49 protein-coding genes and 1 pseudogene are annotated in these 54,783 nt (G+C 64.9%); 29 read left to right on the top strand and 21 right to left on the bottom strand.

The window, feature by feature from the left end:
- Positions 1 to 156 precede the first annotated feature (156 nt).
- A complete protein-coding gene (locus CC207_RS04595) occupies positions 157 to 1,443 on the bottom strand; it encodes an FAD-binding oxidoreductase (RefSeq protein WP_088851659.1) in 1,287 nt (428 codons plus the stop codon).
- A gap of 147 nt (positions 1,444 to 1,590) precedes the next feature.
- Complete coding sequence (locus tag CC207_RS04600) at positions 1,591 to 3,081, bottom strand: aldehyde dehydrogenase family protein (protein ID WP_088851660.1); 1,491 nt, start codon at positions 3,079 to 3,081, stop codon at positions 1,591 to 1,593.
- 136 nt (positions 3,082 to 3,217) lie between these two features.
- Here CC207_RS04600 and CC207_RS04605 point away from each other — a divergent pair, with 136 nt between their 5' ends.
- Positions 3,218 to 4,117 carry a LysR family transcriptional regulator gene (locus CC207_RS04605; protein ID WP_088851661.1) on the top strand — a complete coding sequence of 300 codons (900 nt, stop codon included), beginning with the start codon at positions 3,218 to 3,220 and terminating at the stop codon, positions 4,115 to 4,117.
- 173 nt (positions 4,118 to 4,290) lie between these two features.
- Complete coding sequence (locus CC207_RS04610) at positions 4,291 to 5,676, top strand: VOC family protein (protein WP_088851662.1); 1,386 nt, start codon at positions 4,291 to 4,293, stop codon at positions 5,674 to 5,676.
- A gap of 121 nt (positions 5,677 to 5,797) precedes the next feature.
- On the opposite strand, the gene CC207_RS28235 is transcribed toward CC207_RS04610, so the two are convergent.
- From CC207_RS28235 to CC207_RS04620, 3 genes and pseudogenes are all read right to left on the bottom strand, one after another.
- Positions 5,798 to 6,667, bottom strand: a complete 870-nt coding sequence (locus CC207_RS28235) for a methyl-accepting chemotaxis protein (protein WP_371349967.1) — start codon at positions 6,665 to 6,667, stop codon at positions 5,798 to 5,800.
- Positions 6,665 to 7,777: pseudogene (locus tag CC207_RS28240) on the bottom strand (Cache 3/Cache 2 fusion domain-containing protein); the annotation flags it as partial. The pseudogene CC207_RS28240 and the gene CC207_RS28235, both read right to left, overlap by 3 nt.
- A 181-nt stretch (positions 7,778 to 7,958) precedes the next feature.
- Complete coding sequence (locus tag CC207_RS04620) at positions 7,959 to 8,888, bottom strand: LysR substrate-binding domain-containing protein (protein ID WP_088851663.1); 930 nt, start codon at positions 8,886 to 8,888, stop codon at positions 7,959 to 7,961.
- Between the two features lie 157 nt (positions 8,889 to 9,045).
- On the opposite strand from CC207_RS04620, the gene CC207_RS04625 reads away from it, so the two are divergent.
- From CC207_RS04625 to CC207_RS04650, 6 genes are all read left to right on the top strand, one after another.
- On the top strand, positions 9,046 to 10,434 hold the full coding sequence (locus CC207_RS04625; RefSeq protein ID WP_088851664.1) for a NorM family multidrug efflux MATE transporter: 1,389 nt from the start codon (positions 9,046 to 9,048) through the stop codon (positions 10,432 to 10,434).
- Between the two features lie 342 nt (positions 10,435 to 10,776).
- A complete protein-coding gene (locus CC207_RS04630; RefSeq protein WP_028688647.1) occupies positions 10,777 to 10,989 on the top strand; it encodes a DUF1127 domain-containing protein in 213 nt (70 codons plus the stop codon).
- Positions 10,990 to 11,286: 297 nt separating this feature from the next.
- Entirely contained in the window at positions 11,287 to 11,604 is a 318-nt protein-coding gene (locus CC207_RS04635; protein WP_028688648.1) for a DUF2388 domain-containing protein, read from the top strand.
- An 81-nt stretch (positions 11,605 to 11,685) separates the two neighbouring features.
- Complete coding sequence (locus CC207_RS04640; RefSeq protein WP_062359958.1) at positions 11,686 to 11,979, top strand: DUF2388 domain-containing protein; 294 nt, start codon at positions 11,686 to 11,688, stop codon at positions 11,977 to 11,979.
- 36 nt (positions 11,980 to 12,015) lie between these two features.
- The gene (locus CC207_RS04645; RefSeq protein ID WP_011531558.1) at positions 12,016 to 12,336 is read left to right on the top strand and encodes a DUF2388 domain-containing protein; all 321 of its coding nucleotides are present in this window, start codon (positions 12,016 to 12,018) and stop codon (positions 12,334 to 12,336) included.
- The gene (locus CC207_RS04650; RefSeq protein WP_028688650.1) at positions 12,333 to 14,291 is read left to right on the top strand and encodes a DUF4105 domain-containing protein; all 1,959 of its coding nucleotides are present in this window, start codon (positions 12,333 to 12,335) and stop codon (positions 14,289 to 14,291) included. Before CC207_RS04645 ends, CC207_RS04650 begins: the two co-directional genes overlap by 4 nt.
- A 38-nt stretch (positions 14,292 to 14,329) precedes the next feature.
- Here the strand turns inward: CC207_RS04650 and CC207_RS04655 are convergent, their stop codons facing one another.
- Positions 14,330 to 14,731, bottom strand: a complete 402-nt coding sequence (locus tag CC207_RS04655) for a GFA family protein (RefSeq protein WP_028688651.1) — start codon at positions 14,729 to 14,731, stop codon at positions 14,330 to 14,332.
- 269 nt (positions 14,732 to 15,000) lie between these two features.
- On the opposite strand from CC207_RS04655, the gene CC207_RS04660 reads away from it, so the two are divergent.
- From CC207_RS04660 to CC207_RS04700, 9 genes are all read left to right on the top strand, one after another.
- Positions 15,001 to 16,308, top strand: coding sequence for a CitMHS family transporter (locus CC207_RS04660; RefSeq protein ID WP_028688652.1), 1,308 nt, complete (start codon positions 15,001 to 15,003; stop codon positions 16,306 to 16,308).
- 73 nt (positions 16,309 to 16,381) lie between these two features.
- A complete protein-coding gene (locus CC207_RS04665) occupies positions 16,382 to 17,152 on the top strand; it encodes a TerC family protein (protein WP_028688653.1) in 771 nt (256 codons plus the stop codon).
- Positions 17,153 to 17,415: 263 nt separating this feature from the next.
- Positions 17,416 to 19,074: a Na/Pi cotransporter family protein gene (locus tag CC207_RS04670; RefSeq protein ID WP_028688654.1), complete on the top strand. Its 1,659-nt coding sequence runs from the start codon at positions 17,416 to 17,418 to the stop codon at positions 19,072 to 19,074.
- 31 nt (positions 19,075 to 19,105) lie between these two features.
- Positions 19,106 to 20,512 (top strand): pitrilysin family protein, encoded by a 1,407-nt coding sequence (locus CC207_RS04675; protein ID WP_088851665.1) that lies wholly within the window; start codon positions 19,106 to 19,108, stop codon positions 20,510 to 20,512.
- Between the two features lie 74 nt (positions 20,513 to 20,586).
- The gene (locus CC207_RS04680; protein ID WP_028688656.1) at positions 20,587 to 21,609 is read left to right on the top strand and encodes a DUF5924 family protein; all 1,023 of its coding nucleotides are present in this window, start codon (positions 20,587 to 20,589) and stop codon (positions 21,607 to 21,609) included.
- A gap of 83 nt (positions 21,610 to 21,692) precedes the next feature.
- Positions 21,693 to 22,826, top strand: a complete 1,134-nt coding sequence (locus CC207_RS04685; protein WP_028688657.1) for an ABC transporter permease — start codon at positions 21,693 to 21,695, stop codon at positions 22,824 to 22,826.
- Entirely contained in the window at positions 22,823 to 23,608 is a 786-nt protein-coding gene (locus tag CC207_RS04690) for an ABC transporter ATP-binding protein (protein ID WP_028688658.1), read from the top strand. The genes CC207_RS04685 and CC207_RS04690 overlap by 4 nt, the downstream gene beginning before the upstream one ends.
- A gap of 3 nt (positions 23,609 to 23,611) precedes the next feature.
- Positions 23,612 to 24,550 (top strand): MlaD family protein, encoded by a 939-nt coding sequence (locus CC207_RS04695; protein ID WP_028688659.1) that lies wholly within the window; start codon positions 23,612 to 23,614, stop codon positions 24,548 to 24,550.
- Positions 24,547 to 25,161 (top strand): ABC-type transport auxiliary lipoprotein family protein, encoded by a 615-nt coding sequence (locus CC207_RS04700; RefSeq protein ID WP_062359971.1) that lies wholly within the window; start codon positions 24,547 to 24,549, stop codon positions 25,159 to 25,161. Before CC207_RS04695 ends, CC207_RS04700 begins: the two co-directional genes overlap by 4 nt.
- Here the strand turns inward: CC207_RS04700 and CC207_RS04705 are convergent.
- The 5 genes from CC207_RS04705 to CC207_RS04725 form a co-directional block, all read right to left on the bottom strand.
- Positions 25,143 to 26,372, bottom strand: coding sequence for a nucleoside recognition domain-containing protein (locus CC207_RS04705; protein ID WP_028688661.1), 1,230 nt, complete (start codon positions 26,370 to 26,372; stop codon positions 25,143 to 25,145). The genes CC207_RS04700 and CC207_RS04705 overlap by 19 nt on opposite strands.
- A gap of 126 nt (positions 26,373 to 26,498) precedes the next feature.
- Entirely contained in the window at positions 26,499 to 27,833 is a 1,335-nt protein-coding gene (gene gltP / locus CC207_RS04710; protein WP_028688662.1) for a glutamate/aspartate:proton symporter GltP, read from the bottom strand.
- Between the two features lie 729 nt (positions 27,834 to 28,562).
- Positions 28,563 to 29,033 carry an inhibitor of vertebrate lysozyme family protein gene (locus tag CC207_RS04715; protein WP_028688663.1) on the bottom strand — a complete coding sequence of 157 codons (471 nt, stop codon included), beginning with the start codon at positions 29,031 to 29,033 and terminating at the stop codon, positions 28,563 to 28,565.
- Positions 29,034 to 29,038: 5 nt separating this feature from the next.
- Positions 29,039 to 29,200 (bottom strand): DUF1328 domain-containing protein, encoded by a 162-nt coding sequence (locus tag CC207_RS04720; RefSeq protein WP_028688664.1) that lies wholly within the window; start codon positions 29,198 to 29,200, stop codon positions 29,039 to 29,041.
- Positions 29,201 to 29,239: 39 nt separating this feature from the next.
- Complete coding sequence (locus CC207_RS04725; RefSeq protein WP_028688726.1) at positions 29,240 to 29,524, bottom strand: hypothetical protein; 285 nt, start codon at positions 29,522 to 29,524, stop codon at positions 29,240 to 29,242.
- Positions 29,525 to 29,914: 390 nt separating this feature from the next.
- Between CC207_RS04725 and algB the strand changes: the two genes are divergently transcribed.
- Positions 29,915 to 31,261, top strand: a complete 1,347-nt coding sequence (gene algB / locus CC207_RS04730) for a sigma-54-dependent response regulator transcription factor AlgB (RefSeq protein WP_062359975.1) — start codon at positions 29,915 to 29,917, stop codon at positions 31,259 to 31,261.
- Positions 31,258 to 33,036, top strand: a complete 1,779-nt coding sequence (locus tag CC207_RS04735) for a KinB sensor domain-containing domain (protein WP_088851666.1) — start codon at positions 31,258 to 31,260, stop codon at positions 33,034 to 33,036. Before algB ends, CC207_RS04735 begins: the two co-directional genes overlap by 4 nt.
- Positions 33,037 to 33,062: 26 nt before the next feature.
- Here CC207_RS04735 and CC207_RS04740 read toward each other — a convergent pair whose 3' ends face one another.
- The 7 genes from CC207_RS04740 to CC207_RS04770 all read right to left on the bottom strand — a co-directional run bounded on the left by CC207_RS04740 (position 33,063) and on the right by CC207_RS04770 (position 40,454).
- Positions 33,063 to 34,691: an EAL domain-containing protein gene (locus tag CC207_RS04740; protein WP_371349966.1), complete on the bottom strand. Its 1,629-nt coding sequence runs from the start codon at positions 34,689 to 34,691 to the stop codon at positions 33,063 to 33,065.
- A 235-nt stretch (positions 34,692 to 34,926) separates the two neighbouring features.
- Positions 34,927 to 35,703: an N-acetylmuramoyl-L-alanine amidase gene (locus CC207_RS04745; protein WP_028688668.1), complete on the bottom strand. Its 777-nt coding sequence runs from the start codon at positions 35,701 to 35,703 to the stop codon at positions 34,927 to 34,929.
- Between the two features lie 79 nt (positions 35,704 to 35,782).
- Positions 35,783 to 37,741, bottom strand: coding sequence for a GGDEF domain-containing protein (locus CC207_RS04750; RefSeq protein WP_062359981.1), 1,959 nt, complete (start codon positions 37,739 to 37,741; stop codon positions 35,783 to 35,785).
- 96 nt (positions 37,742 to 37,837) lie between these two features.
- On the bottom strand, positions 37,838 to 38,689 hold the full coding sequence (locus CC207_RS04755; protein ID WP_028688670.1) for an endonuclease/exonuclease/phosphatase family protein: 852 nt from the start codon (positions 38,687 to 38,689) through the stop codon (positions 37,838 to 37,840).
- Between the two features lie 12 nt (positions 38,690 to 38,701).
- The gene (dsbA, locus tag CC207_RS04760; RefSeq protein ID WP_062359983.1) at positions 38,702 to 39,337 is read right to left on the bottom strand and encodes a thiol:disulfide interchange protein DsbA; all 636 of its coding nucleotides are present in this window, start codon (positions 39,335 to 39,337) and stop codon (positions 38,702 to 38,704) included.
- Between the two features lie 165 nt (positions 39,338 to 39,502).
- Positions 39,503 to 40,120, bottom strand: a complete 618-nt coding sequence (locus tag CC207_RS04765; protein WP_028688672.1) for a cytochrome c — start codon at positions 40,118 to 40,120, stop codon at positions 39,503 to 39,505.
- Between the two features lie 31 nt (positions 40,121 to 40,151).
- On the bottom strand, positions 40,152 to 40,454 hold the full coding sequence (locus CC207_RS04770) for a cytochrome c5 family protein (protein WP_028688673.1): 303 nt from the start codon (positions 40,452 to 40,454) through the stop codon (positions 40,152 to 40,154).
- Positions 40,455 to 40,662: 208 nt separating this feature from the next.
- Here CC207_RS04770 and yihA point away from each other — a divergent pair, with 208 nt between their 5' ends.
- Entirely contained in the window at positions 40,663 to 41,295 is a 633-nt protein-coding gene (yihA, locus tag CC207_RS04775) for a ribosome biogenesis GTP-binding protein YihA/YsxC (RefSeq protein ID WP_028688674.1), read from the top strand.
- Positions 41,296 to 41,677: 382 nt separating this feature from the next.
- Here yihA and polA read toward each other — a convergent pair whose 3' ends face one another.
- Entirely contained in the window at positions 41,678 to 44,428 is a 2,751-nt protein-coding gene (gene polA / locus CC207_RS04780) for a DNA polymerase I (protein ID WP_088851667.1), read from the bottom strand.
- 74 nt (positions 44,429 to 44,502) lie between these two features.
- On the opposite strand from polA, the gene CC207_RS04785 reads away from it, so the two are divergent.
- Positions 44,503 to 44,790, top strand: a complete 288-nt coding sequence (locus tag CC207_RS04785; protein WP_028688676.1) for a DUF2782 domain-containing protein — start codon at positions 44,503 to 44,505, stop codon at positions 44,788 to 44,790.
- Positions 44,791 to 44,861: 71 nt separating this feature from the next.
- Positions 44,862 to 45,812: a homoserine kinase gene (locus tag CC207_RS04790; RefSeq protein WP_028688677.1), complete on the top strand. Its 951-nt coding sequence runs from the start codon at positions 44,862 to 44,864 to the stop codon at positions 45,810 to 45,812.
- A 78-nt stretch (positions 45,813 to 45,890) separates the two neighbouring features.
- On the opposite strand, the gene CC207_RS04795 is transcribed toward CC207_RS04790, so the two are convergent.
- Positions 45,891 to 46,847, bottom strand: coding sequence for a zinc ABC transporter substrate-binding protein (locus CC207_RS04795; RefSeq protein ID WP_051555603.1), 957 nt, complete (start codon positions 46,845 to 46,847; stop codon positions 45,891 to 45,893).
- 18 nt (positions 46,848 to 46,865) lie between these two features.
- On the opposite strand from CC207_RS04795, the gene zur reads away from it, so the two are divergent.
- The 4 genes from zur (at position 46,866) to CC207_RS04815 (ending at position 49,733) form a co-directional block, all read left to right on the top strand.
- Positions 46,866 to 47,351, top strand: a complete 486-nt coding sequence (zur, locus tag CC207_RS04800; protein ID WP_028688679.1) for a zinc uptake transcriptional repressor Zur — start codon at positions 46,866 to 46,868, stop codon at positions 47,349 to 47,351.
- Positions 47,348 to 48,121, top strand: a complete 774-nt coding sequence (znuC, locus tag CC207_RS04805; protein WP_088851668.1) for a zinc ABC transporter ATP-binding protein ZnuC — start codon at positions 47,348 to 47,350, stop codon at positions 48,119 to 48,121. Before zur ends, znuC begins: the two co-directional genes overlap by 4 nt.
- Positions 48,114 to 48,896 (top strand): zinc ABC transporter permease subunit ZnuB, encoded by a 783-nt coding sequence (gene znuB / locus CC207_RS04810; RefSeq protein WP_088851669.1) that lies wholly within the window; start codon positions 48,114 to 48,116, stop codon positions 48,894 to 48,896. Before znuC ends, znuB begins: the two co-directional genes overlap by 8 nt.
- 129 nt (positions 48,897 to 49,025) lie before the next feature.
- Positions 49,026 to 49,733, top strand: coding sequence for a PA5502 family lipoprotein (locus CC207_RS04815; protein WP_088851670.1), 708 nt, complete (start codon positions 49,026 to 49,028; stop codon positions 49,731 to 49,733).
- 93 nt (positions 49,734 to 49,826) lie between these two features.
- On the opposite strand, the gene katE is transcribed toward CC207_RS04815, so the two are convergent.
- Positions 49,827 to 51,971 carry a catalase HPII gene (katE, locus tag CC207_RS04820; protein WP_088851671.1) on the bottom strand — a complete coding sequence of 715 codons (2,145 nt, stop codon included), beginning with the start codon at positions 51,969 to 51,971 and terminating at the stop codon, positions 49,827 to 49,829.
- Between the two features lie 223 nt (positions 51,972 to 52,194).
- Here katE and CC207_RS04825 point away from each other — a divergent pair, with 223 nt between their 5' ends.
- From CC207_RS04825 to CC207_RS04835, 3 genes are all read left to right on the top strand, one after another.
- Positions 52,195 to 53,202 carry a methionine ABC transporter ATP-binding protein gene (locus tag CC207_RS04825; RefSeq protein ID WP_088851672.1) on the top strand — a complete coding sequence of 336 codons (1,008 nt, stop codon included), beginning with the start codon at positions 52,195 to 52,197 and terminating at the stop codon, positions 53,200 to 53,202.
- Entirely contained in the window at positions 53,202 to 53,873 is a 672-nt protein-coding gene (locus CC207_RS04830) for a methionine ABC transporter permease (protein ID WP_028688685.1), read from the top strand. Before CC207_RS04825 ends, CC207_RS04830 begins: the two co-directional genes overlap by 1 nt.
- A 64-nt stretch (positions 53,874 to 53,937) precedes the next feature.
- Entirely contained in the window at positions 53,938 to 54,708 is a 771-nt protein-coding gene (locus CC207_RS04835) for a MetQ/NlpA family ABC transporter substrate-binding protein (protein WP_088851673.1), read from the top strand.
- Positions 54,709 to 54,783: the final 75 nt, after the last annotated feature.

Consider the following 54,783-nt stretch of genomic DNA (forward strand, 5'->3'; position numbering starts at 1 on the left):
GCTGCTGCAGAAACCGGCGGTGGTGAAGAAAGGTGGGTTCCTGAGCTGGTTGCATAAGTGAGCCAATCGCGGGGCCAGCCCGCTCCCACGTTCCTGGTTGCCCCAAGGATTATCCAGCCTGCACAGCGTGGGAGCGGGCTTGCCCCGCGATAGCGATTACAACACCACCCGCAGACACTGCCCTGCGTGATACAGCGAGAACCCCGACTCGTAGAACGCCGTGCGCAGCGACGGCGCGCTCACCGGCCTCATCGGCGAGAATGGAATCGGCAGGCTGTCCGGATCATCCTTGAGCAGGAACTCGGCAAACGCCCGGCCGATCACCGTGCCGGTGGTGTTGCCGCGCCCGTTGTAGCCGGTCACCGCCACCAGCCCCGGCGCCGGTTCGAACAGGCGCATCAGGTGATCCGGGGTGAAGTCGATGCAGCCTGTCCAGTGCATCTCCCACTCGACCTTGCCCAGCGCCGGGTAGTAGTGGCTCTGGATACGGTCGGCCCAGCTGCGCACGAACCACGCCGGCTTGTTGTCGACCCGGCCGAGGCTGCCGAGCAGCAGGCGGCCCTGGTCGTCACGGCGGATGCTGCTGAGCACGGTGCGGGTGTCCCACGAGCCCTGGCCATGGGGCAGGACCTTGTCGGCGGCGGCGCCATGCAGAGGCTTGGAGGCGACCTGGTAGTAATAGCCGCGGAAGAAGTGCTTCTGCAGGTTGCTCCAGTCGCCTTCGGTGTAGGCGCCGGTGGAGATCACCACCTTGTCGGCACGCACCGCGCCGCGTGCGTTCTTCACTCGCCAGGCGTCGCCATCACGCTCCAGGCCCTCTACCGAGGACTGCTGGAACAGCTTGCCGCCCAGCCGGTTCACGGCGGCGGCCAGGCCTTGTGTATAGCCCATGGGGTTGATAGTGCCGGCGCGGCGGTCGAGCAGCGCGGCGGAAATCTTGTCGGTACCGCAGTATTCCTGGCAGTGCGCGCCGGTCAGCAGCTCGACGTCGGCGCCGCGCCGGGTCCACTGCTGGTGGCGGGCCTCGAGGTCGGCGATGCCGGTGGCGTTGTGCGCCATGTGCAAGGTGCCCTGATGCCGGGCCTGACAGTCGATACCCAGGCGCTCGATCATGGCGAATACTTCATCCGGGGCCTCGCCGAGCACCTTGTTCAGGCGGGCGCCCTGCTTGTGGCCGAGGGTGGCCTCGACGTCGTCGGGGCGGATCCAGGTGCCGGCATTGACCAGGCCAACGTTGCGCCCGGAGCCGCCGTGGCCGATCTTCCAGGCTTCCAGCAGGATCACCGACTTGCCCTGCTCCAGCAGGTGGATCGCCGCCGACAAGCCGGTGATGCCGCCGCCGATCACGCAGACATCGGCCTTGTGCTCGCCGGCCAGGGCCTGGGCGGCGACGGTCGGCTGGGTGACGTGTTCCCACAGACATTCTTGACGCAGTTCGGACATGGCCGGCTCCAGCAATTGTTCTTATTGCCTCTGGGGCCGCTTCGCAGCCCTTTCGCGACACAAGGCCGCTCCCACAGGAATCGCGCCGAACCCTGTGGGAGCGGCCTTGTGTCGCGATTCGGGGGCGTCAGCCCCCGCCCACGATCATCAATCGAACACGATGCCCTGCGCCAGCGGCAACTCACGCGAATAGTTCACGGTATTGGTCTGCCGGCGCATGTAGCCCTTCCAGGCGTCCGACCCGGACTCACGCCCGCCACCGGTCTCCTTCTCACCCCCGAACGCCCCGCCGATCTCAGCACCGCTGGTGCCGATGTTGACGTTGGCGATGCCGCAATCGCTGCCCGAGGCGCTCTGGAAACGCTCGGCCTCGCGAATGTCGGTGGTAAAGATGCACGACGACAGGCCTTGCGGCACCTCGTTGTTCAGGCGCAGGGCCTCTTCGAAGTCGTCGTAGGCCAACACGTAGAGGATCGGCGCGAAGGTCTCGTGGCGGACCACGTCGCTCTGGGCCGGCATCTCGGCAATGGCCGGCGACACGTAGTAGGCGTTCGGGTACTGCTCGGCCAGCTGACGCTCGCCACCGAACACCTGGCCACCCTCGTCGCGGGCCTTGGCCAGCGCGCCCTGCATGGCATCGAACGACTGCTTGTCGATCAGCGGGCCGACCAGGTTGTCCTTGCGCGGGTCACCGATGCGCACCTTGCCGTAGGCGGCTTTGACGCGGGCGACCACTTCGTCCTTGATCGAACGGTGAACGATAAGACGGCGCAGGGTGGTGCAGCGCTGGCCGACGGTGCCGACGGCGGAGAACAGGATGCCGCGCACGGCCAGGTCCAGATCGGCGCTCGGGGCCAGGATCATGGCGTTGTTGCCGCCCAGCTCGAGAATGCTGCGGCCGAATCGCGCCGCGACACGCGGGCCGACTTCACGACCCATGCGCGTACTGCCGGTGGCGCTGACCAGCGGCACGCGTGGGTCGTCGACCAGGGCTTCGCCGGCTTCGCGACCACCGATCACCAATTGCGCCAGGCCAGCCGGCGCATCACCGAAGGCCTTCACGGCCTTGTCGAACAGTGCCTGGCAGGCCAGGGCGGTCAGCGGGGTCTTCTCGGATGGCTTCCACACCACGGCGTTGCCGGCCACCAGCGCCAGCGCGGTGTTCCACGCCCATACCGCCACCGGGAAATTGAAGGCGCTGATCACCCCGACCACGCCCAGCGGGTGCCAGGTTTCACGCATGTGGTGGCCCGGACGCTCGGAGGCGATGGTCAGGCCGTACAGCTGGCGCGACAGGCCGACGGCGAAGTCGCAGATGTCGATCATTTCCTGCACTTCGCCCAGGCCTTCCTGGGTGATCTTGCCGGCTTCGATGGAGACCAGTTCGCCGAGGTCGGCCTTGTGTTCGCGCAGCACCTCGCCGAACAGGCGCACCAGCTCGCCGCGACGTGGGGCCGGCACGCTGCGCCAGGTTTCGAAGGCCTGTTGCGCCTGGTCGATGCGGGCAATGGTGTCGGCCTTGCCGAGCAGTTTCACCGAGGCGATGCGGCTGCCGTCAATCGGGGTGTGAACAGGGTAGTCGCCCTGGGTGTGAGCCGCGGCGGCAACGCCAAGACGCTCGAGCAATGCAGCAACCATTGTGCTTCTCCTTTCATCGGGTGAAGGGGTGGAAAAGGATGTGGGTCAGTATTAATCCGATTACACAGGTGCAACAAACGACCTTTATTCCGCATATCATTCCGCCAGGTAATGATTTCAGCCGCCGAGACCGCTTATGTCCAAACGCCTGGTTCCGTCCATGACCGCCCTGCAGTGCTTCGAGGCCGCAGCCCGCCACCTGAGCTTCACCCGCGCCGCCGAGGAGCTGCACCTGACCCAGAGCGCGGTGAGCAAGCAGGTGGCGCAGCTCGAGGAGATGCTGCGTCACCACCTGTTCCTGCGCATCCGTCGACGCTTGCAGCTGACCCCCGCCGGCAGCCTGTACCTGGCCGAGGTGAACAAGATCCTTACCCAGGTGGACATGTCCAGCCGCTATGTCCTGAGCTATGGCTCGCAGACCGAAGTATTGAAGGTAGCCACTCAACCGAGTTTCGGCGTGCGCTGGTTGATTCCGCACCTAAAAGGCTTCGGCAAGCGCCACCCGAACATCCACCTGGATATCCGCAACGAGATGGAGCCGTTCTCCCTGCTGCAGGGGTCGGCCGACGTGGTGTTCTTCTATGGCCAGGGCACCTGGCCGGGGGCGACCTGCGTCGAGCTGTTCGGCGAAGAGGTGGTGCCGGTGTGCGCGCCGGAGCTGTTGCAAGGCCGCACGCTGCCTGACGCGGGCGCGGTGGCGGAGCTGGTATTGCTGCAGAGCACCTCGCGCCCGGAGGCTTGGCACGCGTGGTTCCTGGAGCAAGGGCTGCACACCGACAACAGCTACCACGGGCCACGCTTCGACACCTTCTACATGGCCTTGAGCGCGGCGCAGGCGGGGTGCGGGGTGGCGCTGGTGCCGCGGTACCTGGTGGCCCGGGAGCTGGCCGAGGGCAGCCTGGTGCTGGCCTGGGACCATGCGATGAAGAGCAGTGGCGCGCATTATCTGGCGTATGCCGAGCATGCGGCGGAAGTGCCGAAGGTGCGGGCGTTGGTCGAGTGGGTTGCCGAGCAGATCCAGCGGCGCGACCACTGACGCCATCGCGGGGCAAGCCCGCTCCCACACAGTTCGTGGGAGCGGGCTTGCCCCGCGATAGGGTCGCCAAGGTCCATCAAAAAAGGAATGAAACCCGCACTTTTTTTCGCTTGTACGCCAGCTCCATTCCCAGTTTTCATGTAAGTGTCCTCCACTCACCCAGGAAGCTTGCGATGCCCGCCCATGATTTCGTCAGCCCCGACAGCATCCGCGCGCAGTTCTCTGCCGCCATGTCGCTCATGTACAAGCAGGAAGTCCCCCTGTACGGCACGCTGCTTGAGCTGGTGAGCGAGACCAACCAGCAGGTCATGGCCGCACAGCCCAAGGTGGCCGAGGCCCTGCGCTGGACCGGCGAGATCGAACGCCTCGACCAGGAACGCCACGGCGCCATCCGCGTGGGCACCGCCGAGGAACTGGCCACCATCGCCCGCCTGTTCGCGGTGATGGGCATGCAGCCGGTCGGCTACTACGACCTGAGCTCGGCTGGCGTGCCGGTGCACTCCACCGCGTTTCGCGCCGTGCATGAACAGTCGCTGCACATCAGCCCGTTCCGCGTGTTCACCTCGCTGCTGCGCCTGGAGCTGATCGACAACCCGCAACTGCGCGCACTGGCCCGGGGCATCCTGGAGAAACGGCAGATCTTCACCCCCCGCGTGCTCGAGCTGATCGCCCAATGCGAACGCGACGGCGGCCTGGACGCAAGCGATGCCGAGACCTTCGTCCAGGAGGCGCTGCACACCTTCCGCTGGCACCAGGACGCCACGGTCAGCGCCGAGCAGTACCAGCAGTTGCACGACCAGCACCGGCTGATCGCCGACGTGGTGGCGTTCAAAGGCCCGCATATCAACCACCTGACCCCGCGCACCCTGGACATCGACGCGATCCAGCTCGGCATGCCGGCCAAGGGTATTCCGCCCAAGGCCGTGGTCGAGGGGCCGCCCACCCGGCGCCAGCCGATCCTGCTGCGCCAGACCAGCTTCAAGGCCCTGCAGGAGAAGGTCGCCTTCAGTGATGCCCAGGGCAGCCACACGGCGCGTTTCGGCGAGATCGAACAGCGCGGCGCGGCGCTGACGCCCAAGGGGCGCCAGCTGTACGACCGGCTGCTGGATGCGACCCGTGAAGCTTTGGGCGGCGCGCCGGCGGAGGCCAATGCCGAGCGATACAGGGCGCTGCTCGCGGAGCACTTCGCCGAGTTTCCGGATGACCTGGGGCAGATGCGCGAGCAGGGGCTGGCGTACTTCCGCTACTTCGCCACCGAGAAAGGCCTGGCCGAGCGCGGGCAACAGGATCGCCCGACCACCCTGCAGGGGCTGATCGACGCCGGGCACGTGCATTTCGAGGCGCTGGTGTACGAGGATTTCCTGCCGGTGAGCGCGGCAGGGATCTTCCAGTCCAACCTGGGGGACGATGGCCAGGCCGACTATGGCAGCAACGCCAACCGCGAGGCCTTCGAGCAGGCGCTGGGGTTGCAGGTGCAGGATGAGCTGGCGCTGTATGCGCAGAGCGAGCGCCGGTCGTTGCAGGCGTGTGCGCAGGCGTTGGGGCTGGGGACGCTGTAGTATTTGAAACCGCTGGGGCCGCGTTGCGGCCCGTTCGCGACACAAGCCCGCTCCTACATGGGAACGCGCTCGCCTGGAGCGGCCTTGTGTCGCGCAAGGGCTGCAAGGCAGCCCCAGTGCACTAGCGGTGAGTGCGGAACCGATCCACTTCCTGGCGCAACTGCCCCGCCAGCCCCTCCAGCTCGCGGGCCGTCATGGCCAGTTCATTGGCCACATCACGCTGCTCGCTGTTGGCCTGGGCGATGCTCTGCAGGTTGCGGCTGAGCACCGTCGCGGTGCTGCTCTGCTCCTGGGTCGCGGTGCTGATCACGGCGAATTGCTCGCCCGCCACCCGGCTCTGCTCGTCGATGCGCGCCAGGGCTTCGGCCACCTTGTCGTTGCGTGCCAGGCCTTCCTGCATCAGCTGATTGCCCTGCTCCAACGTGCTGATGGCATGGCCGGTCTGCTGCTGGATGCTGGCGATCATGCCCGAGATCTCGTCGGTGGCCTGGCGGGTGCGCGCGGCCAAGCCACGAACTTCGTCAGCGACCACGGCAAATCCACGACCCTGCTCGCCGGCCCGCGCCGCCTCAATGGCGGCGTTCAGCGCTAGCAGGTTGGTCTGCTCGGCGATCGAGGTGATCACGCCGACAATCCCACCGATCTCCTGCGAACGGGCGCCCAGGGTGTCCATCACTCTGGCGGTGCCACCCAAGGCCTCGGCGATCTGCCGCAGGGAAACCGAGGCTTCATCCATGGCGCTGCGTCCGATGCGGGTCTGCTGGGCATTGTCGCGGGCCATGCGCTCGGTGCCGGCCATGTTGTCGGCGATGTTCATCGACGTGGCGCTGAACTCCTCCACCGCGCCGGCCATGCTGGTGATCTCGCCGGACTGCTGGTCCATGCCCTCGCAGGCACCGGACGACAGGCCCGACAACGAGCGGGCACGGCCACTGACCTGGTCGGAGGCAGCACGGATATGCTCGACCATGGTCGCCAGGGCCTCACCCATCTGGTTGAAGCTGCGGGCCAGCTGGCCGATCTCGTCATGGCTGGTGACGCTCAGGCGAGCATTCAGGTCGCCGGCGCCGAGGGCTTCGGCCTGGCGCACCAGGTCGCCCAGCGGGCGCAGTTTACGGCGCAGCAACCAAAGGGTGGCGGCCACGGCCAGCAGCATCGCCAGCACGCTGCCGATGGCCAGGCGCAGGCCAACGCTCCAGGTCACGTCGCGGATCTCGCCCTCGGGCATGCTTGCCACCACGGTCCACGGGCCCTCGGCGAACGGCTCGGTGACGCTGAACACCGGCTCGCCGGCACCGGCCCAGAACTGCCCTGCCCCCGGTTTCAGCGCCTTGACTACCTGAGCCGCCGCCTCGCCGTCACGTACCTCGGCCGGCGGCACCAGCCACTTGCCCTGCTCGTCCAGCAACGCCAGCGAGCCGGTCTGGCCGATGCGGAAGCGCTTGAGGTTGGCGAACTGGGCGTTCTGCGCATCGGTGTAGTCGAAGCCGACGAACAGCACCGCGATCACCCGGCCACCGCCGTCACGCACCGGCACGTAACGGGTCATGTAGTTGCGCTCGAACAGCACGGCGCGGCCGACATAGGTCTGCCCGGCCATCAGCTTGGCGTAGGCCGGATGCTGGCGATCGAGCTGGGTGCCGATGGCGCGGCTGCCGTCCTGCTTGGTCAGGCTGGTGCTGATACGCACGAAGTCGTCGCCGCTGCGCACGAACAGGGTCGCGACCCCGGCGGTCATCTGCTGGAACTCGTCGACCTGGCGGAAATCGTTGTTCAGCAGGTGGTCGCCCAGGTACAGCGCCGGTGTCGCGGCACCGGCGACATTGACCGTCTCACCGGCGTGCAGCGCCAGCCCCGAGGCGAATCGGCGCTCGAACAGGCCGCTCAGGCGCTGGGTGTTGTCCTTGAGCGAGCCGTGGAAGGTGTCGAGCTGGTCGGCCAGCAGCCGCGCCTCGCTGGCCAGATGCGCCTGGCGGGTGGTGAGGTTGGCGTCGTCCAGCGAACGCAGGGCGAACAGGGTGCTACCGGTGATCACCAGCGCCAGCACGATGGCGAGGGCGATCCCGAGCTGCGAGGCGATTCGGGCACGCGGTTGAGACATGGCAAGGCTCCTGGCAAGAGGCCGGGATCGTCCTGATCACGCTGACCGCCCGCTGCATATCGACGGGGAATCGCGTCCTCTTCCGGGACGCTGGTGCAAGTTGATCGGCGTCTGTAGGAAATACTTGAGTGCTGGACCGGGATATTCGCAAACGTTTTCTTGCTGTGGCCCGCGATGGTTATCAACCTTGCGCCGACAGTACCTGCACAACCGGCAGGTCCATTGCCGCCGCCTCCTCCTGCAGGAACACACTCAACCTGCACAGCCGCTCCCCGCCCGGCCGGGTCCGCGGCCACACCAGGTAGTAGTCCATGCCACTGGCCACCGCAGTCGGCCAGGGCAGGCTCAGCCGGCGCTGGGCCACGTCCTCGGCCACCATCAGCAGGTCGCCCATGGAGATCCCATAGCCCCGTGCCGCGGCGATCATGCCCAGTTCCAAGGTATCGAACACCTGCCCGCCCTTGAGCGAGACCTTGTCGGTCAGCCCCATGCGCGCCAGCCAGGCACGCCAGTCACGCTTGTCCGGCGTGGGGTGCAGCAGTTCGATGCCCGCCAGGCGCCGTTCGTCCCAGGGCGCGTCATCGAGCAGTTCCGGCGCGCCCACCGGGATCAGCAACTCGGAGAACAGCCGGCGCACCTCCCAGTCTGCCGGAAAGCTGCCATCGCTGAGCAGCACCGCGCAGTCGAACGGCTCCTGGTTGAAGTCGACATGATCAACATCCATCCAGGCGCTGGTCAGCTGCACCTCGTTGCCCGGCTGCAGGTGGCGAAAACGGCTCAGGCGCGCCAGCAGCCAGCGCATGGTCAGGGTCGAGGGCGCCTTCATGCGCAGGATGTCGTCCTCGCCGCGCAAGGTATCGCAGGCCCGCTCCAGCGACGCGAAGCCGTCGCGCACACCGGGCAGCAGCATGCGCGCGGCTTCGGTCAGTTGCAGGCTTCGCCCGCTGCGTATGAACAGGCGGCAGGCGAAATGCTCCTCAAGGGTGCGGATATGCCGGCTGACCGCGCTCTGGGTGATCGACAGTTCTTCACCGGCACGGGTGAACGAACTGAGCCGGGCGGCAGCTTCGAATGCGCGCAGCGCATAGAGCGGAGGCAGTTGGCGGGTCATGGCGCACCTGTTAGGCGGGGCGTAGGTCGGATGCACAGGATCATACATCCATGAGTCAGGCTCATGCCTGTGATCGCATTTATCCTTTTGTGCAAAGCTGACCGAGGCCTCAGAATCGACGGCTCGCTTCCCCGACTCATCCAGAAGGACCGCCCCCATGCATGTCGCGCCCACCACTGAACTCAAGGCTTTGCTGCGCCTGGCCGGGCCGCTGATCGCCTCGCAGTTGGCGCACATGCTGATGGTACTCACCGATACCCTGATGATGGCCCGCATCAGCCCGCAGGCCTTGGCCGGTGGCGGCCTGGGCGCGGCGAGCTATTCGTTCGTGTCGATCTTCTGCCTGGGTGTGATCGCCGCGGTCGGCACGCTGGTGGCGATCCGCAAGGGCGCCAACGACACCGAGGGCGTCACCCGCCTGGCCCAGAGCGGCCTGTGGCTGGCCTGGGGCCTGGCGTTGGTCTCGGCGCTGGTGATGTGGAACCTCAAGCCGGTGCTGCTGCTGTTCGGCCAGAAGCCGGAGAACGTCGACTCGGCGATGCAGCTGCTCACCCTGCTGCCGCTCGCCCTCCCCGGCTACATGACCTTCATGGCCCTGCGCGGCTTCACCAGCGCCCTGGGTCACTCAACCCCGGTGATGGTCATCAGCCTGGTGGGCACAGTGTTCAACTACCTGTTCAACCATGCGCTGATCGAGGGCATGTTCGGCCTGCCCAAGCTCGGGCTGATGGGCATCGGCCTGGTCACCGCCGTGGTGACCCTGGGCATGGCCATCGCCCTCGCGCTTTATATTCGCTGGCACAAGGCCTATGCCGCCTACCCGCTGCGCAAGGGGCTGTCGCGCCCTTCCCTGCCGGCACTGCGCGAGCTGTGGCGGCTGGGCCTGCCGATTGGCGGTACCTATATGGTCGAAGTGGGCCTGTTTGCCTTCGCCGCCCTGTGCATGGGCGTGCTGGGCAGCACGGAACTGGCGGCGCACCAGATCGCCCTGCAGATCGTCTCGACCGCATTCATGGTCCCGACCGGCCTTTCGTATGCGGTGACCATGCGCGTCGGCCTCTACTATGGTGCCGGCAACCTGTTGGCGGCTCGCAGCGCCGGGCGCGTGGGTATCGGCTTCGGTGCCTCGCTGATGTTCGCCTTCGCCGCACTGTTCTGGTTGTTGCCGGACGCCCTGGTTGGTTTGTTTATCGACCGTAACGACCCGGCCTTCGCGGCGATCTTCATGCTGGCGGTACAGTTGGTGATGGTGGCGGCATGGTTCGAGCTGTTCGATGGCGTGCAGACCATCGCCATGGGCTCGATCCGTGGCCTGAAGGACGCCAAGACCACTTTCCTGATCGGCCTGGTGTGCTACTGGCTGGTGGGTGCGCCGAGCGCGTGGCTGTTCGCCTTCAACCTCGGCGGCGGCGCGCAGGGGATCTGGTGGGGGCTGGCGCTGGGCCTGGCCTGCGCGGCGGTGGCGTTGACGTTCGGCTTTGAGTGGCGGATGAAGCGGTTGCTGGGCAAGGCAGAGCGGGCGCGGGGGGCGGCGGTGGCGGTTTGAGGGGTTTGGGGGCGCTGGGGATCACGTGATGGCGGACAAGTACCTGGCGCTGCAACTGTACCGTCGAACACCTTGAAGTAAAAACCGTCTAAAACTGTACTACTGTACCGCCATAAACATCACTTTCTGTTCACCACTTCCCTACTACCTCCACAAAATCGCACCAAAAAAGCGCACACCAGTACAGTTTTGCCAATAACAAGTGCAACAGTCCCTTCCAACAGTTAACTGCCCCCTTACAATACACCTGAACTGTACCTACTGTTCTGGACGAGAGAAGAGGAAGATGGGCACCAGTTAAATCACTCCCTAATGCCGCCACAAGCGGAAGGATGACACATCATGGAACGTACCCTCAGTTCCGACCTGGTTTTCGAAAAAGCCCAAGCTTCCAACGCCGCCCTGCCGCTGCGCGTCCTGTCCACCCTGGTACTGTGGCAGCGCCGCATGGCCAGCCGCCGCCAGCTGGCGCGCCTGGACTCCCGCCTGCTGGCTGACGCCGGCATCAGCGAGTCGCAGCGCTACGAAGAGCTGAGCAAGCCGTTCTGGCGCTAAGCGCCGGACGCCGGCCCAGGCCGGCACCGCAAAATCACAAGAACCCGTTGCAGGAAACTGCGGCGGGTTTTTTGTTTCAAGGCCCGGACTAGAGCATTCGCACGACCAAACATAACAGTTTTTATAACTTACAAATCGACAGGCACAGTTACTATTTGTGATCTTTTCTCGAGCCAAATGGCCGAACCAGCACGTGTTACGCTTGTCTTACGCGCCTGGCAGAGAAAAGTACCGTGACGAGCCAAGCGAGCGTCCGATAAGCAGAACCATCCAGACCCTGTGCAGGAGTCCCCGACCATGTCCCGTTATCACCTGTTTGGCGCCGCCTTGCTGCTGTCGCTCGCCGGCGCGGCCAATGCCACCAGCTTCGTCGTCACCACCGACGCTGTGGTAGGCGCAGTAGCCGCCTCCACCGACGCCACCTCCGACATCTCCTCCTCGTTCCGCGACGACAAGATCGTCAAGGCCGCCCGTGACGATGCCGCCAGCTTCGTTGGCAGCGACGGCGCCATTCGCGGCGCCAAGCTGGAGAGCGCGTTCGCGCATATTCGCCAGCAACTGCCGGAGCTGCAGGCCAGCGACGCGCAGCTGGCCCGCGCCATCCTCGCCATCTGAGCCCCGCACCGCCCGGATTCACTGGCCCCGCCCGTGGATCCGGGGTAGCCTTCGCAGCCCGAGATCATCGCCAGACCGCCCATGCGTTACCTGTTGCCTTCACTGTTCGCCCTGGCCTGCATGAGCAGCGCCCAGGCCATGGATACCACCACCCAGAGCCTGGTCATCAGCGGCTACGTCACCAGCCAGGTTACCGCCGCGCCGTTCGACCGCAAGCTGGTCGCCGCCGCCCGTGACGACGCCGCCGCGTTCGTCGCCAGCGACGGCCGGATCCGTGGCGCGCGCCTGCAGGCGGCGCTGGACATGCTGCACCAGGACCTGGCCCGGCCTTGCGTCGGCGACCGTGAACTGGCCGAAGCGATTCTCGTCCAATAACTACATTCGACTCCCCTGTACTTCCGGAGATGCTCCATGCGTAAACCGCTGATCGCCGCCACCCTCGGCATGCTGCTGCTCGCCGACCTGGCCCAGGCCCACACCCTGGTGGCCACCAGCAACATCATCGTCCGCGCCTTCGGCCGCTCGATCGATTTCACCTCCGACACCACTACCTCGATCCGCGACTCGAAAGTGGTGCGTGAAGCCCACGACGACGCCGCCAGCTTCGTCGCCAGCAACGGTGATATCCGCGGCGCCCAGCTCGAGGCCGCCTTCGACACCCTGCGCGCCCGCGTCCCCGAGGCCCGTGACGCCAGCGACCAGGTGCTGGCCGAAGCCATCCTCGCCCTGTGAAGCGCGTGCGTGCCTGGCTGCTGGGCTGCGCCCTGACGCTGCTCGGCACGCCCGCCCTGGCCGACCTGCAGCTGGTGCTGCAGCGCGACGGCCTCGACCCTGCACAACAGCAGGCGACCCAGACGTTGCTCGACGAAGCCATGGCCAAGCTGCCACCGCGCTTCAAGCAGCAATTGGACCGGCAAATCCTGGTCGGCTGGACCGAGCGCATGCCCGAGGACGCCTACGGCCAGGCCTCTCCGGTGGCCAGCCTGGAACTCAACCGGCGCCTGCTGCCGGGCCTGGTCGACGGCAGCGCCGCCCGCGAGAAGACCAACCGTCCCCACGGCACGGTCCGCGAGGAATTGCTGGCCACCGTGCTCCACGAACTCACCCATATCTATGACCGCGCGCGCCTGTGGCCGGACGCCGAGCGCCAGCTGATCAGCCGCTGCAAGCGCCAGCAAGGCGCCCTGGGCAAGGTCGGGCTGCCGCAGGACTGCCGTGGCCAGGCCGAACGCCGCTTTACCCTGAGCGACGACCCGCGCCTGCTGGACTTGGCCGGCTGGCCACAGTACGTCGGCCGGCGCGGCGAGCGCGAGCAGCACAACGGCCAGCTGGTGCGCAGCCCGGACGCCTACGAGCTGAGCAGCCCGAAAGAGTTCATCGCGGTCAACATGGAATACTTCCTCCTCGACCCGAGCTACGGCTGCCGTCGCCCTGCGCTAAACCAGTACCTGCGCGACCATTTCGGCTGGGCGCCGCAACAGGACACCTGCGCCAGGGGCCTGCCGTTCCTCAATGCCGGCAACGATTTCGCCCGCCAGCCATTGGGTGAGATCGACCCGGAGCGGGTCTACGAGGTGGACTACCTGCTGGCCGAAGCCAACCAGAACTGGGTCAGCCGTTGGGGCCACAGCATGCTGCGCCTGGTGATCTGCGCCCCGGGCCGCCCGCGCGGTCCAGCCTGCCGCCTGGACCTGGACCAGAGCCTGGTGCTGTCGTACCGCGCCTTCGTCAACGACGTGCAGCTGTCCAGCTGGGACGGCCTGACCGGCGCCTATCCCTCGCGGCTGTTCGTGCTGCCGCTGGGGCAGGTGATCGACGAATACACCAAGACCGAGCTGCGCAGCCTGGCCTCGGTGCCGCTCAAGCTCAGCCGCGGCGAGATCGAGAACCTGGTGCGCCAGGCCGCCGAGATGCACTGGAGCTACGACGGCAACTACTACTTCCTGTCCAACAACTGCGCGGTGGAGTCGCTCAAGCTGCTGCGCAGCGGCACCGGCAACCCGCGCCTGAACGACCTCGACAGCATCATGCCCAACGGCTTGCTGGAGGTGCTCAAGGGCAGGGGACTTGCCGATACCCACGTGCTCGACGACCCGCGCGAGGCACTGCGCCTGGGTTATCGCTTCGACTCTTATCGCGACCGCTACCAGGCGATGTTCGAGGTGCTGCGCAAGCAGTTGCCGATCAAGCAGACGAGCGTGGAAGACTGGCTGGCGCTGGACGCCGAGCAGCGCCGCCAATGGTTCGACCGCGCCGACCTGCGTACCAGCGCGGCCTTGCTGCTGCTCGAGCAGGCCGGCCTGCGCCGCCAGCTGCTGCTGGCCCAGGACGAGGTCAAGCAACGCTACCTGAATGGCCGGGCGCTCAAGGACGGCAGCTTCGACAAGGCCAACGAAACCTTGCAGGCGATGCTGGCCAACAGCGGCTTCCTCAGCCGCCCGGCGGAATTGCTGGGGGCAGGGGGCTATGGCCTGCCGCAGCCTGCCGAGCGCAAGCAGCTGGAGCAGGTGAGCAGCGAGCGCCAGGCGCAGCTGCTACGGCTGAGCACCGACTTGGACCAGCAGGTGAGGGCGCTGCTGGGGCCGGAACGGGGCAGGGAGATCAAGGCCGTGGAGGCCAATATCAAGCAGGTGGGCGAGCATCTGCGGGCGTTGCACAAGGCGGCCGGGGGGTTGCAGCTGCCCTAGCGCATGGCGATAAGGCCGAACAGAGGTAGCACAATGCCCTACAGGCTTTCCTCGTCCTCCTCCGGCAACCCTTGATCCACCTGCAACCATGGCAACCGGCTCCCCACCCAGATATGCCGATTGGCCGGCACCCGCTCCGGGTGATCCAGCGTCGCCACCGTCACATCGATCGTTTCAGGGCTATGCGCGGTCACCAGCGCCACGTGCGCCCCGCAGTTGCCACAGAAATACCGGCTGCAGCTCTGCGGCGCCATGTAGCGCTGGGGCGAGCCCGCCAGCCACTGGAAACCCGCGAGGGGCAGGGTGACCCAGGTCACCAGCGTACCGCCGCTGACCCGCCGGCAGATCGAGCAATGGCAATGGGCGACATCGCCCAGATCGGCCTGCAGCCGGTAGCGCAACGCCCCGCAATGACACCCGCCTTCCACGACATCCACCATCGAAATGACCTCCCGTCGCCTGAGCGCAGGCGAAAGCTGGCTGAAAGCTTGCCCACATAGGATAGCGCCACCACCGGCAGCAGACCGGCCAGCCAGGGCACCCGGAAACCTCCGCGCCCCGGCCCAATCAACAACAACAATGGTGATTCTGATGTTTTCCTGTGCCCGCCTTCTCGCAGTATCCCTCCGCCTGCTCCTCGCGCAGCGCCTGACGCGCTGATCCGCCCGAATCGTCCTTCCTTTCGCCGCGCCACGCCTGGAGTACCGCCATGCTGACCTTCCTCGGCTTCGCCATGGTCATCACCTTCATGTACCTGATCATGACCAAGCGCCTGTCGGCCTTGATCGCGCTGATCCTGGTACCGATCCTGTTCGCCCTGTTCGGTGGCTTTTCCGCCAAGATCGGCCCAATGATGCTCGAAGGCATCAGCAAGCTCGCGCCCACCGGCGTGATGCTGATGTTCGCCATTCTCTACTTCGCCCTGATGATCGACTCCGGCCTGTTCGACCCGGCCGTGCGCAAGATCCTCAAGCTGGTCAAGGGCGACCCGCTGAAAGTCTCGGTCGGCACCGCGGTGCTGGCCCTGGTGGTGTCCCTCGACGGTGACGGCGCCACCACCTACATGATCTGCTGCGCCGCCATGCTGCCGCTGTACAGCCGCCTGGGCATGAGCCCGCGGATCATGGCCGGCCTGATCATCCTCGCCGGCGGAGTGATGAACATGACTCCGTGGGGCGGCCCCACCGCCCGCGCCGCCAGCGCCCTGCACGTGGACCCGTCGGACATCTTCGTACCGATGATCCCGGCCATGGCCTTCGGCGTGGCGGCGATCCTGGCCATCGCCTACTGGTACGGCAAGCGCGAGCGTGCCCGCCTGGGCGAGCTGCACCTGCCGACAGACGACATCGACCACAGCGAGATCAGCGTGTCGCAGTTCCCCGAAGCGCGCCGGCCGAAACTGATCTGGTTCAACGGTGCCCTGACCGCAGCGCTGATGGTCGCGCTGATCGCCGGCGTGCTGCCGCTGCCGGTGCTGTTCATGATTGCCTTCAGCATCGCCATGATCGTCAACTACCCGTGCCTGCAGCAGCAGAAGGACCGCATCGCCGCCCACGCCTCCAGCGTGCTGGCCGTCAGCGGGCTGATCTTCGCCGCCGGCATCTTCACCGGCATTCTGTCGGGCACCGGCATGGTCGACGCCATGTCCAAGAGCCTGCTGGCGGTGATCCCGGAAGCGTTCGGCCCGTACATGGCGGTGATCACCGCGATCGTCAGCATGCCGTTCACCTTCTTCATGTCCAACGACGCCTTCTACTACGGCGTGCTGCCGGTGCTGTCGGAGTTCGCCAGCCACTACGGCGTCACCCCGGTGGAAATGGCTCGCGCGTCGATCGTCGGACAGCCGGTGCACCTGCTCAGCCCGCTGGTACCCTCCACCTACCTGCTGGTTGCCCTGGCCGGCATCGAGTTCGGCGACCACCAGCGCTTCACCCTCAAGTGGGCAGTGCTGGTGTGCCTGTGCATAATGGCCGGCGCGCTGGCACTGGGGACTTTCCCGCTGTTCAGCAGTCTGTAATACAAGCGCATCATCCAACTGCAAAGCGCCCGGCCTCTTGGGCGCTTTGCCTTTAACGCTCGAAGGAATACACATGGAATGGCTGACCAGCCCGGAAATCTGGGTTGCCTTTTTCACCCTCACCGCGCTTGAGATTGTGCTCGGGATCGACAACATCATCATGATCTCGATCCTAGTCAGCCGCATGCCCAAGCACATGCAGCCGCGCACGCGGATCTTCGGCCTGGCCCTGGCCATGGTCACGCGGATCATGCTGCTGCTGTCGATCACCTGGGTCATGCGCCTGACCGACGACCTGTTCCATGTGCTCGGCCAGGGCATCTCCGGGCGCGACCTGATCCTGTTCTTCGGCGGCCTGTTCCTGCTGTGGAAGAGCTCCCAGGAGATCTACCACGGCCTGGAAGGCGAGGACGAGAGCGCGGACGCGCCGAAAGGGGCGGGCGGCAAGTTCTTCTACACCATCATCCAGATCGCCATCATCGACATCGTGTTCTCCCTGGACTCGGTGATCACTGCGGTGGGCATGGTCTCCCACGTACCGGTGATGATCGCCGCGATCATCGTCGCGGTGCTGGTGATGATGCTCTGCGCCGGCACCATCAGCGACTTCATCGACAAGCACCCGTCGCTGAAGATGCTTGCGCTTTCGTTCCTGATCGTCGTTGGTACCGTGCTGATCGCCGAATCTTTCGACGTGCACGTACCGAAGGGCTATGTCTACTTCGCCATGGCCTTCTCGCTGGCGGTTGAAGCGATCAACATCCGCATGCGCACGGCGCTGGCGCGCAAGAAGGGCAAGGAGCACGATCCGGTGAAACTGCGCAAGGACATTCCCGGTCAGTAAGATCAGGAGCGCAGTACAAAAGGGCCCTTCGGGGCCCTTTTCGCATCCACGTCCCTGTAGGAGCGCCCCCTATCGCGACACAAGGCCGCTCCTACAGGCACCCGTGTTTCAAATAGATTTCAGTCATGCCAAGCTGGCACCCATCGCGCAAAACAACTAAAGCTTCAGTGAGCACTGAAAAAACCAGCCCACCCCCGGGCCAGGCTCACCGTTGTACCCATTGGCCCCGCACAGGGGCATAGAAGAAAAAAGGGGGCCCGACCATGCTGACTCTGCTCAACCTGCTCTCCGCCGTGGCATTGCTGGTGTGGGGCACCCATATCGTGCGGACCGGTATCCTGCGGGTCTATGGCTCGAACCTGCGCCGGGTGCTCGGCCAGAACATGAACAAACGTCCGCTGGCGTTCATCGCCGGGATCCTGGTAACCGCCATGGTGCAGAGCAGCAACGCCACCGCCATGCTGGTCACCTCGTTCGTCGGCCAGGGCCTGATGGCCATGACCCCGGCCCTGGCGATCATGCTCGGCGCTGACGTGGGCACCGCGCTGATGGCGCGGGTGCTGACCTTCGACCTGTCCTGGCTGTCGCCACTGCTGATCTTCCTCGGGGTGATCTTCTTCCTCTCGCGCAAGCAGACCCGCGCCGGCCAGCTGGGCCGGGTGGGCATCGGCCTGGGCCTGATCATCCTGGCGCTGCAGCTGATCGTCCACGCCGCCGCGCCGATCACCCATGCCCAGGGGGTCAAGGTACTGTTCGCCTCGCTGACCGGAGACATCCTGCTCGACGCCCTGATTGGCGCGTTGTTCGCCATGATTTCCTACTCCAGCCTGGCCGCCGTGCTGCTCACCGCCACCCTGGCCGGCGCCGAGGTAATCAGCCTGCCGGTGGCCATCGGCCTGGTGATCGGCGCCAACATCGGCAGCGGCCTGCTCGCCTTCCTCACCACCAGCCTGCAGAACAGCGCCGGGCGCCGGGTGGCGCTGGGCAGTCTGCTGTACAAGATCATCGGCCTGCTGCTGATCATCCCGATACTGCACCCGCTGGTGGAATGGATGGACAGCCTGAGCTTCAGCCCGCAGGAGCTGGTGATCGGCTTCCACCTGCTCTACAACACCCTGCGCTGCCTGCTGATGCTGCCGACGGTCAACCCCATGGGCCGGGTGTGCAACTACCTGCTGCCCGAGCGCGACAACGGCAACGGCCACCACCAGCCACGCCACCTCGACCCGACCGCACTGAACACGCCCAGCCTGGCCCTGGCCAACGCCGTGCGCGAAACCCTGCGCCTGGGCGATATCGTCGACAGCCTGCTTGACGCCATGCTCGGCGCCCTACGCGGCACCCAGACCGCCATGCCACAACAGGTGCGTGCCCTGGGCGAGGACGCCGAGGCCCTGTACAACGCCATCAAGCTGTACCTGGCACAGATGCCCCGCGAGGATCTTGGCGAGCAGGACAACCGGCGCTGGGCGGAGATCATCGAGCTGGCGATCAACCTCAAGCTGGCCAGCGACTTGATCGAGCGCATGCTGCGCAAGGTCCAGCAGCAGAAGACTTCGCAGCGTCGGGAGTTCTCCCAGGTCGGCCTCGAGGAACTGACCGGACTGCAGGAGCAGCTGCTGGCAAACCTGCGCCTGGGCCTCTCGGTATTCCTCAGCGCCGACCCGCAGAGCGCGCACCAGTTGCTGCGCGAGAAACGCCGCTTCCGCGCCCAGGAACGGCGTCTGGCCCATGCCCATGTCAGCCGCCTGCAACGTAAAGTGGTGCAGAGCATCGAGACCAGTTCGCTACACTTGGAGCTCATTGCCGACATGAAGCGTTTGAACTCTTTGTTCTGCAGCAGTGCCTATGTGGTACTGGGCGGCACCGATACCGGCGGGCTGATGCTCGACAGCGTGCCGGACGAAGCCCGCCAGCCCTGAGCCCAGACACCCCGGAGACCGAAGCTCGCCTATGCGTTGCCTGTTGTTCGCCTGCCTGCTGATCCTCAGCCTGCCCACGCTCGCCCTCGACCGCTCGCGGGTCGAGGGCTACCTGCTGCCCAACGGCCTGCAAGTGATCCTCAAGTCTGGCTACGAGCGCGACCATGTGTCGATCCGCCTGGTGGTTGGCGTGGGCCTGGACGACTTCGATTGCGACCAGCGCGAACTGCCGCACCTGCTCGAGCACCTGCTGTTCAGCGGGATCGACGAGACGGGCGAGGGCGGCCTGGAAGAGCGCATGCAGGCCCTGGGCGGGGAATGGAACGCCTTCACCAGCAGCGCCGACACCACCTTCGTCATCGAGGCCCCGGCGCGCAACCAGCGCAAGGTGCTCGACCTGCTGCTGGCGATCATTCGTGACACCCGCATCGACGAAAAAGCGCTGGCCACGGCGAAGAAGATCATCGAACGCGAGGACGGCGGGCACTACGGCCGCCTGCAGCGCTGGCTCGACCGCCAGGACATCGGCCACCCGGCCAGCGACCAGCTGGCCACCGAGCTGGGCCTGAAGTGCCCCGAGCGCTCCAACCTCGACGACATGACCCTGGAGCAGGTGCGGCAACTGCGTGAGCACTGGTACGTGGCCAACAACATGTCGCTGATCGTCGTCGGCGGCCTCGACCGCCTGCTGCCGGCCTATCTGGAGCGCACCTTCGGCGAGCTGCCGGCCACCGAACCCGGGGAACGCCGCAACCTGGAGAGCATCAGCCAGCAGGCCGAGCAGCGCCGCGACCTGACCCGCGGCTGGCTGGGCGACAACGTCAAGCTGCACTGGCTGTTCATCGAGCCGACGCTGGAAGAGGGCCATGACCAGACCCTCGAGCTGCTTTCGCGTTACCTGGACTGGGCGCTGTACGACCAGCTGCGCCTGCGTCACGGCCTGTCCTATGGCCCGTCGGTGCAACGCGAAAGCTTCGGCGACAGTGGGATGCTCAGCCTCAATGCCGACCTCGAGCGCCAGGACCTCGACGCGGCGCTGAAGGTGCTCGGGGAGCTGTTCGACCACCTACGCAAGCACGGTCTGGACCCGGACACCTTCGCCCGGATCAAGGAGGCGGCGATTGCCCGGGAAAGCTGGACCACCCAGGGCAACGCGGCGCTCGCCGACTACTACTGGGGGGCGCTCAACGCCTACGAGGACGGGCGTTTCACCGATCCGGTGCGGCAACTGCGCCAGGTCAGCCTCAAGCAAGCCGACGCGGCGCTGCGCGAACTGCTCAAGGAACCGGGGTACCTGCGCATCGAGAAGCCGTTGCTGGGGTATGACGAACTGTATGGTCTGGTGGCGCTGCTGCTGGGGCTGATCCTGGCTGCGGGGCTGATCCGTCGGCGCCGCGTGCTGGCCAACCGCCCCAGTGGTGCTACACGGGAGCCGTGATTCGGCGGTATCCTGTCAGCCAACAGCGTCCACGTCCCGGACGCCTCGAACACGCCTCTTCCTGTTTTAAACCCATGCCCCCGATCCCCGGCTTCATCCTGCGCATCATCGAACTGCTCAAACGCTACCCCGGCATCATCGCGCTCTACGGTTTCCTCTCGGGGATCGGCAGTTTCATCTTGGTCGACCGCCAGGCCGGCCTGGCCAGCTGGATCGCCATCGTCATGCTGGTCAGCTGGATCTGGCTGATGCTCGAGAACACCCTCACCGAGCTGTTCGCCCGCACCTTCAAGCGCGAAATCCCGCAGCCCCTGCTGCGCTTCGCGACGCAGATGATCCACCAGGAAAGCCTGTTCTTCGTCCTGCCGTTCTTCTTCATCACCACCACCTGGAACAGCGGCCAGTTGATCTTCACCGGCCTGCTCGGCGCCGCCGGGCTGATCTCGATCGTCGACCCGCTGTACCACAAGTGGCTGGCGCCACGCCGCTGGCTGTTCCTCGCACTGCACACCCTGACGCTGTTCGCCGCGATGCTCACGGCGCTGCCGATCATCCTCCACCTGACCACCGCGCAGAGCTTCAAGCTGGCGTTGATCGCCGCCATGGTGCTGTCGTTCCCGAGCCTGGCCAGCAGCTTCCCGATCAACAACTGGCGCCGCGGCGTGGCCCTGGTGCTGGTGACCCTGGCGGTCGGTGGCGGCGGCTGGCTGCTGCGCTCCTGGGTACCGCCGGCCACGCTGTGGATGACCGACGTGGCGATCAGCACCGAAGTGCTCAACCGCCAGCCGGGCGCCTCGCTGGACGAAGTGGCCGCCAGCCGCATCCGCAGCGGCGGACTTTACGCCTATACCGCCATCAACGCGCCCCGTGGCCTGAACGAGCGCATCTACCATGTGTGGCAGCTGGACGGTAAGGAAGTGGACCGTATCGCCCTGGATATCCACGGCGGGCGCAAGGAAGGCTACCGGGCCTGGACCCACAAGCAGAACTTCCCGCCCAATCCGGTGGGCAAGTGGCAGGTGAGGGTGCTGACCGAGGACGGGCAGGTGATCGGGGTGTTGCGCTTCAAGGTGGTCGACGGCGCGCCTGCGCAGTGAAGGGCTGGGGCTGCTGTGCAGCCCTCCAGTCAGCACACATTCAACATGCGCTATGATCAGCCTCTATGCCCTCAGTCAGACGCATGGAGCCTATGACCGTCCCCAGCGCCACCCTGGACACCACCGAGCAGCCCTCGCGCCTGCGCATCGTCGGCGACTGGACCCTGGCCCACTACGCCAGCCTCAAGCGCGAATGCGAGCGCCTGGGCAGCCAGTACGGCGATGACACCCAGGTCGACCTCAGCCAGCTGGGCCGCCTGGACACCGCCGGCGCCTCGCTGCTGGCCGAGCTGCTGGGTTCCGAACGCCTGTCGCGCTGCACTGACGAACTCCCCGATGCCAGCCGCGCGCTGCTGAAGAACGTCTACTGCTCGGTGCAGGACTACTGCATCCCGGTCAAGGAGCCGGAGCAACCGGTGCTGCTCCTGCTGCTGGCGCGCATCGGCCGCGCCGTCGACCAGCTGTGGCAGGACACCAACCAGGTGCTGGGCTTCGTCGGCCTGATCCTGCAGACCCTGTTCCTGCGCCTGTTCCAGCCGCACCGCTGGCGCGTCACGCCGGTGGTCGCGCACCTCGAGCAAACCGGCCTGGACGCCGCGCCCATCGTCGCCTTGCTGACCTTCCTGGTGGGCGCGGTGGTGGCCTTCCTCGGCGCCACGGTGCTGGCCGACTTCGGCGCGACCATCTTCACCGTCGATCTGGTGGCCTTCTCCTTCCTGCGTGAATTCGCCGTGCTGCTGACCGCCATCCTCATGGCCGGTCGCACCGCCAGCGCGTTCACCGCGCAGATCGGCTCGATGAAGGCCAACGAAGAGATCGACGCCATCCGTACCCTGGGCCTGAACCCCATCGAACTGCTGGTGGTACCCCGGGTGCTGGCGCTGCTGATCGCGCTGCCGCTGTTGACCTTTGTCGCGATGCTCTGCGGCATGATCGGCGGCGCGGTGGTCTGCGCACTGACCCTGGATATCTCGCCGGCCATGTTCCTCTCGCTGCTGCAGAGCGACATTGGCGTGCAGCATTTCCTGGTGGGCCTGGCCAAGGCACCGTTCTTCGCCTTCCTGATCGCCGCCATCGGATGCCTGGAAGGCTTCAAGGTCAGCGGCAGCGCCGAATCAGTGGGCGCCCACACCACCTCTGCCGTGGTGCAATCGATCTTCGTGGTGATCGTGCTGGACGCGGTGGCCGCGCTGTTCTTCATGGAGATGGGCTGGTGACTGAAGCCGTGATCGAAGCCCGGGGTCTGTGCAACCGCTTTGGCAGCCAGAGCGTGCACGAGAACCTCGACCTGGACCTGTACCGCGGCGAGATCCTCGCCGTGGTCGGCGGCTCGGGCAGCGGTAAGTCGGTGCTGTTGCGCAGCATCGTCGGCCTGCGCCGGCCCAACGAAGGCACGGTCAAGGTGTTCGGCCAGGACCTGGCCAGCCTCGACGAAATCCAGCGCTCGCTGGTCGAACGCCGCTTCGGCGTGCTGTTCCAGAAGGGCGCGCTGTTCTCGTCGCTGACCGTGACCGAGAACGTCGCCCTGCCGCTGATCGAGCATGCCGGGCTGTCGCGGGCCGACGCCGAGCACCTGGCAGGAGTCAAGCTGGCCCTGGCCGGGCTGCCGATCAGCGCCGCCGACAAGTACCCCGCGTCGCTGTCCGGCGGCATGATCAAGCGCGCCGCCCTGGCCCGCGCCCTGGCCCTGGACCCGGACATCCTGTTCCTCGACGAGCCCACCGCCGGCCTCGACCCGATCGGCGCCGCCGCCTTCGACCAGTTGATCCTGACCCTGCGCGACGCCCTGGGGCTGTCGGTGTTCCTCATCACCCACGACCTGGACACCCTCTACACCATCACCGACCGGGTGGCGGTGCTGTCGCAGAAGAAGGTGCTCGTGGCAGGGCCCCTGGCCGAGGTCGAGCAGACTGAAGACCCCTGGATTCATGAATACTTTCACGGCCCGCGTGGTCGGGCGGCCGAAGACGCCGCCCTGCGCGCCCGCCAGGAGCGCTGAACGATGGAAACCCGAGCTCATCATGTCCTGATCGGCCTGGTCACCGTGCTGGTGGTGGCCGGCGCCATGCTGTTCGGCCTGTGGCTGACCAAGTCCAGCGTCGACGACGCCTTCAAGGACTACGAAGTGGTATTCAACGAGGCGGTCTCAGGCCTGTCCCGCGGCAGCCCGGTGCAGTACAACGGCATCAAGGTCGGTGACGTCAGCAGCCTGCGCCTGGACCCGAACGATCCGCGCCGGGTGCTGGCCCGCGTGCGCCTGAGCGGCGACACGCCGGTCAAGGAAGACACCCAGGCCAAGCTGACCCTGGCCGGGGTGACTGGCAACTCCTTCATCCAGCTCAGCGGCGGTACCCCGCAGAGCCCAGAACTCAAGGGCAAGGGCGGCAAACTGCCGGTGATCGTCGCCTCGCCGTCGCCGATCTCACGCCTGCTCAACGATAGCAGCGACCTGGTGACCAACATCAACCTGCTGCTACACAACGCCAACCTGATGTTCTCCGAAAGCAATATCGAGCGCCTGAGCAACACCCTGGCCAACCTGGAGCAGACCACTGGCGCCTTCGCCAGCCAGAAGGGCGGCATCGCCGATGCCATCGAGCAACTGGCCCAGGTCGGCAAGCAGGCCAACGCCACCCTGGCCGAGACCCAGGCGCTGATGCGCAACGCCAACGGCCTGCTCGGCACCCAGGGCAAGCAGGCCATCGGCAGTGCCGAACAGGCCATGCAGTCGCTGGCCGAAAGCACCGCCACCATCAACAGCCTGTTGCAGGACAACCGCCAGTCTCTGGACGACGGTGCCCAGGGCCTGAACCAGATCGCCCCAGCGATCCGCGAACTGCGTGAGACCCTCAACTCGCTCAAGGGCATCTCCCGGCGCCTGGAAGCCGACCCCAGCGGCTACCTGCTGGGCCGCGACAACAACAAGGAGTTCCAGCCATGATCCCATCGCTGCGCCTGGCCTTCGCCGCCGCCACGCTGAGCCTGGTTTCGGCCTGTTCGATCCTGCCGCAGAGCGAGCCTGTGGATATCTACCGCCTGCCGGTGAACCAGTCGGCCCGCGCCGCCGCACCGCTGGACTGGTCGCTGCGCCTGAACAAGCCGCTGACCAGCGAAGCCCTGGCCGGACCGCGTATCGCGGTGATCCCCCAGGGCGATGTGATCAGCAGTTACAAGGGCGCACGCTGGAGCGACCCGACGCCGATGCTGGTGCGCAACCGCCTGCTCGACGGTTTCCAGCGCGATGGCCGGGTGCAGCGCCTGAGCGCCGATGACAGCAACCTGCAGGCTGACTACGAGCTGGGCGGCGAGCTACAGGCCTTCCAGAGCGAATACCACCCAGGCGGGGCGGTGGAGGTGGTGATCCGCTACGACGCGCGGCTGGTGCAGGGCCGCAGCCAGCGCATCCTCGCGAGTAAACGCTTCGAGGTGCGCCAGGTGCTGGGCGAACAGCAGGTCCCGGCGGTGGTCGCCGGCTTCGGCGCGGCCAGCGACCAGCTGGCGCGCCAGGTAATCGACTGGACCGTCAGCCAGGCTCAGGCGAAGAACCAATAGCAGACGAAGATCGCCGCGATCACCCCCGACAGCTCGGCCAGCAACGCACAGCCGACGGCGTGGCGCACCCGCTGGATGCCCACCGCGCCGAAGTACACCGCCAATACGTAGAAGGTGGTCTCGGTGCTGCCCTGGATGGTCGCCGCCACCAAGGCCGGGAAGCTGTCCACGCCTTGGGTCTGCATAGTCTCGATCAGCATGGCCCGCGCCGCGCTGCCGGAGAACGGCTTGACCAGCGCGGTGGGCAATCCTTCGACGAAGCGGGTGTCCAGGCCCATCCAGTTCACCGCATGGCGAATGCCGTCCAGGGCCAGCTCCAGCGCCCCTGAGGCGCGCAATACACCGACTGCCACCAGCATCGCCACCAGGTAAGGCAGCAGGCTCTTGGCCACGTCGAAGCCTTCCTTGGCGCCTTCGACGAAGGCCTCGTACACCTGCACCCGCCTCAACGCGCCGATCACCAGGAACAGGATGATCACCCCGAACAGCGTCAGGTTGCCGAGGATCGACGACAGGCTGGCCAGCGCGGCCGCCGACAGGGTGCCGAGGAAGGCCATGAAACCGCCCAGCAGCAGGGCACCGGGAATCAGGTAGGCAAGCACCACCGGGTCCCACAGGCGCAGGCGCTGCATCACCGCCACCGACAGCAGGCCGACCAGGGTCGAGCAGCTGGTGGCCAGCAGGATCGGCAGGAACACCATGGTCGGATCGGGCGCGCCTTGCTGGGCGCGGTACATGAAGACGGTCACCGGCAGGAGGGTCAGCGACGAAGCGTTTAGCACCAGGAACAGGATCTGCGCGTTGCTCGCCGTGGTACTGCTGGGGTTGAGCTCCTGCAGCGCGCGCATGGCCTTCAGGCCGATGGGCGTGGCGGCGTTGTCCAGGCCCAGGCCATTGGCGGCGAAGTTCATGGTGATCAGGCCCAGGGCCGGGTGGCCGGGCGGCACTTCCGGCATCAGCCGGGCGAACAGCGGGCCAAGGACCTTGGCCAACCATTCGACGATGCCGGCCTTCTCGGCGATTTTCAGGAAACCCAGCCACAGGGTCAGGGTGCCGAACAGCAGGACCATGACCTCCACCGACAGCTTGGCCATGGCGAAGATGCTCTCGACCATCGCGGCGAAGATGCCGGCGTTGCCGCCCACCAGCCACTGGGCCAGGGCGGAGATGGCCGCCACCAGGAAAAAGCCGAGCCAGAGGCCGTTGAGCATCCGTGTGTTCCCCCGTGAAAAGTGCCCGAATGATAGCGAAGATTGCGGGCGAGGGCTGCGCCCTCGACTATTGCGCAGACAACAAAAAGCCCCGACAAGTCGGGGCTCTTCGTTCAGCTCAGTGGCTTACTGGTTGACGGTCTTGCCCGCCATCACAGCCTCTTTCTTGCCTTTTTCCAGCACCAGCGACTGGTAGTACGCCGCGCCTTTCTCGGCGTCGTACATGCCCTGCCACTTGGCGATGACCACTGCGGCCAGGGCGTTGCCCACCACGTTCAGCGCGGTACGGGCCATGTCCATGATGCGGTCGACACCGGCGATGAAGGCCAGGCCTTCCAGCGGAATGCCCACGCTGCCCAGGGTGGCCAGCAGTACCACGAAGGACACGCCCGGCACGCCGGCGATACCCTTGGAGGTGACCATGAGGGTCAGTACCAGCAGCAGCTGCTGGCTCCAGGACAGGTCGATGCCGTACAGCTGGGCGATGAAGATCGCCGCGATGCTCTGGTACAGGGTCGAACCGTCGAGGTTGAACGAGTAGCCGGTCGGTACCACGAACGAGCAGATCGACTTCGGCGCGCCGTACTTCTCCATCTTCTCGATCACGCGCGGCAGCACGGTCTCGGAGCTGGAGGTGGAGTAGGCGAGGATCAGCTCGTCCTTCATGATGCGCATGATCTTGATGATCGAGAAGCCGAACACGCGCGCCACCAGGCCCAGCACCATGAAGGCGAAGAAGGCGATGGCGAAGTACACCAGCAGCACCAGCTTGGCCAGCGGCAGCAGGGAGGCGAAGCCAAAGTTGGCGACGGTGGCGGCGATCAGGGCGAACACGCCGATCGGGGCGTAGTTCATGATCATGTGGGTGACCTTGAACATGGTCTCCGACACGCCCTGGAAGGTGCGCACCAGCGGCTCGCGCAGGTCTGCGTTGAGGCTCGACAGGCCCATGCCGAACATCACCGAGAAGAAGATGATCGGCAGCATCTCGCCACGCATCAGCGCCGCGAAGATATTCGACGGGATCAGGTTGAGCAGGGTCTCGATGAACGCGTGCTCATGCTGCACCTCGGCCGCGGTGGCCTGGTACTTGGAGATGTCGACGGTGCCCAGGGTGCTCATGTCGATGCCGGCGCCCGGGTGGAACACGTTGGCCAGGACCAGGCCGACGACGATGGCGATGGTGGTCACCACCTCGAAGTAGATGATGGTCTTCAGGCCGATGCTGCCCAGTTTCTTCGCGTCGCCAACCCCAGCGATGCCCACGATCAGCGACGAAATCACGATCGGGACGACGATCATCTTGATCAGGCGAATGAAGATGTCGCCGGCTGGCTGGAGGACGTTGCTGATCCACCATGCCTTTTCTGCACTGAAATGATTCAGTAGCGCGCCGACTGCAACGCCCAGCAACAGACCGATGACGATCTGCCAGGCGAGGCTCAGTTTTGCCTTCTTCATGTCATTACCCTTTGTTGTAGTGGTCACGGGCACCGGCCGAAAAGGTGCATGCCAGAGCGGCTTGAAGCCATTCCTGTTGCGCCTGGTCGATCCGGCGTCCCACTGTAAGGACACCGCGAGCGAACATTGCTGGCGCTCGGGCCGAGGAAAAAGGCGGCAACTATTGCGACGTGGGGAGGGGCAGTCTAATGCCGGAAACGACTACCCTATGCCGAATCGGCATGAGACCGGAAGGCGAAATCGGGCATCGCCAAGTCCTTGATTTTCAACGTTCGGATTTCCGAACAAGGCCAAAGCGCCATTTTTAGGCCGATTTGACGGGAGCACAGAAAGGTGTGAAGTGGCGTGTTCGACAATCCGAATGGCTGAAATGCCACATGAGCTGACCTGTCGGACAAGTAAAAAAAATTCGATATACGGTAGCGACAAAATGTGTCTGAAGTAAAAAGTCGCTCGTATTAAAGGAAGAACCCCCACAGGCGCTTCGGAAGCCAGATCGGTTACATCGTCCTGTTCGGAGCCAACCGACCTGCAACTTCCGATGCCACCCTCTCCTGACCCGGCCCATGACGGAGGCACTCCCTGTACCCCTAGGCCACTGCGACCCTGCAACAGTCAGAGCGGCCCGGCCCCCTGGTCATGCGCCGCCCCTCCTCGGGGCGGCGCACCATAGAAGCCTGAAAGGTAAAAAGGTTCAGCTTCTATAGCATTACAGTCCGCGACCGCTGGTCAGTACCAGTTCGGGTCGCGCTTGAGCTGCTCCCGCAGCAGAGCCTTCATCCCGTCATCCGGCTTGCCCAGCCAGCGGTAGTCGGCATGACGGGTAGGTGACTTGTCGGCAGGCAGCCCTTCGGGCACCTCCACAAGCATGCCGTAGGCTTCGTCCTTGTCCCAGCTGAAGGCCACGATCAGGCGCTTGTAGGTACAGTTGCCTTCGGACTCGCACAGCGGACCGACCAAGTACTTGTCGCCGTCCTCGGTTACCGCAGACATCTGCTGCGCCGAGCTGCCGCTGAGGTTGATCACCCACTCGGGCAGGCGCTCCTCGTTCTTGAGGGTCTTCTGCCAGGTTTTCTGGTATTCGGGGTCCGAGCCAAGCAACTGGTTGGCCCGGACCTGGCCGTCATTGGCCGCCAGCGCTGTCGCGCCGCTGCCCAGCAGCAGCGCGACAAGCAGGGCCTTGGGGAGCATCCTGCTCATGGTCATCAACCTCTGCCACGGCCGAAGAAGAAGGAGGCTACGAACAGCACCAGGAAGATGATGAAGAGGATCTTCGCGATACCGGTCGCGGCGCCAGCGATACCACCAAAACCAAGGACTGCGGCGATGATGGCGATGATCAGGAAGGTGATTGCCCAACTAAGCATGATGTTTCTCCTTTTCTTGTGCGAAATCGGTCGATGGCGTCAGAACACCCAACGCTCCTCGGGCTGAACACGCTCGAGAACGGCAGGCGCATTGTCGGCACTGGGCAGCGGCTCGGCGGCCTTGACCAGGGTAGAGGCATGGGTTGTCCGTAACTGCGTCAACAGCGCGGTCTGCACCGCCACCTGCTCGGCCAGCCGGGCGGTCTGCCAGCTGTGGTAGAAGAGGCCCGCCGCCAGGGTGAGCAGCAAGGCCATGCCGAGGAACAACAGCTGGTGCAGGGGGACTACAGCGCTCTGCGTACGATTGTCTTGGGGGCGATTCATGCCGACTCCTCCTGCTGTGCTTGTTATCCATTCTGCAAAGGTTATTGCAGCCTGCATGCCAGCCTTCTCGAACAATAAAAATCCTTTTAAATCATAAAGTTACGAAATACGCCCGCCTTACCGAGGGACGTATCCTGCACGATGACCCACAATCGGGTCGTGCGTTTTGCACGACACAGCCGTCGGCCAATCCCTGCCGATGCCTCGATTTCAGCCCGTGGAATCCGAATAGAAGCCAATTGCCAGCGATCAACTTCATATTTATCAGAGACTTAGCCATCATTAAGGCATGCAGCTAGCATGCATGGAGCAGAATCAATCAGAATCGACCATGCAACTTGCCCGATTTTTCCGACACTAATTGAGATCAATCCCAAAGGAGCGCAGGAAATGGAATCAGCCCAGGACAACCAAGGCCGCATTCTGCTGGTGGATGACGAGTCCGCCATCCTGCGCACATTCCGTTATTGCCTCGAGGATGAGGGCTACAACGTGGCCACGGCCAACAGCGCTGCCCAGGCCGAGGCACTGTTGCAGCGCCAGGTGTTCGACCTGTGTTTCCTCGACCTGCGCCTGGGCGAGGACAATGGCCTGGACGTACTGGCACAGATGCGTATCCAGGCACCGTGGATGCGGGTGGTGATCGTCACCGCCCACTCGGCCATCGACACTGCGGTGGATGCCATCCAGGCCGGCGCCGCAGACTACCTGGTCAAACCCTGCAGCCCCGACCAGCTGCGCCTGGCTACCGCCAAGCAGCTGGAGGTCCGGCAACTGTCGGCGCGCCTGGAGGCCCTCGAAGGCGAGGTGCGCAAACCCAAGGACGGCCTGGACTCCCACAGCCCGGCGATGATGGCGGTGCTGGAAACCGCGCGCCAGGTGGCGACCACCGACGCCAACATTCTCATCCTGGGCGAGTCGGGCACCGGCAAGGGCGAGCTGGCCCGTGCCATCCACGGCTGGAGCAAGCGGGCACGCAAGGCCTGCGTGACCATCAACTGCCCCTCGCTGAATGCCGAGCTGATGGAGAGCGAGCTGTTCGGCCACACGCGCGGCGCCTTCACCGGCGCCAGTGAAAGCACACTGGGCCGAGTCAGCCAGGCCGATGGCGGCACGCTGTTTCTTGACGAAATCGGCGATTTTCCCCTCACGCTACAACCAAAACTGCTGCGTTTCATCCAGGACAAGGAATACGAGCGGGTCGGCGACCCGGTCACCCGCCGGGCGGATGTGCGGATCCTCGCGGCCACCAATCTCAACCTCGACGAGATGGTCCGCGAGAACCGCTTCCGTGAAGACTTGCTGTACCGACTGAACGTCATCACCCTGCACCTGCCGCCGCTGCGCGAGCGCTGCGAGGACATACTGACCCTGGCCGACCGCTTCCTTGCCCGCTTCGTCAAGGAGTACTCGCGCCCGGCCCGCGGCTTCAGCGATGAAGCACGCACGGCGCTGCTCAACTACCGCTGGCCGGGCAACATTCGCGAACTGCGCAACGTGATCGAGCGCGCCAGCATCATCTGTCCCCAGGAGCGGGTGGAGATCATCCACCTGGGCATGGCCGAACAACCCGCCAGCAACGCGCCCAGGGTCGGTGCGGCGCTGAGCCTGGATGAGCTTGAGCGTGCCCATATCGGGGCGGTGCTCGCTGCCAGCGACACCCTCGACCAGGCAGCCAAGACCCTGGGCATTGATGCCTCCACCCTTTATCGCAAGCGCAAGCAATACAACTTATGAAATGGCCGATGAAGCTACGCACACGGCTGTTCCTGAGCATCTCGGCACTGGTTACCGTGGCTTTGCTTGGCCTGTTGCTGGGCCTTTTCAGCGTGCTGCAGATGGCAGCCCTGCAGCAGCACGTCGTCAAGGACACCACCTACACGCTCGAGCTGGCCCTCAAGTTGCGGCAGAACCTGGGCGAACAGCTGAATCTGATTCTCGACGAGGACACCACCCCGAATACCCTCGTCACCCTGCAGGACCAATTCCAGACACTCCTCGATCAGGGACTGGAACAAGGCGGAGAACGCACCGGCTTGAGCAAGGCCGCCAGCAACTACCAGGCATTTGTCCAGGCCTATCGACAGAGCTCCTCGCCTGCACGCAGCATGGGTGTCGAGCAGCCCCTCGGAGCCGCCTTCAACCAGGTACGCATGGACCTGCTGGAGTCCCACCGCCACGCCTTGGAAAAAATCACCCGCAGCGAGGAGCAGTCGCGCAATCAAGCCCTGCTCATCAGTGGCATGCTCGGCATGGTTGGCCTCACTGTGCTGGTACTAGGTTTCATCACTGCCCACAACATAGCCAGGCGCTTCGGCCAGCCGATCGAGGCACTGGCCAAGGCCGCCGACCAGATCGGCCAGGGCAACTTCGACGTCACCCTGCCGGTGACCCAGGCCACCGAGCTCAATCAGCTGACCCGCCGCTTCGGCCTGATGGCCGATGCCCTGCGCAAACACCAGGCCACCAACATCGATGAACTGCAGGCCGGCCAGCAACGCCTGCAGGCGGTACTCGACAGCATCGATGACGGTCTGCTGATCATCGATCGCCAGGGCCGCCTGGAACACCTCAATCCGGTAGCCCAGCGTCAACTCGGCTGGGATCCGAGCCGCCGGGGCACAGGCCTGGCCGAGGCCTTGCAACGCCCGGAGCTGGACCTGCAACTGCGCCAGGTACTGCGCGGCGGCAGCCTGGATCGTCCACCGGACGACCTGAGTCTGGAGGTGGATGAGGAAACCCGCCTGCTGACCTACAGCCTGACCCCGGTCAGCCACCCCGAGGGGCCGATCCTTGGCGCGGTGATGGTGCTGCACGATGTTACCGAGCAGCGCGCTTTCGAGCGGGTACGCAGCGAATTCGTACTGCGCGCCTCCCACGAATTGCGCACGCCGGTCACTGGCATGCACATGGCCTTCGGCCTGCTGCGCGAGCGGGTCAGTTTCCCGCCTGAGGCGCGGGAGAACGATCTGCTCGAAACCATCGCCGAAGAAATGCAGCGCCTTACCCAGCTGATCAACGACCTGCTCAATTTCTCCCGCTATCAAAGCGGCCTGCAGAAGCTGGAGCTGGCTCCCTGCGCCCTCGACGAACTGTTCGAGCGCGCTCGGGCACGTTCTGCCGAGCAGGCTTCGAGCAAGCAGATCGAGCTGATACTCGAGCTGGAGTCACCACTGCCGCGCATCCAGGCCGACGTCACGCAGCTCGACCGGGTGCTCGACAACCTGCTGCACAACGCCATCCGCCACACCGGCAGTGGAGGGCGTATCCGCCTGCACGCACGGCGCCATGCCGAACGGGTGATCATCAGTGTCGAAGACAACGGCGAAGGCATCGCCTACGGCCAGCAAGGGCGGATCTTCGAGCCGTTCGTCCAGGTCGGGCGCAAGAAGGGCGGGGCCGGCCTGGGCCTGGCGCTGTGCAAGGAGATCGTCCAGCTGCATGGCGGGCGGATGGGCGTATTCTCGCGGCCTGGGCAGGGTACGCAGTTCTACATGGCCTTACCGGTCTGACACGGCTTTTTTTCAGGCAATCAGCCTCAAGGCTCATCATCGATCCGCCGCCCTGCCACCCGCCGCCCCCGGGTAATCAGCTCGGCAAACTGACGCGCGTTCAACGGATGGGCGAACAACCAGCCCTGTCCATAGTTGACACCCTCGCTGTTAAGTAGCACCGCCTGGTCCTCTGACTCGATACCCTCGGCGATGACCCGCAGGTGCAAGTCATGGGCCATGCGGATGATGTGCGGCGCCACACCGCTGCTGGCGGCGTCATGGCCAAGGGCGTCGATAAATGACTTGTCGATCTTCAGGCAATCCACCGGCAGCGTCTGCAGGTAGGCCAGGCTGCAATAGCCGGTGCCGAAGTCATCGATCAACACTTGGTGCCCCACGGCGCGCAGGGCCTGCAGGTTGTCCCGCGCCACCACCACATCGATCAACCCGCGCTCGGTCACCTCGAAGGCGATCTGCCGGGGCGCCACCCGATGATGGGCCAGCAGTCGCGCCGCCACTCGACCGATACGCGGCGCCATGACGTCGCAGGCCGCCAGGTTCACCGAGATATACAACTGGCGGTTGGCCCGCAGCAACTGCCCAAGCTGCTCGAGCACCCGCTGTAAGACGAAGTCGGTGATCTGGCGAATCTGCCCGGTGTTCTCTGCCAGGGGAATGAACAAGTCCGGGCTGGTCAGGCTGCCATCCGGACGGCGCCAGCGCACCAGAGCCTCGGCCCCGACACAGCGCCGGCTGTCCAGCTCGAAGATCGGCTGGTACAGCACCTGCAGCTCGCCCCGGCGCAAGGCCTGCTGCAGCTCAGAACTCATCGAGCGGCGTTGCAGGATCAGTTGCAGCACCAGCCAGCCGATGCACGCCGCCAGCACCAGGCTGCCGGGAAAAAGCAACCAGAGCAGGCCATTAAGCTTCAGGGGCAGGCTGGCGCGCGGGGCGATCAGCACCAGTTGGTAGTCCGGCGATTTGGTGGACATGCGATAGACCAGGCGATCGGGCAGCTCGATCAGCGACTTGCCCTGGGGCGGCGGCCAATCGGCGATGGGTGGCCAGGGTTGCGCCGGCCCCAGTACCGGAATGGCCCGCGTGCCCCGATCGAGCACCACCAGCAAGCTGCCGCCTGGGGGCAAATCGACCACGTCCGTGAGGTGGCCACGGGAGGTGGACACCACGAAGCGGCCCCGACCCAGCATCAGCGCCGCGAGGTTTTCGTTGGGCTCGGTGGTGGTGTTCAGCCAGTAGCTGTAGGTCGGCCCCTGGATGTCCGGGCTGCGCAAGGGTTCGATGATCCGCTCGCCGCCGCGGTTCGAACAGGCAAGCGTACCTTCCACATAGGACGCCTCGTAGATGAACCGCGACTCCAACGCCACCTGCTGCAACTGCGCCAGCATCTGCGGATCGCAGCCGCGCAGGGGTTGCGCCTGGAGCTGGTCCACACCCTCGCGCAACTGGCCGAAGACCTGCTCAAGGCGCTCCAGAAAACGCTCGCCCTGGGCGTTCATCTGTGCGCTTTCGCTCTGCTTCATCTGCTGCAAGGCCACATTGACGCTGATCGCCAGCAACAGTGCGGCACTGGCCAACGCCGCGAGCGCGGCCAACAGCCAGGGTCGGTGGAAAAATTGACGCACCGATGCGAGGAGGTCAAACATGCGTGGCATCCAGTTGAATACCAAAGGTATAGCAACTGAATCGATGATTGGCGTGGCCGCTGGGCGTGTGATTGTCAGGATTTGCTCGCTCCCCTGTAGGAGCGGCCTTGTGTCGCGAAAGGGCTGCGCAGCAGCCCCGGCAATCTTTAGTCAGACTCGAGATCCTGGGGCCGCGCTGCGGCCCTTTCGCAACACAAGGCCGCTCCCACAGGGCAAGACCAGTTTCTATGCTATGAAAGCTGCCTCACCGCTTGCGGTTGAGCACCTGCAACATCGCAGCGGTCTGCGCATCCGGCACACCATCGAAGCGCTGCGCACGGAAGCGCATCTGGAAGGCGGCGATCACATGACGAGTGGCCACATCCCATTCGCCGGTCTGGTCGATGGCGTAGCCAAAGCGCGCCAGCTGCTGCTGGTACCAGGTGACGCTCGGCGGGTTGACCTCGAAATAGGCCTGCTGGCGTGCCACCGACGCGGCGTCCGGCCAGATGCCCAGACCGGCGTCGGCCAGGCGCTTCCAAGGGAACAGCGGGCCCGGGTCGAGCTTGCGCAACGGCGCGATATCACTGTGGCCAATGATATGGCGCGGGTCGATGTTGTTGCGCTTGACGATATCCTTGAGCAACGCGATCAGCGCCTGCACCTGTGCTTCACTGTACGGGTGCCAGACCCGCCCGGTCGGGGTGTCGGTATACCCCTCGTTGACGATCTCGATGCCAATGGAGCTTGAATTGAGCCAGGTACGCCCCTGCCACTGACTGTCCCCGGCGTGCCAGGCACGACGATTCTCGTCCACCAGTTGATAGACCGTGGCCGGGCCGTCACCGATCAGGTAGTGGCTGCTGACTTCGCCATGGGTCAGCAGGGCAAGGGAGCGCTCCAGCGAGGCATTGGTGTAATGCAGCACGACAAACTGGATACGGCTGTCCTGGTTGGCCGAAGGATGGCTGCGGTCGATGCGCAGGCCACTGGAACAACCTGCCAGGGCCAGCAGGAGCAGGGCGGTGAAGAGTCTTTTCATAGCAGGGGCACGTCATGGAGTCAGCGGCAACAATGCTACAGTATAACGTGCCGGTCACGATTGCTCACCCTGAACCCGACTAACCCTGCTCCACCCGATTGCGCCCCAGCTCCTTGGCCCGGTACAACGCCTCGTCGGCGCGCTTGAGCACCTGGTCGCCGCGCTCGCCGGAGCGGAAGGCGCTGATGCCGATGGAAGTGGTGATGACCACCCGCTCGCCCTTGAAGTGGAACGGGCAGGCCTCGATGGCCGCACGCATTGCCTCGGCCACCTGCACCGCTGCCGGCGGCGAAGTCTGCGGCATCAGCAGGACAAATTCCTCGCCGCCGAAACGGGCGATGAAGTCGCGGCCGCGCAAGCGCTTGCGCAACTGATCAGCAACGATCTTCAGCACTTTGTCGCCCGCCAGATGGCCATAGCCGTCGTTAATGCGCTTGAAATGATCAAGGTCGAGGATCGCCATGGCCAGGTGGCCACCATTTTCCTGCCAGTCGAGTACCTCGCGCTCGACCTGCTCACTCCAGGCTGCACGGTTGGGCAGACCGGTCAGCGGATCGATCATGGCTTTCTGGCGCTGCTCCTCGAGATGCTCGCGGTAACCGAGGGCCTCCTGCTCCATGCTTGCCACACGCTCGGCCAGGCCTTGCAGGCGGCTGGCCAGCTCGTGCTCACGGCGATCACGCTCGTGCTGGTGATCGTCCATGGTCACCAGCAGGCCTTCGAGGCGGTTCTCCAGGATGTGCTTGAGGCTGTCGACATCGACGGCGCCCTGCACGCTGCTTTGCAGACCATCGACCTGCTCGCGCAGCTGGCTGTCTAGCGCGCGGGCGGCGGAGCTGTTGTCGGCATGGCCGGCGCTGGCTTCGTGCAGGTGGCTCTGGAAGGACTCCAGGCGCTCGTTGAGCTGTTGCAGGTAGGCTTCGAATTCATGCTGGCCACTGTCGGTGATCGCCAGCATGAGCACAGCCAGGTCATCCAGGACCGGGATCAGTTCGTACCAGTTCAGCCCCCGTGAAACCCGCTCGCGCATCTCCAGGGCCTGGGCCTTGTGACGCTCCGGCAGGCTGAGGTCGTCGAGCAGACCGATCAGGGTCTGCTCGATATGAGCGGCGACCTGACTGTACGGCGGCTCGACCGCGTCAGGGAGGGCGTAGGGACCGTCCTCGCCGACGACCTCCTCGACCGTGGCCTCAGGTTCGCGCGCAGCGGCGCCTTCGTCCTCGACAGAGGCCTCGGCTTGCGGATCGATGTGTTCGACCGGCTGCACCAGTGCTTGCGGTTCAGGTTGCGGCTCGGCAACGGGCACCGGCGTGGCTTCAACCAGTGCGGGACCAGGTAACTCGACCTCGGGCCCGGACAATTCGGCAGGCTCAGGCGTGACATCCGGCGCGGGTGCCACGGCATGCAGCTCATCAGCGTCCCTTGGCTGCACCTCAGGCGCAATGACGGGCGCCTCCAGCGACGCAGGCACAGGGGCGTCGACCGCCGCAGGCGCCAGCTCAGCCTGGGGCTCGTCACGACCCCCGAACAGACGCTGCAGGAAGCCCGGACGAGTCCCGTCCTCGGGCTTTTGCATCGCACTCAGGGCGCGTCCCTGCAAGCCACTGAGTTCACCCAGCAAGGGCGGCAGCTCACGGGACTGGCTGACCCCGCCATCAAGCTTCTTCGCCAGTTTTTTCAGCGGTCGCGACACCTCGCCTGGCAGCGGCAGGGTCTGCAACTGGGTAACCAGCGCAGTCAGCGCGTCGCTGACCTGGTTCATGCGGGTTTCGCGGCGCTGCTCGGAGTCGAGTACGGCTTTTTCCAGGCGCGGAATCAGCCCGGCGAGGCCGGCGTCCATGTTGTCGCTGCGGATGACCTCGCGCATTTCCTTCATGCACTGGTCAACGGTCTTGTCGCTACCTTCAGCCGCCAGGGTGCTGCGCACCAGGCCACGGCGCAGCAGGTCGAGACGGGCTTCCCAGCGCCGCTCGAGCTTTTCCTGCTGCTCGATGCTCTTGAGGTATTTTTCTTTCCAGCGCTCGGCTTCTTCGGTCATGCCTGGATCCGCAACGGGTAGTGGCATCTAGTCCTGCAATCACTGGATTTCGGCGGAAAAGCCCAACACTTGAGCGCCGGATTCGCCCAGGCAGGACTAACTCAGGACCGGCAGCGTATCCACAGTCAGGGCATCAGGCAATCGTATCTCGACGGCAACCGGAAGGTGGTCGGAAATAGGCTGCGCCAGCACCTCGACACGTTCGAGCGTCAGGCTTGGGCTGAGCAGGATATGGTCAAGGCAGCGCTGGGGGCGCCAACTGGGGAAGGTGGCCTCGACCTGGGGCGCGATCAGGCCCAGATCACGCAGTGGCGAGTGGTCGATCAGGTCGTTGGCGTGGGTGTTCATGTCACCCATGAGGATCTGATGGCGATAGCCGCCGATCAGCTCGCGGATGTAGGCCAGCTGACGGGCGCGGGTCTTGGCGCCAAGGGCCAGGTGCATCATCACCACGATCAGCGCATCCTCGCCCTCGCCGAAGCGCACCAGGATCGCCCCGCGGCCGGACGGGCCGGGCAGGGGATGGTCTTCCAGGTGCTGGGGCTTGAGACGGCTGAGTACGCCGTTGCTGTGCTGGGCGAAACGCCCGAGGTTGCGGTTGAGCTGCTGGTACCAGTAGGGAAAGGCGCCCAGCTGTGCCAAGTGCTCGACCTGGTTGACGAAGCCAGAGCGCAGGCTGCCGCCGTCGGCCTCCTGCAGGGCCACCAGGTCGAAGTCGCCGAGCAGGTCGCCGATCTTCTGCAGGTTGCCGGCGCGCCCGTTGTGCGGCAGCAGGTGCTGCCAGCTGCGGGTGACATAGTGCCGATAACGCTCGGTGCTGATGCCGACCTGGATGTTGAAGCTGAGCAGCCGCAGGCGACCATCTTCCGGCAAGCCGGTGGCCCGCAGGTGATGCTCGTTGACCTGCGGCTGGGGCAGGCCGATGCCTCGCGTGGCACGCAAGCGCATGGCAATCGCCGCTTACTTAGCGGCGCGCTCCTTGGCGATCAGTTGGTCGGCGACGTTCAGCACGCCTTCCGGACCTTGGGCGGTGCCCAGGTCGAAGCGGTATTTACCGTTGACGACCATGCTCGGTACGCCAGTGATCTCGTACTTCTTGGCCAGCTCCTTGGCCTGGTTGACCTGGCCCTTGATGGCGAAGGAATTGAAGGTGGCGAGGAACTTGTCCTTGTCCACGCCCTGGGTGGCCAGGAAGTCAGCCATTTCTTCAGGCTTGGTAAGACGCATGCGCTTGTTCTGGATGGCATCGAATACCGCGTTGTGGACGTTGTGCTCCACACCCATGGCTTCCAGGGTCAGGAACATCTGGCCATGGGCATCCCATGGGCCGCCGAACATGGCCGGTACGCGCTTGAAATTGACATCCTTGGGCAGCTTGTCGATCCAGGGATTGATGACCGGTTCGAAGTGGTAGCAGTGCGGGCAGCCGTACCAGAACAGCTCGACGACTTCGATCTTGCCGGGTACCGAAACAGGCACCGGGTTGCTCAGCTCGATATATTCCTTGCCGGCGGTTGCAGGCTCCGCGGCCTGCACGGCGGCCATACCGAATACGCTGGCGGCGACCAGCGCGGCGCTGAGAATCAGTTTACGCATGCTTTACTCCTGAGCAGTCTTTGGTCGCCTCGACGCGACCCGTGTAGGACAGGCCGGATAGGGCTCGAGTTCTGTAGTGTAACGGCTATGGACAGAAAAAAGGGCAGCCTGGGCTGCCCTTTTCATCTTTAGCGCTGGTGCATTAACCGAGTGTTAACGCGTATGTCAGTGCAGGCCTTGAATGTAGCTGGACAGCGCTTCGATGTCCTTGTTGCTCAGCTTGCCGGCGATGGTGCGCATGGTCATGGCGTCGCCGTCGTTGGTGCGGTTGCCTTCGCGGAAGTCGGTCAGCTGCTTGCTGACGTACTGCGCGTGCTGGCCGCTCAGGTGCGGGAATTTCGCCAGGGCGATGCCCGCGCCGTTGGGCGAGTGACAGCCGGTGCAGGCGGGCATGCCTTTCTCGAGGTTGCCGCCATTGAACAGGGCACGGCCACGCTCGACCAGTTTCGGATCGGCGGCACCAACGCTGCCTTTCTGGCTGGCGAAGTAGGCGGCGATATCGGCCAGGTCCTGGTCGTTGAAGTTGGCCAGCATGCCGGTCATCTCCAGCACGGTACGCTTGCCGTCCTTGATGTCATGCAACTGCTTGTTCAGGTAGGGCTCACCTTGGCCGGCGAGTTTCGGGAAGTTCGGTGCCAGGCTGTTGCCGTCAGGGTTGTGGCAGGCCCCACAGACAGCTGTTTTGGCCTGACCGGCAGCAGCATCGCCTTTGATGGGGCCCGCAGCAGTTGCCGCACCTGCGACCCCCATGGTCAACAGCAGACTCACGAATAGTTTGTTCATCAGCTAATCCAACACGGCTAAGGGTGAAATGTTATGTATCGGGACTGCCGCTCATCCAAAGGATGACCAAACGGTAGTCCTCGGCACTGCAGTCCATGCACAATCCACGCGGCGGCATAGCCTTGAAACCCTGTGTAACATGTGCCACCAGTTGCTCCATGCCTCGCGCCAGCCTTGGCTCCCAGGCCGCCCGGTCACCGCTTTGGGGTGCCTGGGGCAGTTGTCCGGCGTGACAGGCCGCGCACGTGCGGTTGTACAACGCCTCGGGATCCTGTGTAGCCTGTGCGCTGAAAAACGGCAGGAACATACCGACAGCAAGCAGCCATTTCGCCATGCGAAACGACCTGACAGGGTTGGGGGCCGCGCTGCGTTCTGTTGCGCGAGCTATTGTTCGACACCCCATGCTCAATTGCCTTCGCTGGGCGAATGAGCACACAAAAACTGGGGCATTATATACTTCCGCCAGCCAAACGGAAACGACACCGCTTGCCAGGCCTGGTCCTACGCCTCCAGCGCTGGGCAACACCCACATCGGAAATCCCATGCAAGTCAAGAACCCCATCCTCGGCCTCTGCCAGAAAGCCAAATTCGCCCTCAGCGCCGCCAAGGTCGAACAATGCCCCGAAGACCAGGGTTACGAGGTGGCTTTCGCCGGCCGTTCCAACGCCGGTAAATCCAGCGCCCTCAACACCCTGACCCACGCCAGCCTGGCGCGCACCTCGAAGACCCCCGGGCGCACCCAACTGCTGAATTTCTTCAGTCTGGACGATGAACGGCGTTTGGTCGACCTGCCGGGCTACGGTTATGCAAAAGTGCCGATTCCGCTCAAGCAGCACTGGCAGAAACACCTGGAAGCCTACCTGGGCAGCCGCGAGTGCCTGCGCGGAGTGATCCTGATGATGGACACCCGCCACCCGATGACCGACTTCGACAAGATGATGCTCGATTGGGCCAAGGCCAGCGGCATGCCCATGCACATCCTGCTGACCAAGGCCGACAAGCTGACTCACGGCGCCGGCAAGAACACCTTGCTCAAGGTGCAGGCGGAAATCCGCAAGGGCTGGGGCGATGCGGCGACCATCCAGCTGTTCTCGGCGCCCAAGCGCCAGGGGCTGGAAGAGGCCTACCGGGTGCTGGCGGACTGGATGGAGCTGGAAGACAAGCCAGCTGTCTGAAGGCCAAGGGATACTTACGTGGGAGCGGGCGTGCCCCGCGATCAGTCGATCGCGGGGCACGCCCGCTCCCACGGATTTCCCAGGCTTCAGGCCGAATTCCGGGCAAAAAAAACCCCGGACTTCGTATGGGGAGGGGGAAGTTCGGGGTCCAAGTCCGGACCGCTAGGGCGGGGTCCAGATATCTGCCAACACTTAACACAACATAGGAGCATCGAAAGGCTTCACCAGCCATTCAGTACCTCTGAGTGGCGGTTCACCGGTTTAGTTCCGAGCCCCTCGAAACTATTTGCGATAGTTTCATGAAACTCCTGATCTAAGGCCCGAGGCCAGCACCGGATCCGCGACACCACGCCGCAGATCCTACACAGCTTTCACGCGGGGTTTAGTGAGCTTCGTCCCAATTCGAGCCGACACCCACTTCCACCAGCAGCGGCACGTCGAGATCCGCAGCACCACTCATATAGCCACGAATTTCATCTTTCACCTGCTCGACCAGGTCCTCGCGCACCTCAAGCACCAGTTCGTCGTGCACCTGCAGGATCACTCGCGCATCCAGCTTGCTGTCGGTCAGCCAGTTGTCCACCGCTACCATCGCGCGCTTGATGATGTCCGCCGCGGTGCCCTGCATCGGGGCGTTGATCGCGGTGCGCTCGGCGCCTTTACGCAGGGCCGGGTTCTTGGCGTTGATGTCCGGCAGGTACAGGCGGCGGCCGAACAGGGTCTCGACGAAGCCTTGCTCGGCGGCCTGGGCGCGGGTGCGCTCCATATAGGCGAGCACGCCGGGGTAACGGGTGAAGTAGCGGTCGATGTAGTCCTGGGACTGCTTGCGATCGACCCCGATCTGCTTGGCCAGGCCGAACGCGCTCATGCCATAGATCAGGCCGAAGTTGATCGCCTTGGCGCTACGGCGCTGGTCGCTGGTGACGTCCGCCAGGGCCACGCCGAACACCTCGGCGGCGGTGGCGCGGTGCACGTCCAGGTCGTTGCGGAAGGCATGCAGCAGGCCTTCGTCCTTGGCCAGATGAGCCATGATGCGCAGCTCGATCTGCGAATAGTCCGCCGCCAGCAGTTTGTAGCCGGGGCTGGCGACGAAGGCCTGGCGAATGCGCCGGCCTTCGGCGGTGCGTACCGGGATGTTCTGCAGGTTCGGGTCGCTGGACGACAGCCGGCCGGTGGCGGCCACGGCCTGCTGATAGGAGGTGTGGATGCGCCCGGTGCGCGGGTTGATCTGCCCCGGCAGCTTGTCGGTGTAGGTGCTCTTGAGCTTGCTCAGGCTGCGGTACTGCATCAGTACCTTGGGCAGCGGGTAGCCCTGCTCGGCCAGGTCATCCAGGACCGCCTCGGCGGTGGACGGCTGGCCCTTGGCGGTCTTGCTCAGCACGGGCATGCCCAGCTTGTCGTAGAGAATCGCGCTCAGTTGCTTGGGCGAGCCCAGGTTGAACGCCTCGCCGGCCAGGGCGTACGCCTCACGCTCAAGCTCCACCAGCTTCGCCCCCAGCTCGCCGCTCTGCACGCCAAGCAGCGCGGCGTCGACCAGCGCGCCCTGGCGCTCGATCTTCGCCAGCACCGGCACCAGCGGCATCTCGATGTCCATCAGCACCGGCAGCACGCTCGGCGTCCTGGCCAGGCGCGCCTGCAACGCGTGATGCAGACGCAGGGTGATGTCGGCGTCCTCGGCCGCGTAGGGGCCGGCCTTTTCCAGGGGGATCTGGTTGAAGGTCAGTTGCTTGGCGCCCTTGCCGGCGATGTCCTCGAAGCTGATGGTGGTGTGGTCCAGGTACTTCTGCGCCAGGCTGTCCATGTCGTGACGGGTGGCGGTGGAGTCGAGCACATAGGACTCGAGCATGGTGTCGTAGGCCACGCCGCGCATCAGGATGGCCGGGCTGCCGTTGGCCAGGATGTTGATGTCGTACTTGGCGTTCTGGCCGATCTTGCCCTTGGCCGGGTCTTCCAGCAGGGGCTTCAGGGCCAGCAGCACGGCGTCACGGTCGAGCTGGGCGGGGGCGCCTTCGTAATCGTGTGCCAACGGTACGTAGGCGGCCTCGTGGGGTTCGACGGCGAATGACAGGCCGACCAGTTGCGCCTGCTGCGCGTCGAGGCCGGTGGTCTCGGTGTCGAAGGCGAACAGCGGCGCCTGGCGCAGTTTCTCCAGCCAGGCGTCGAAACGCGCCTGGTCGAGGATGGTCTCGTACTTCGGCTCGACCCTCTCGACCACTGGCTCAACGTCGGCAGCAACGCTGCCACCGGCCTGGGGCGCGCTACGCTGAACCTCGGCCACCCAGCTCTTGAACTCCATCTCGGTATACAGCGCCAGCAGCGCCTCGCGGTCCGGCTCGCCGCAGACCAGGGCGTCCACTTCGACATCCAGCTCGACATCGCACTTGATGGTCGCCAGCTCGTAGGACAGGAAGGCCGCGTCGCGGTGCTCCTCCAGCTTGGCCGGCAGGGTCTTGGCGCCACGGATGGTCAGGGCCGGCACCTTGTCGAGGTTGTCGTACAGGTCGCGCAGGCCGCCGCCGATACCGGTCAGCAGGCCGACCGCGGTCTTCTCGCCAACGCCCGGCACGCCGGGGATATTGTCGACCTTGTCACCCATCAGGGCGAGAAAATCGATGATGTGCTCGGGACCTACGCCGAACTTCTCGTGCACGCCGGCGATGTCCAGCACGCTGCCGGTCATGGTGTTGACCAGGGTGACGTGGCCGTCCACCAGCTGGGCCATGTCCTTGTCGCCGGTCGAGATGATCACCGGACGGCCGGCGGCGGCGCTGCTGCGCGCCAGGGTGCCGATGACGTCGTCGGCCTCCACGCCTTCGACGCACAACAGCGGGTAGCCGAGGGCGCGGACGCTGGCGTGCAGCGGCTCGACCTGCACCCGCAGGTCGTCGGGCATGCTTGGGCGGTTGGCCTTGTACTCGGCGAACATGGCGTCACGGAAGGTCCCGCCCTTGGCGTCGAAAACCACCGCGAACAGGCTGTCCGGGTACTGCTTGCGCAGGCTCTTGAGCATGTTCAGCACGCCCTTGACCGCGCCGGTGGGCATGCCCTTGGAGGTGGTCAGCGGCGGCAGCGCGTGAAAGGCGCGGTAGAGGTAGGACGAACCGTCCACCAGGACGAGGGGCGCTTGGCTCATGAGGAGAATCAACCTTTTCGACGGGTCCGGCGCTAGAATAGCCAGATCAATGACGACAAAAGGACTAGGTTATCATGCGCACACCCATTCGCCTGTTACTGCTCGGTCTGCTGGTCACCATGCCAGTCGTCACCCAGGCGGCGGACGAAGCCCCATCGGCCGATCCCGATGTAACCATTCGCACAGAAGGCGACAAGACCATCCAGGAGTACCGTCAAAACGGCTTCCTGTATGCGATCAAGGTCACGCCGAAGAACGGCAAGCCTTATTTCCTGGTACGCGCCGATGGCTCCGAAGGCAATTTCATTCGTTCCGACCAGCCGGACATGCTGATTCCGTCCTGGAAGATCTTCGAGTGGTAAGCTAGTAACGCGTATCGTTCTTATCAACCAGGCACTTCCGGCGGAAGTGCCCGCATGGGCAATTCTTCAACATGTCAGTCTTCACCCCTGTGTCCCGGCCTGAGCTGGAAACCTTTCTGGCGCCGTACGAGCTGGGTCGCCTGCTCGACTTCCAGGGTATCGCCGCCGGTACCGAGAACAGCAACTTCTTCGTCAGCCTGGAAAAAGGGGAGTTCGTCCTCACACTGATCGAGCGCGGGCCGGCTGAGGACATGCCGTTCTTCATCGAGCTGCTCGACGTGCTGCACGCTGCCGACATGCCGGTGCCCTATGCCCTGCGCGACCACGACGGCAACGGCCTGCGCGAGCTGTGCGGCAAGCCGGCGCTGCTGCAGCCACGGCTGTCGGGCAAGCACATCAAGGCCCCGAACAACCAGCACTGCGCCCAGGTCGGCGAGCTGTTGGCGCATATCCACCTGGCCACCCGCGAGCGCATCATCGAGCGCCGCACCGACCGTGGCCTGGACTGGATGCTGGAATCGGGCGCCGAATTGCTGCCGGGCCTGAACCGGGAACAGGCCGGGCTGCTGCAGCCGGCACTGGCGGAAATCACCGCGCACAAGGTGCAGATCCTCGCCCTGCCCAAGGCCAACCTGCACGCCGACCTGTTCCGCGACAACGTGATGTTCGAAGGCACCCACCTGACCGGGCTGATCGACTTCTACAACGCCTGCTCCGGGCCGATGCTGTATGACATTGCCATCACCGTGAACGACTGGTGCCTGGACGAGCAGGGCGGTATCGACCTGCCGCGCGCCCAGGCCCTGCTGGGCGCCTATGCGGCGCTGCGGCCGTTCACCGCCGCCGAGGCCGAGCTGTGGCCGGTGATGCTGCGGGTGGCCTGCGTGCGCTTCTGGCTGTCGCGCCTGATCGCGGCGCAGGCCTTCGCCGGAATGGACGTGATGATCCATGATCCGAGCGAATTCGAAGTGCGCCTGGCGCAGCGTCAGCAGGTGGCGCTGAAGCTGCCGTTCGCGCTTTAAAGGGCAGCTCGTTCAAGTTATCGATGATTGGCCACGAAGCGGGTGCCACACAACCTGGCGCCTGCTTCGCGGCTGCTCCTACAGCTGTTCCAGACAGCCGGTCAGGTCGCTGCCCAGCTTCTCCAGCAAGCGCTCATAGCCCCTGGCATCCACTGTATCGCTGCCCCCCAACGCATCCAGCTCCGCCAGGCGCACCGGCAACCCGGCCGTCAGCGTCTCGGCCAGGCGCGGGCGCAGCGGCGGCTCGCTGAACACACAAGTCTTGCCCACTGCCTGCAGGCGCTTGCGCATGGCGGCGACGTGCTGCGCGCCCGGCTGCACTTCCGAGGCGACGCTGAACACGCCGGCGTGCTTCAGGCCATAAGCGGCCTCGAAGTAGTCGAAGGCTTCGTGGAACACGAAGTACGGCTTGCCGGCGATCCCCGCTACCCGCTGTTTGATCCGCCCATCCAGGGCATCCATGCGCTCGACGAACAGCTTGAGGTTGGCCTGGTAGCGCGCCGCATTAGCCGGATCCGCTGCCGCCAGGTCGCCGGCCATCTTCGCCGCGATCACCCGGGCATTCACCGACGACAGCCACAGGTGCGCATCGAGGCTGCCCGGACGGTGGTCGTGATCGTGATCGTCGTGGTCCTCCTCGTCGTGGGAGTGGCTATCCTCGCCGAAGTGACGCAACTGCATACCCGACAGCGACTGCACGGCCACGGTCGGCTTGGCGCGGCTCTTCAGCACACGGGGCAGGAAGCCTTCCATGTCCGGGCCGATCCAGTACAGCAGGTCGGCATCGGCGACCTTGCGTACATCGGAGGGGCGTAGCGCGTAGTTGTGCGGAGACGCCCCCGGCGGCAGCAACACGTCGGGGCTGCCGACACCGTCCTGGACGGCGGCGGCGATCTGCTGAAGGGGCTTGATGCTGGTCAGCACGCGCACGTCGGCGTGGGCCGAAAAAGCGATGAAAGCGACAAAGAGGGCAAGGAATCGGGACACGGTGGATACTCGGGTCGTCAGAAACAGGTAACATAATAACGTCTCCATCCTGAACCGTCGCTGCCCATGTCCATCACGCCGCTGGCCCACCGTCCCCACGATCATTCCCACTGCGTCCACAGTGCGCTGGCCGAGGCCGACGCGCTGTGCAACCGTCAGGGCCTGCGCCTGACCGCCCTGCGCCGTCGCGTGCTGGAGCTGGTGTGGCAGAGCCACAAGCCGCTGGGCGCCTACGACATCCTCGCCGTGCTCAGCGAGCAGGACGGCCGTCGCGCCGCGCCGCCCACCGTCTACCGGGCGCTGGACTTCCTGCTGGAGAACGGCCTGGTGCACCGCATCGCCTCGCTCAACGCCTTCATCGGCTGCAGCCACCCCGAGCATGCGCACCAGGGCCAGTTCCTGATCTGCCGCGCCTGCCATGTGGCCATCGAGCTGGAGCAGAACAGCATCAGCGACGCCATCGTCAGCAGCGCCAAGGCCGTGGGCTTCGCCGTCGAGACGCAGACGGTCGAAGTGGTCGGGTTGTGCGGCAACTGCCGGGGCAAGGCATGAGCGACGCCCTGATCCGCCTTGAGCAGGTCGGCGTCAGCTTCGGCGGCGAGGCGGTGCTCGACAACATCGATCTGGCCGTCGCGCCCGGGCAGATCGTCACTCTGATCGGCCCCAACGGCGCCGGCAAGACCACCCTGGTGCGCGCCGTGCTCGGCCTGCTCAAGCCGCACCGCGGCACGGTGTGGCGCAAGCCGAAACTGCGCATCGGCTACATGCCGCAGAAGATCCAGGTAGACGCCACGCTGCCGCTGTCGGTGCTGCGCTTCCTGCGCCTGGTTCCCGGGGTAGACCGCGCGGCAGCCTTGGCAGCGCTGCAGGAAGTCGGCGCCGAGCAGGTGATCGACAACCCGATCCAGACCATCTCCGGCGGCGAGATGCAGCGCGTGCTGCTGGCCCGTGCCCTGCTGCGCGAACCCGAGCTGCTGGTGCTGGATGAACCGGTGCAGGGCGTCGACGTGGTCGGCCAGACCGAGCTGTACAACCTGATCACCCGCCTGCGCGACCGCCATGGCTGCGGCGTGCTGATGGTCTCCCACGACCTGCACCTGGTGATGAGCGCCACCGATCAGGTGGTCTGCCTCAACCGCCATGTGTGCTGCTCGGGCCACCCGGAGCAGGTCAGCAACGACCCGGCCTTCGTCGAGCTGTTCGGCCAGAACGCGCCGAGCCTGGCCATCTACCACCACCATCACGATCACAGCCACGACCTGCACGGCTCGGTGATCGCCCCCGGCGCCCATGTCCACGGAGAGCACTGCAAGCATGGCTGATTTTCTTCTCTACGCCCTGCTTGCCGGCCTGTCGCTGGCGCTCGTCGCCGGCCCGCTGGGCTCCTTCGTGGTCTGGCGGCGCATGGCCTACTTCGGCGACACCCTGTCCCACGCCGCGCTGCTCGGCGTGGCGCTGGGCTTCGCCCTGGACGTCAGCCCGGCGTTGGCGGTGACCGTCGGCTGCCTGTTGCTGGCGATCCTGCTGGTGACCCTGCAACAGCGCCAGCCACTGGCCTCGGACACCCTGCTCGGGATCCTCGCGCCCAGCACCCTGTCGCTGGGCCTGGTGGTGCTGAGCTTCATGCACGATGTGCGGATCGACCTGATGGCCTACCTGTTCGGCGACCTGCTGGCAATCAGCCCCACCGACCTGGCCTGGATACTCGGCGGCAGCGCGCTGGTGCTGGTGCTGCTGGCGATGCTCTGGCGGCCGCTGCTGGCGGTCACCGTGCACGAGGAACTGGCGATGGTCGAGGGCCTGCCGGTGGCCGGCCTGCGCTTGGCGCTGATGCTGCTGATCGCCGTGGTGATCGCGGTGGCGATGAAGATCGTGGGCGTGCTGCTGATCACCTCGCTGCTGATCATCCCGGCCGCCGCGGCACAGCGTCACGCCCGCTCACCGGAACAGATGGCCGTGGGCGCAAGCCTGCTGGGGGTTACCGCGGTCTGCGGCGGCCTGGCGCTGTCCTGGTTCAAGGACACCCCGGCTGGGCCTTCGATCGTGGTCTGTGCGGCGGTGCTATTCTTGCTGAGCTTGGCGTTGCCGAAACGCTGAGATTCCAGGGCGCACGCTGACGCGTCCTGCAACCTTTTCATCGCTTGCAGGTCACACAAGACCCGTTTTCGAGCGTGCGCACCTGGGTGTAGACTTGCTCGCTTTTTGCGCAAATAGAGAGTCGCAGGAATGAAGCCGTTCGCCTCACGTTATCTGCTTGTTGCCGCGTTTTCCCTGTTCCTGGCCGCCTGCTCCAGCAAGCCGGTCGAGCAGCCGGTCGCGCCTGCCCAGCCGGATGCCTGGCACCAGCTGGAACAAAGCATTGCCAGCAACGAACTGGCCACCGCCGAAGACCAGCTGGCAGCGCTGCAGGCCCAGGCACCGGGCGATGCGCGCCTCGAGCCGCACCAGCGCCAGCTGGCCGAGGCCTACCTGCAACGCAGCCGCATCGTCCTGCAAAAAGGCGACGTGAATGCCGCCGCCACCGCGCTGGCCCGCGCCCGGGCGCTGATGCCCCAGGCACCGGCCCTGACCGGCGGCGATGCCATGGCCCAGGCGCGCAAGGCCGAGCTGGAAAAGGCCGAGGCAGCGCTGAAGGCGGCCGAGTCCAAGCCCAGGGCCCGGGTCATCGACCCGACCGCGCCCAGCACCGTGGTGGCGCTGAAGACCACCGACAGTCGGGCGATGCGCCGCCAGTTGGATGACATTGCCGCCGATGTAGTGAATTACCAGTGCGAGGTGGTGTTCCAGGTCCCGCGAACCCAGGACGCGCCGTGGCTCAAGACCCTGCTGGAGAAGCGCGTGCGCAAGCTCGACAGGGGTTTCGAGCTTGAGCAAAAGCATGAGATCCAGCGCTCATTGCCGGCGCAGGTGGTGTTGATTCCCCACCAGCAATAAACCTGACAGGGCCCCATCGCCGGCAAGCCGGCTCCCACACATGATCCCTGTGGAAGCCGGCTTGCCGGCGATGGGCTTCATAGCAGCCCCCGACTATGCCGGAACAACTTCGGCAGCCGCCTCCCGCGCCCACACCCGGTGCCCCTCGACTGCCTTGAAAAACGCCTCGAGCACCTTCGGGTCATCGCCCAGCAACAGCCCCGCATCTTCCTTGAGCCCCAGCTTGTTCAGCAGGAGCTTGCCCTCACTGGCTACGCCCATGGGCTTCAGATGCTTGTAGGCCTCGAGCAAAAAATGCTTGGCCACGCCACTGTTTTCCAGCGCCTCCAACGACACCTTGCCCGCCGGCACCCACACGCCGTCGAACATCACCGACGGCATGCCCTCCATCGACGCATCCACCGGCAGCTGCTTGCCATCGGCAGTCTTCACTGGTGCCGAAGTCGGCCCGAGCAGCATGGGGCGCGCACTTTGCGCCTCCAGCGCCTTGACCACCTTGTCGACACTCGCGTCATCCACGCCATCAGCCACCAGGATGGCAATCTTGCGCCCACTGATGCCGATGTCCCCGAGGTGGTTCATCTGGCTCAAGGCCTTTGACTGCGCCGGCTTGCTGCCCTTGACCTTGACCGTGCCGGCCTTCGGCGCCGGCAGCCCGAGGTTGGCCGCCACCGCTGCCGCCAACTTGAGATCGATGTTGGCCAGAATCTCGTTCACCTCCCGCGCCCGGATCGCCTCGCGCTCGACCTTGCCCAGCTCGAAGCTGTAGGCCTTGATGATGTGCTGCTGCTCGGTGGGGCTCATGCTCTGGAAGAACAGCCGCGCCTGGGAGAAATGGTCGCCGAACGACTCGCTGCGCTGGCGGATCTTGTTCGCATCGATACGTTCCTGGTAACTCTCGAAACCGCCATCCTGCGCGGCAGCCGGCGTTTCCTTCGGCCAACCGCCATCGATCGAGTTAGGCTCGTAGGAGGCCCGCCCCTTGTCGATGGTCATGCGGTGCATGGCATCGCGCTGGCTGCTGTGATTGGGCGCGACAGGGCGGTTGATCGGGATCTCGTGGAAGTTCGGTCCGCCCAGGCGGCTTATCTGGGTGTCGGTGTACGAGAACAACCGGCCCTGCAGCAAGGGATCATTGCTGAAATCGATGCCCGGCACGATATGCCCCGGGCAGAAGGCAATCTGCTCCACTTCGGCGAAGAAGTTGTCCGGGTTGCGGTCGAGCACCATCTTGCCCAGCGGCGTCACCGGCACCAGCTCCTCGGGGATGAGCTTGGTCGGGTCGAGCAGGTCGAAGTCGAACTTGTGCTCGTCGGCCTCCGGCACGATCTGCACGCCCAGTTCCCATTCCGGGTAATGACCGGTCTCGATCGCTTCCCACAGGTCGCGGCGGTGGTAGTCGGTGTCCTTGCCTGCAAGCTTCTGGGCTTCGTCCCACAGCACCGAGTGCACGCCCTGGCGCGGCTTCCAGTGGAACTTGACGAAGCTGGCCACGCCTTGGGCATTGATCAACCGGAAGGTATGCACGCCAAAGCCTTCCATCATCCGCAGGCTGCGCGGGATGGCGCGGTCGGACATGGCCCACATGACCATGTGCGCGGATTCCGGCACCAGCGATACGAAGTCCCAGAAGGTATCGTGGGCAGAGCCACCGGTGGGTATCTCGTTGTGCGGTTCGGGTTTGACCGCGTGGACGAAGTCGGGAAACTTGATCGCGTCCTGGATGAAGAACACCGGCATGTTGTTGCCGACCAGATCGAAATTGCCCTCATCGGTGTAGAACTTCACCGCAAAGCCGCGCACGTCTCGCACCGTGTCACCCGAGCCACGTGGGCCCTGCACGGTGGAAAAGCGTACAAACACCGGGGTTATTTTCTCGGGATCTTGCAGGAAACCGGCCTTGGTCAGTTCGGCATGGCAGCCGTAGCTTTGGAAGTATCCATGGGCGCCGGTCCCGCGGGCATGGACGATACGCTCGGGTATGCGCTCATGATCGAAGTGGGTGATCTTCTCGCGCATGATGAAGTCTTCGAGCAGCGAAGGCCCGCGGACACCGGCCTTGAGACTGTTCTGGTTGTCGGCGACCTTCACCCCCTGGTTGGTGCGCAGCGCCTGGCCGCTGGCGTCGCTGCGAAAAGCCTCCAGGCTCTGCAGCTTGGCGTTGGTGTTGGCCTTGTCCGGGGTGTCGGTGCCGGCGACAGGGCTGGGCTGTGGCGCCTGGGGCGTCTTGCTGGGCATCTTCGGCTCTCCTCATCAGTCATCAGGCTGCCCATTCGGGCTTGTTCAATTAGTGACTGGGCCGCCGTCGGATGCGTTCAATCGGATTGCCGACCGTCGCGATATGCCGATTGGATTGGAGCATTGCGAAATTAATGCTAAGAACAGGCAGGGGAAAAGGCTAAAATGCGCGACCCCGGCTAACCGCTGACCCAAATTCCATGCGCCCCACAAGGTTCGCTCAGTGATCGAGTTTCAAAATGTCCACAAGACCTACCGCGTCGCCGGTAGGGATATCCCGGCCCTGAACCCGACCAGCCTGACCATCGAAGATGGCCAGGTGTTCGGCCTGATCGGCCACTCCGGTGCCGGCAAGAGCACCATGCTGCGTCTGATCAACCGCCTCGAGGAGCCGTCCGGCGGCAAGATCCTGGTCGACGGCGAAGACGTCACCGCCTTCGACGCCAACCAGCTGCGCCGCTTCCGCCAGCAGGTCGGTATGATCTTCCAGCACTTCAACCTGCTGGCGTCCAAGACCGTCGCCGACAACGTCGCCCTGCCGCTGGTGCTGGCCGGCGAGCTGTCGCGTGGCGAGATCGACAAGCGCGTCACCGAGCTGCTGGCCCGTGTTGGCCTGTCCGAGCATGCGAAGAAGTACCCGGCGCAGCTGTCGGGCGGGCAGAAACAACGCGTCGGCATCGCCCGCGCCCTGTCCACCAACCCGAAGATCCTGCTGTGCGACGAGGCCACCAGCGCCCTCGACCCGCAGACCACCGCCTCGGTGCTGCAACTGCTGGCCGAGATCAACCGCGAGCTGAAACTGACCATCGTACTGATCACCCACGAGATGGACGTGATCCGCCGGGTCTGCGACCGCGTGGCGGTGATGGACGCCGGGCAGATCGTCGAGCAAGGCCCGGTGGCTGAAGTGTTCCTGCACCCGCAGCACGCCACCACCCGGCGCTTCGTCCAGGAGGACGAGCAGATCGACGAGAACGAGCAACGCGACGACTTCGCCCATGTGCCGGGCCGTATCGTGCGCCTGACATTCCAGGGTTGCGCCACCTACGCGCCTCTGCTGGGCACCGTGGCCCGCGAAACCGGTGTCGACTACAGCATCCTGGCCGGACGCATCGACCGCATCAAGGACATTCCCTATGGCCAGCTGACCCTCGCCTTGATCGGCGGAGACATGGACGCGGCATTCGCCCGCTTCACTGCAGCTGATGTACATATGGAGGTACTGCGCTGATGGACATCCTCAGCTATTTCGCCAACGTCGACTGGGTCGAGATCTGGCAAGCGACCAACGACACCATGGTCATGCTGTTCATCTCACTGGCCTTCATCATCCTGCTCGGCCTGCCGCTGGGCGTCGTGCTGTTCCTGTTCAGCCCTCGGCAGATGTTCGAGCACAAGAAGATCTACGCAGTGCTGGCGACCATCGTCAACATCGTGCGCTCGGTGCCATTCATCATCCTGCTGATCGTGATGATCCCGATCACGGTACTGATCACCGGTACCTCGCTGGGTGTCGCGGGCGCGATTCCGCCGCTGGTGGTCGGCACGACGCCGTTCTTCGCACGCCTGGTCGAGACGGCCCTGCGTGAAGTGGATCGCGGCATCATCGAGGCCACCCAGTCGATGGGCGCCACCACCCGCCAGATCATCTTCAAGGCAGTGCTCCCTGAAGCCATGCCGGGCATCATCGCCGCTATCACCGTAACGGCCATCACCCTGGTGTCCTACACCGCCATGGCCGGCGTGGTCGGTGCCGGTGGCCTGGGCGACCTGTCGATCCGCTTCGGCTACCAGCGCTTCCAGACCGACGTGATGATCGTCACCGTGGTACTGCTGGTGATCCTGGTCCAGGTGCTACAGATGATCGGCGACAAGCTGGTCGTGCATTTTTCCCGTAAGTAACCCCAATGGGGTCGGCCCGGCCGACCCGTTCGGGGGCCGTCGCGGCCCTCACAAGGAGTGATCAATGAAGAAGCTGCTTGCTGTTGTCGCCGCCGTCGCGGCCTTCTCGGCCCACGCCGAGACCCTGACCGTCGCCGCCACCCCGGTGCCGCACGCCGAGATCCTCAACTTCGTCAAGCCGCAGCTGGCGAAGGAGGGCGTGGAGCTGAAGGTCAAGGAGTTCACCGACTACATCCAGCCGAACGTGCAGGTCGCGGAAAAGCGCCTGGACGCCAACTTCTTCCAGCACCAGCCTTACCTGGATGAGTTCAACAAGGCCAAGGGCACCCAGCTGGTCAGCGTTGCCGGCGTGCACCTGGAGCCGCTGGGCGCCTACTCGAGCAAGTACAAGAAGCTCGACGAACTGCCATCCGGCGCCACCGTGGTCATCCCCAACGACGCCACCAACGGCGGCCGTGCCCTGCTGCTGCTGGACAAGGCTGGCGTGATCAAGCTCAAGGACAGCAAGAACATCCTGTCGACCGTGAAGGACATCACCGGCAACGACCAGAAGCTGAAATTCCGCGAGCTGGAAGCGGCCACCATCCCGCGCGTGCTGACCCAGGTCGACCTGGCGCTGATCAACACCAACTATGCGCTGGAAGCCAAGCTGAATCCGGAGAAGGACGCCCTGGTGATCGAAGGCAGCGATTCGCCTTACGTGAACATCCTGGTGGCGCGTCCGGACAACAAGGACGCCGATGCCATGAAGAAGCTGGCTGCGGCCCTGCATTCGCCTGAGGTGAAGCAGTTCATCACCGAGAAGTACAAGGGCGCGGTGATTCCGGCGTTCTAAGCTGACATCCCCGGGGCCGCTTTGCGGCCCATCGCGGCAGGCCCGAGGAACGAACACCAATCGCGGGGCCAGCCC

Origin of the sequence: Pseudomonas sp. DrBHI1 (genome assembly GCF_002205115.1) — a bacterium.
Classification (GTDB): Bacteria; Pseudomonadota; Gammaproteobacteria; order Pseudomonadales; family Pseudomonadaceae; genus Aquipseudomonas; species Aquipseudomonas mosselii.

What these genes read in the sequence shown, in the direction of transcription:
- CC207_RS04725 (WP_028688726.1), bottom strand. Translation starts at nt 29,524, where the DNA reads ATGAATCGCCCCCAAGACAATCGTACGCAGAGCGCTGTAGTCCCCCTG.
- algB (WP_062359975.1), top strand. Translation starts at nt 29,915, where the DNA reads ATGGAATCAGCCCAGGACAACCAAGGCCGCATTCTGCTGGTGGATGAC.
- CC207_RS04745 (WP_028688668.1), bottom strand. Translation starts at nt 35,703, where the DNA reads ATGAAAAGACTCTTCACCGCCCTGCTCCTGCTGGCCCTGGCAGGTTGT.
- CC207_RS04815 (WP_088851670.1), top strand. Translation starts at nt 49,026, where the DNA reads ATGAAGCCGTTCGCCTCACGTTATCTGCTTGTTGCCGCGTTTTCCCTG.
- CC207_RS04740 (WP_371349966.1), bottom strand. Translation starts at nt 34,691, where the DNA reads ATGCCACGCATGTTTGACCTCCTCGCATCGGTGCGTCAATTTTTCCAC.
- yihA (WP_028688674.1), top strand. Translation starts at nt 40,663, where the DNA reads ATGCAAGTCAAGAACCCCATCCTCGGCCTCTGCCAGAAAGCCAAATTC.
- CC207_RS04795 (WP_051555603.1), bottom strand. Translation starts at nt 46,847, where the DNA reads ATGGAGACGTTATTATGTTACCTGTTTCTGACGACCCGAGTATCCACC.
- CC207_RS04750 (WP_062359981.1), bottom strand. Translation starts at nt 37,741, where the DNA reads ATGACCGAAGAAGCCGAGCGCTGGAAAGAAAAATACCTCAAGAGCATC.
- CC207_RS04835 (WP_088851673.1), top strand. Translation starts at nt 53,938, where the DNA reads ATGAAGAAGCTGCTTGCTGTTGTCGCCGCCGTCGCGGCCTTCTCGGCC.
- CC207_RS04645 (WP_011531558.1), top strand. Translation starts at nt 12,016, where the DNA reads ATGCGTAAACCGCTGATCGCCGCCACCCTCGGCATGCTGCTGCTCGCC.
- CC207_RS04675 (WP_088851665.1), top strand. Translation starts at nt 19,106, where the DNA reads ATGCGTTGCCTGTTGTTCGCCTGCCTGCTGATCCTCAGCCTGCCCACG.
- CC207_RS04790 (WP_028688677.1), top strand. Translation starts at nt 44,862, where the DNA reads ATGTCAGTCTTCACCCCTGTGTCCCGGCCTGAGCTGGAAACCTTTCTG.
- CC207_RS04785 (WP_028688676.1), top strand. Translation starts at nt 44,503, where the DNA reads ATGCGCACACCCATTCGCCTGTTACTGCTCGGTCTGCTGGTCACCATG.
- zur (WP_028688679.1), top strand. Translation starts at nt 46,866, where the DNA reads ATGTCCATCACGCCGCTGGCCCACCGTCCCCACGATCATTCCCACTGC.
- CC207_RS04765 (WP_028688672.1), bottom strand. Translation starts at nt 40,120, where the DNA reads ATGAACAAACTATTCGTGAGTCTGCTGTTGACCATGGGGGTCGCAGGT.
- CC207_RS04655 (WP_028688651.1), bottom strand. Translation starts at nt 14,731, where the DNA reads ATGGTGGATGTCGTGGAAGGCGGGTGTCATTGCGGGGCGTTGCGCTAC.
- CC207_RS04670 (WP_028688654.1), top strand. Translation starts at nt 17,416, where the DNA reads ATGCTGACTCTGCTCAACCTGCTCTCCGCCGTGGCATTGCTGGTGTGG.
- CC207_RS04630 (WP_028688647.1), top strand. Translation starts at nt 10,777, where the DNA reads ATGGAACGTACCCTCAGTTCCGACCTGGTTTTCGAAAAAGCCCAAGCT.
- CC207_RS04620 (WP_088851663.1), bottom strand. Translation starts at nt 8,888, where the DNA reads ATGACCCGCCAACTGCCTCCGCTCTATGCGCTGCGCGCATTCGAAGCT.
- CC207_RS04770 (WP_028688673.1), bottom strand. Translation starts at nt 40,454, where the DNA reads ATGGCGAAATGGCTGCTTGCTGTCGGTATGTTCCTGCCGTTTTTCAGC.
- katE (WP_088851671.1), bottom strand. Translation starts at nt 51,971, where the DNA reads ATGCCCAGCAAGACGCCCCAGGCGCCACAGCCCAGCCCTGTCGCCGGC.
- znuB (WP_088851669.1), top strand. Translation starts at nt 48,114, where the DNA reads ATGGCTGATTTTCTTCTCTACGCCCTGCTTGCCGGCCTGTCGCTGGCG.
- CC207_RS04735 (WP_088851666.1), top strand. Translation starts at nt 31,258, where the DNA reads ATGAAATGGCCGATGAAGCTACGCACACGGCTGTTCCTGAGCATCTCG.
- CC207_RS04660 (WP_028688652.1), top strand. Translation starts at nt 15,001, where the DNA reads ATGCTGACCTTCCTCGGCTTCGCCATGGTCATCACCTTCATGTACCTG.
- CC207_RS04830 (WP_028688685.1), top strand. Translation starts at nt 53,202, where the DNA reads ATGGACATCCTCAGCTATTTCGCCAACGTCGACTGGGTCGAGATCTGG.
- CC207_RS04720 (WP_028688664.1), bottom strand. Translation starts at nt 29,200, where the DNA reads ATGCTTAGTTGGGCAATCACCTTCCTGATCATCGCCATCATCGCCGCA.
- CC207_RS04685 (WP_028688657.1), top strand. Translation starts at nt 21,693, where the DNA reads ATGGAGCCTATGACCGTCCCCAGCGCCACCCTGGACACCACCGAGCAG.
- polA (WP_088851667.1), bottom strand. Translation starts at nt 44,428, where the DNA reads ATGAGCCAAGCGCCCCTCGTCCTGGTGGACGGTTCGTCCTACCTCTAC.
- CC207_RS04715 (WP_028688663.1), bottom strand. Translation starts at nt 29,033, where the DNA reads ATGAGCAGGATGCTCCCCAAGGCCCTGCTTGTCGCGCTGCTGCTGGGC.
- CC207_RS04610 (WP_088851662.1), top strand. Translation starts at nt 4,291, where the DNA reads ATGCCCGCCCATGATTTCGTCAGCCCCGACAGCATCCGCGCGCAGTTC.
- CC207_RS04605 (WP_088851661.1), top strand. Translation starts at nt 3,218, where the DNA reads ATGTCCAAACGCCTGGTTCCGTCCATGACCGCCCTGCAGTGCTTCGAG.
- CC207_RS04680 (WP_028688656.1), top strand. Translation starts at nt 20,587, where the DNA reads ATGCCCCCGATCCCCGGCTTCATCCTGCGCATCATCGAACTGCTCAAA.
- CC207_RS04700 (WP_062359971.1), top strand. Translation starts at nt 24,547, where the DNA reads ATGATCCCATCGCTGCGCCTGGCCTTCGCCGCCGCCACGCTGAGCCTG.
- CC207_RS04695 (WP_028688659.1), top strand. Translation starts at nt 23,612, where the DNA reads ATGGAAACCCGAGCTCATCATGTCCTGATCGGCCTGGTCACCGTGCTG.
- znuC (WP_088851668.1), top strand. Translation starts at nt 47,348, where the DNA reads ATGAGCGACGCCCTGATCCGCCTTGAGCAGGTCGGCGTCAGCTTCGGC.
- gltP (WP_028688662.1), bottom strand. Translation starts at nt 27,833, where the DNA reads ATGAAGAAGGCAAAACTGAGCCTCGCCTGGCAGATCGTCATCGGTCTG.
- CC207_RS04625 (WP_088851664.1), top strand. Translation starts at nt 9,046, where the DNA reads ATGCATGTCGCGCCCACCACTGAACTCAAGGCTTTGCTGCGCCTGGCC.
- dsbA (WP_062359983.1), bottom strand. Translation starts at nt 39,337, where the DNA reads ATGCGTAAACTGATTCTCAGCGCCGCGCTGGTCGCCGCCAGCGTATTC.
- CC207_RS04755 (WP_028688670.1), bottom strand. Translation starts at nt 38,689, where the DNA reads ATGCGCTTGCGTGCCACGCGAGGCATCGGCCTGCCCCAGCCGCAGGTC.
- CC207_RS04665 (WP_028688653.1), top strand. Translation starts at nt 16,382, where the DNA reads ATGGAATGGCTGACCAGCCCGGAAATCTGGGTTGCCTTTTTCACCCTC.
- CC207_RS04600 (WP_088851660.1), bottom strand. Translation starts at nt 3,081, where the DNA reads ATGGTTGCTGCATTGCTCGAGCGTCTTGGCGTTGCCGCCGCGGCTCAC.
- CC207_RS04705 (WP_028688661.1), bottom strand. Translation starts at nt 26,372, where the DNA reads ATGCTCAACGGCCTCTGGCTCGGCTTTTTCCTGGTGGCGGCCATCTCC.
- CC207_RS28235 (WP_371349967.1), bottom strand. Translation starts at nt 6,667, where the DNA reads ATGGGTGAGGCCCTGGCGACCATGGTCGAGCATATCCGTGCTGCCTCC.
- CC207_RS04635 (WP_028688648.1), top strand. Translation starts at nt 11,287, where the DNA reads ATGTCCCGTTATCACCTGTTTGGCGCCGCCTTGCTGCTGTCGCTCGCC.
- CC207_RS04640 (WP_062359958.1), top strand. Translation starts at nt 11,686, where the DNA reads ATGCGTTACCTGTTGCCTTCACTGTTCGCCCTGGCCTGCATGAGCAGC.
- CC207_RS04595 (WP_088851659.1), bottom strand. Translation starts at nt 1,443, where the DNA reads ATGTCCGAACTGCGTCAAGAATGTCTGTGGGAACACGTCACCCAGCCG.